At 66.8% G+C, this 53,500-nt stretch carries 63 protein-coding genes and 1 pseudogene; 19 read left to right on the top strand and 45 right to left on the bottom strand.

Annotation, left to right across the window (positions count from 1 at the left end; genetic code table 11):
- Positions 1–206 precede the first annotated feature (206 nt).
- The 9 genes from BLS74_RS09425 to BLS74_RS09385 all read right to left on the bottom strand — a co-directional run bounded on the left by BLS74_RS09425 (position 207) and on the right by BLS74_RS09385 (position 7,388).
- The gene (locus tag BLS74_RS09425) at positions 207–626 is read right to left on the bottom strand and encodes a F0F1 ATP synthase subunit epsilon (RefSeq protein WP_093104875.1); all 420 of its coding nucleotides are present in this window, start codon (positions 624–626) and stop codon (positions 207–209) included.
- Between the two features lie 18 nt (positions 627–644).
- Entirely contained in the window at positions 645–2,060 is a 1,416-nt protein-coding gene (gene atpD, locus BLS74_RS09420) for a F0F1 ATP synthase subunit beta (RefSeq protein ID WP_093105441.1), read from the bottom strand.
- Between the two features lie 52 nt (positions 2,061–2,112).
- Positions 2,113–2,988 carry a F0F1 ATP synthase subunit gamma gene (gene atpG, locus BLS74_RS09415; protein WP_093104873.1) on the bottom strand — a complete coding sequence of 292 codons (876 nt, stop codon included), beginning with the start codon at positions 2,986–2,988 and terminating at the stop codon, positions 2,113–2,115.
- A 21-nt stretch (positions 2,989–3,009) separates the two neighbouring features.
- Positions 3,010–4,563, bottom strand: a complete 1,554-nt coding sequence (gene atpA, locus BLS74_RS09410; protein WP_093104870.1) for a F0F1 ATP synthase subunit alpha — start codon at positions 4,561–4,563, stop codon at positions 3,010–3,012.
- Positions 4,564–4,599: 36 nt separating this feature from the next.
- Positions 4,600–5,130, bottom strand: a complete 531-nt coding sequence (locus BLS74_RS09405) for a F0F1 ATP synthase subunit delta (protein ID WP_093104868.1) — start codon at positions 5,128–5,130, stop codon at positions 4,600–4,602.
- Positions 5,131–5,138: 8 nt separating this feature from the next.
- Positions 5,139–5,609: a F0F1 ATP synthase subunit B gene (locus BLS74_RS09400; protein ID WP_093104866.1), complete on the bottom strand. Its 471-nt coding sequence runs from the start codon at positions 5,607–5,609 to the stop codon at positions 5,139–5,141.
- 80 nt (positions 5,610–5,689) lie between these two features.
- Entirely contained in the window at positions 5,690–5,956 is a 267-nt protein-coding gene (gene atpE / locus BLS74_RS09395; protein ID WP_170855569.1) for a F0F1 ATP synthase subunit C, read from the bottom strand.
- 58 nt (positions 5,957–6,014) lie between these two features.
- On the bottom strand, positions 6,015–6,884 hold the full coding sequence (gene atpB / locus BLS74_RS09390) for a F0F1 ATP synthase subunit A (RefSeq protein WP_093104864.1): 870 nt from the start codon (positions 6,882–6,884) through the stop codon (positions 6,015–6,017).
- A gap of 3 nt (positions 6,885–6,887) precedes the next feature.
- On the bottom strand, positions 6,888–7,388 hold the full coding sequence (locus BLS74_RS09385) for an ATP synthase subunit I (protein ID WP_093104861.1): 501 nt from the start codon (positions 7,386–7,388) through the stop codon (positions 6,888–6,890).
- A gap of 171 nt (positions 7,389–7,559) precedes the next feature.
- Between BLS74_RS09385 and BLS74_RS09380 the strand changes: the two genes are divergently transcribed.
- From BLS74_RS09380 to BLS74_RS09325, 12 genes are all read left to right on the top strand, one after another.
- The gene (locus BLS74_RS09380; protein WP_093104857.1) at positions 7,560–8,465 is read left to right on the top strand and encodes an aminotransferase class IV; all 906 of its coding nucleotides are present in this window, start codon (positions 7,560–7,562) and stop codon (positions 8,463–8,465) included.
- Positions 8,462–8,758, top strand: a complete 297-nt coding sequence (locus BLS74_RS09375) for a YbeD family protein (RefSeq protein ID WP_093104854.1) — start codon at positions 8,462–8,464, stop codon at positions 8,756–8,758. Before BLS74_RS09380 ends, BLS74_RS09375 begins: the two co-directional genes overlap by 4 nt.
- Complete coding sequence (lipB, locus tag BLS74_RS09370; RefSeq protein WP_093105438.1) at positions 8,755–9,435, top strand: lipoyl(octanoyl) transferase LipB; 681 nt, start codon at positions 8,755–8,757, stop codon at positions 9,433–9,435. Before BLS74_RS09375 ends, lipB begins: the two co-directional genes overlap by 4 nt.
- Before the next feature lie 19 nt (positions 9,436–9,454).
- A complete protein-coding gene (gene lipA, locus BLS74_RS09365; RefSeq protein WP_093104852.1) occupies positions 9,455–10,438 on the top strand; it encodes a lipoyl synthase in 984 nt (327 codons plus the stop codon).
- A gap of 343 nt (positions 10,439–10,781) precedes the next feature.
- Positions 10,782–11,264: a type IV pilin protein gene (locus tag BLS74_RS09360; RefSeq protein WP_093104849.1), complete on the top strand. Its 483-nt coding sequence runs from the start codon at positions 10,782–10,784 to the stop codon at positions 11,262–11,264.
- A complete protein-coding gene (locus BLS74_RS09355) occupies positions 11,255–11,737 on the top strand; it encodes a GspH/FimT family pseudopilin (protein WP_093104846.1) in 483 nt (160 codons plus the stop codon). The genes BLS74_RS09360 and BLS74_RS09355 overlap by 10 nt, the downstream gene beginning before the upstream one ends.
- A gap of 33 nt (positions 11,738–11,770) precedes the next feature.
- Positions 11,771–12,346 (top strand): type IV pilus modification protein PilV, encoded by a 576-nt coding sequence (pilV, locus tag BLS74_RS09350; protein ID WP_093105436.1) that lies wholly within the window; start codon positions 11,771–11,773, stop codon positions 12,344–12,346.
- A gap of 8 nt (positions 12,347–12,354) precedes the next feature.
- Positions 12,355–13,413 (top strand): PilW family protein, encoded by a 1,059-nt coding sequence (locus BLS74_RS09345; RefSeq protein ID WP_093104843.1) that lies wholly within the window; start codon positions 12,355–12,357, stop codon positions 13,411–13,413.
- A complete protein-coding gene (locus BLS74_RS09340; protein WP_139191661.1) occupies positions 13,410–13,961 on the top strand; it encodes a pilus assembly PilX family protein in 552 nt (183 codons plus the stop codon). The genes BLS74_RS09345 and BLS74_RS09340 overlap by 4 nt, the downstream gene beginning before the upstream one ends.
- A gap of 19 nt (positions 13,962–13,980) precedes the next feature.
- Positions 13,981–17,289, top strand: a complete 3,309-nt coding sequence (locus tag BLS74_RS09335) for a pilus assembly protein (RefSeq protein WP_093104836.1) — start codon at positions 13,981–13,983, stop codon at positions 17,287–17,289.
- A gap of 123 nt (positions 17,290–17,412) precedes the next feature.
- Positions 17,413–18,939: a class I adenylate-forming enzyme family protein gene (locus tag BLS74_RS09330; protein WP_093105433.1), complete on the top strand. Its 1,527-nt coding sequence runs from the start codon at positions 17,413–17,415 to the stop codon at positions 18,937–18,939.
- The gene (locus BLS74_RS09325; RefSeq protein ID WP_093104833.1) at positions 18,917–20,038 is read left to right on the top strand and encodes an SLC13 family permease; all 1,122 of its coding nucleotides are present in this window, start codon (positions 18,917–18,919) and stop codon (positions 20,036–20,038) included. The genes BLS74_RS09330 and BLS74_RS09325 overlap by 23 nt, the downstream gene beginning before the upstream one ends.
- Here BLS74_RS09325 and BLS74_RS09320 read toward each other — a convergent pair.
- From BLS74_RS09320 to pcaB, 3 genes are read right to left on the bottom strand one after another with little or no spacing between them, the layout of a single operon-like run.
- On the bottom strand, positions 20,025–21,440 hold the full coding sequence (locus BLS74_RS09320) for a class II fumarate hydratase (protein WP_093104831.1): 1,416 nt from the start codon (positions 21,438–21,440) through the stop codon (positions 20,025–20,027). The two genes, BLS74_RS09325 and BLS74_RS09320, sit on opposite strands and share 14 nt — an antisense overlap.
- A 5-nt stretch (positions 21,441–21,445) precedes the next feature.
- Entirely contained in the window at positions 21,446–22,423 is a 978-nt protein-coding gene (locus tag BLS74_RS09315) for a tripartite tricarboxylate transporter substrate binding protein BugD (protein WP_093105431.1), read from the bottom strand.
- A gap of 44 nt (positions 22,424–22,467) precedes the next feature.
- Entirely contained in the window at positions 22,468–23,844 is a 1,377-nt protein-coding gene (pcaB, locus tag BLS74_RS09310) for a 3-carboxy-cis,cis-muconate cycloisomerase (protein ID WP_093104828.1), read from the bottom strand.
- Between the two features lie 94 nt (positions 23,845–23,938).
- On the opposite strand from pcaB, the gene BLS74_RS09305 reads away from it, so the two are divergent.
- From BLS74_RS09305 to BLS74_RS09295, 3 genes are all read left to right on the top strand, one after another.
- Positions 23,939–24,670: a GntR family transcriptional regulator gene (locus tag BLS74_RS09305; RefSeq protein WP_093104825.1), complete on the top strand. Its 732-nt coding sequence runs from the start codon at positions 23,939–23,941 to the stop codon at positions 24,668–24,670.
- A gap of 26 nt (positions 24,671–24,696) precedes the next feature.
- Positions 24,697–25,395 carry a helix-turn-helix domain-containing protein gene (locus BLS74_RS09300; protein ID WP_093104823.1) on the top strand — a complete coding sequence of 233 codons (699 nt, stop codon included), beginning with the start codon at positions 24,697–24,699 and terminating at the stop codon, positions 25,393–25,395.
- 65 nt (positions 25,396–25,460) lie between these two features.
- Positions 25,461–26,306, top strand: coding sequence for a DMT family transporter (locus BLS74_RS09295; protein WP_093104820.1), 846 nt, complete (start codon positions 25,461–25,463; stop codon positions 26,304–26,306).
- Between the two features lie 6 nt (positions 26,307–26,312).
- On the opposite strand, the gene BLS74_RS09290 is transcribed toward BLS74_RS09295, so the two are convergent.
- From BLS74_RS09290 to BLS74_RS09260, 7 genes are all read right to left on the bottom strand, one after another.
- Complete coding sequence (locus tag BLS74_RS09290) at positions 26,313–27,356, bottom strand: NADP-dependent oxidoreductase (protein WP_093104817.1); 1,044 nt, start codon at positions 27,354–27,356, stop codon at positions 26,313–26,315.
- Positions 27,357–27,444: 88 nt separating this feature from the next.
- Entirely contained in the window at positions 27,445–28,899 is a 1,455-nt protein-coding gene (locus tag BLS74_RS09285) for an aldehyde dehydrogenase (RefSeq protein WP_093104815.1), read from the bottom strand.
- A 28-nt stretch (positions 28,900–28,927) separates the two neighbouring features.
- Positions 28,928–29,647 carry an ABC transporter ATP-binding protein gene (locus BLS74_RS09280; protein ID WP_093105428.1) on the bottom strand — a complete coding sequence of 240 codons (720 nt, stop codon included), beginning with the start codon at positions 29,645–29,647 and terminating at the stop codon, positions 28,928–28,930.
- Positions 29,648–29,715: 68 nt separating this feature from the next.
- Positions 29,716–30,468 carry an ABC transporter ATP-binding protein gene (locus tag BLS74_RS09275; RefSeq protein ID WP_093104812.1) on the bottom strand — a complete coding sequence of 251 codons (753 nt, stop codon included), beginning with the start codon at positions 30,466–30,468 and terminating at the stop codon, positions 29,716–29,718.
- Entirely contained in the window at positions 30,461–31,375 is a 915-nt protein-coding gene (locus tag BLS74_RS09270; RefSeq protein WP_093104810.1) for a branched-chain amino acid ABC transporter permease, read from the bottom strand. The genes BLS74_RS09275 and BLS74_RS09270 overlap by 8 nt, the downstream gene beginning before the upstream one ends.
- Positions 31,372–32,247, bottom strand: a complete 876-nt coding sequence (locus BLS74_RS09265) for a branched-chain amino acid ABC transporter permease (RefSeq protein WP_093104807.1) — start codon at positions 32,245–32,247, stop codon at positions 31,372–31,374. Before BLS74_RS09265 ends, BLS74_RS09270 begins: the two co-directional genes overlap by 4 nt.
- A gap of 1 nt (position 32,248) precedes the next feature.
- Positions 32,249–33,439, bottom strand: coding sequence for an amino acid ABC transporter substrate-binding protein (locus BLS74_RS09260; protein ID WP_093104804.1), 1,191 nt, complete (start codon positions 33,437–33,439; stop codon positions 32,249–32,251).
- A 163-nt stretch (positions 33,440–33,602) separates the two neighbouring features.
- Between BLS74_RS09260 and BLS74_RS09255 the strand changes: the two genes are divergently transcribed.
- A complete protein-coding gene (locus BLS74_RS09255; RefSeq protein ID WP_093104801.1) occupies positions 33,603–34,559 on the top strand; it encodes an AraC-like ligand-binding domain-containing protein in 957 nt (318 codons plus the stop codon).
- Here the strand turns inward: BLS74_RS09255 and BLS74_RS09250 are convergent.
- The 10 genes from BLS74_RS09250 to BLS74_RS09205 all read right to left on the bottom strand — a co-directional run bounded on the left by BLS74_RS09250 (position 34,534) and on the right by BLS74_RS09205 (position 42,592).
- Entirely contained in the window at positions 34,534–35,829 is a 1,296-nt protein-coding gene (locus tag BLS74_RS09250; RefSeq protein ID WP_244503815.1) for a HAMP domain-containing sensor histidine kinase, read from the bottom strand. The two genes, BLS74_RS09255 and BLS74_RS09250, sit on opposite strands and share 26 nt — an antisense overlap.
- Positions 35,826–36,512, bottom strand: a complete 687-nt coding sequence (locus BLS74_RS09245) for a response regulator transcription factor (RefSeq protein ID WP_093105423.1) — start codon at positions 36,510–36,512, stop codon at positions 35,826–35,828. Before BLS74_RS09245 ends, BLS74_RS09250 begins: the two co-directional genes overlap by 4 nt.
- Before the next feature lie 67 nt (positions 36,513–36,579).
- Positions 36,580–37,050, bottom strand: a complete 471-nt coding sequence (locus tag BLS74_RS09240) for a DUF4260 domain-containing protein (RefSeq protein ID WP_093104798.1) — start codon at positions 37,048–37,050, stop codon at positions 36,580–36,582.
- Positions 37,043–37,504 (bottom strand): Spy/CpxP family protein refolding chaperone, encoded by a 462-nt coding sequence (locus BLS74_RS09235; protein WP_093104796.1) that lies wholly within the window; start codon positions 37,502–37,504, stop codon positions 37,043–37,045. The genes BLS74_RS09240 and BLS74_RS09235 overlap by 8 nt, the downstream gene beginning before the upstream one ends.
- 102 nt (positions 37,505–37,606) lie before the next feature.
- Positions 37,607–39,415, bottom strand: a complete 1,809-nt coding sequence (gene ptsP, locus BLS74_RS09230; RefSeq protein ID WP_093104793.1) for a phosphoenolpyruvate--protein phosphotransferase — start codon at positions 39,413–39,415, stop codon at positions 37,607–37,609.
- Entirely contained in the window at positions 39,412–39,681 is a 270-nt protein-coding gene (locus BLS74_RS09225) for an HPr family phosphocarrier protein (protein ID WP_093104790.1), read from the bottom strand. The genes ptsP and BLS74_RS09225 overlap by 4 nt, the downstream gene beginning before the upstream one ends.
- Positions 39,650–40,105: a PTS sugar transporter subunit IIA gene (locus BLS74_RS09220; RefSeq protein WP_093104787.1), complete on the bottom strand. Its 456-nt coding sequence runs from the start codon at positions 40,103–40,105 to the stop codon at positions 39,650–39,652. The genes BLS74_RS09225 and BLS74_RS09220 overlap by 32 nt, the downstream gene beginning before the upstream one ends.
- Entirely contained in the window at positions 40,102–41,361 is a 1,260-nt protein-coding gene (locus BLS74_RS09215) for an MFS transporter (RefSeq protein ID WP_244503814.1), read from the bottom strand. The genes BLS74_RS09220 and BLS74_RS09215 overlap by 4 nt, the downstream gene beginning before the upstream one ends.
- Positions 41,358–41,888: a hypothetical protein gene (locus BLS74_RS09210; protein WP_093104785.1), complete on the bottom strand. Its 531-nt coding sequence runs from the start codon at positions 41,886–41,888 to the stop codon at positions 41,358–41,360. The genes BLS74_RS09215 and BLS74_RS09210 overlap by 4 nt, the downstream gene beginning before the upstream one ends.
- Positions 41,888–42,592 (bottom strand): DUF4197 domain-containing protein, encoded by a 705-nt coding sequence (locus tag BLS74_RS09205; protein WP_093104782.1) that lies wholly within the window; start codon positions 42,590–42,592, stop codon positions 41,888–41,890. The genes BLS74_RS09210 and BLS74_RS09205 overlap by 1 nt, the downstream gene beginning before the upstream one ends.
- Positions 42,593–42,605: 13 nt before the next feature.
- On the opposite strand from BLS74_RS09205, the gene BLS74_RS09200 reads away from it, so the two are divergent.
- Positions 42,606–43,103, top strand: a complete 498-nt coding sequence (locus BLS74_RS09200; protein ID WP_093104779.1) for a TlpA disulfide reductase family protein — start codon at positions 42,606–42,608, stop codon at positions 43,101–43,103.
- A gap of 27 nt (positions 43,104–43,130) precedes the next feature.
- On the opposite strand, the gene BLS74_RS09195 is transcribed toward BLS74_RS09200, so the two are convergent.
- Entirely contained in the window at positions 43,131–43,571 is a 441-nt protein-coding gene (locus BLS74_RS09195) for a c-type cytochrome (RefSeq protein WP_093104777.1), read from the bottom strand.
- Between the two features lie 152 nt (positions 43,572–43,723).
- Here BLS74_RS09195 and BLS74_RS09190 point away from each other — a divergent pair, with 152 nt between their 5' ends.
- Positions 43,724–44,437: a cytochrome b/b6 domain-containing protein gene (locus BLS74_RS09190; protein WP_093104774.1), complete on the top strand. Its 714-nt coding sequence runs from the start codon at positions 43,724–43,726 to the stop codon at positions 44,435–44,437.
- The gene (locus BLS74_RS09185) at positions 44,434–45,015 is read left to right on the top strand and encodes a GNAT family N-acetyltransferase (protein ID WP_093104771.1); all 582 of its coding nucleotides are present in this window, start codon (positions 44,434–44,436) and stop codon (positions 45,013–45,015) included. The genes BLS74_RS09190 and BLS74_RS09185 overlap by 4 nt, the downstream gene beginning before the upstream one ends.
- Positions 45,016–45,027: 12 nt before the next feature.
- Here BLS74_RS09185 and BLS74_RS09180 read toward each other — a convergent pair whose 3' ends face one another.
- The 15 genes and pseudogenes from BLS74_RS09180 to BLS74_RS09110 all read right to left on the bottom strand — a co-directional run.
- Positions 45,028–45,534 carry a peroxiredoxin gene (locus BLS74_RS09180; RefSeq protein WP_093104760.1) on the bottom strand — a complete coding sequence of 169 codons (507 nt, stop codon included), beginning with the start codon at positions 45,532–45,534 and terminating at the stop codon, positions 45,028–45,030.
- A 72-nt stretch (positions 45,535–45,606) separates the two neighbouring features.
- Positions 45,607–45,876 carry a 30S ribosomal protein S17 gene (rpsQ, locus tag BLS74_RS09175; protein WP_093104757.1) on the bottom strand — a complete coding sequence of 90 codons (270 nt, stop codon included), beginning with the start codon at positions 45,874–45,876 and terminating at the stop codon, positions 45,607–45,609.
- A 9-nt stretch (positions 45,877–45,885) separates the two neighbouring features.
- Positions 45,886–46,098 carry a 50S ribosomal protein L29 gene (rpmC, locus tag BLS74_RS09170; RefSeq protein WP_093105418.1) on the bottom strand — a complete coding sequence of 71 codons (213 nt, stop codon included), beginning with the start codon at positions 46,096–46,098 and terminating at the stop codon, positions 45,886–45,888.
- Positions 46,099–46,158: 60 nt separating this feature from the next.
- Positions 46,159–46,575, bottom strand: a complete 417-nt coding sequence (gene rplP / locus BLS74_RS09165; RefSeq protein WP_028250943.1) for a 50S ribosomal protein L16 — start codon at positions 46,573–46,575, stop codon at positions 46,159–46,161.
- A 28-nt stretch (positions 46,576–46,603) separates the two neighbouring features.
- Positions 46,604–47,530, bottom strand: coding sequence for a 30S ribosomal protein S3 (gene rpsC, locus BLS74_RS09160; protein WP_093104748.1), 927 nt, complete (start codon positions 47,528–47,530; stop codon positions 46,604–46,606).
- Between the two features lie 15 nt (positions 47,531–47,545).
- Entirely contained in the window at positions 47,546–47,878 is a 333-nt protein-coding gene (gene rplV / locus BLS74_RS09155; RefSeq protein ID WP_019657678.1) for a 50S ribosomal protein L22, read from the bottom strand.
- A 9-nt stretch (positions 47,879–47,887) separates the two neighbouring features.
- Positions 47,888–48,166 (bottom strand): 30S ribosomal protein S19, encoded by a 279-nt coding sequence (gene rpsS / locus BLS74_RS09150; protein ID WP_007838132.1) that lies wholly within the window; start codon positions 48,164–48,166, stop codon positions 47,888–47,890.
- 11 nt (positions 48,167–48,177) lie between these two features.
- Positions 48,178–49,002: a 50S ribosomal protein L2 gene (rplB, locus tag BLS74_RS09145; RefSeq protein ID WP_093104747.1), complete on the bottom strand. Its 825-nt coding sequence runs from the start codon at positions 49,000–49,002 to the stop codon at positions 48,178–48,180.
- 2 nt (positions 49,003–49,004) lie between these two features.
- Positions 49,005–49,331, bottom strand: coding sequence for a 50S ribosomal protein L23 (gene rplW, locus BLS74_RS09140; protein ID WP_170855568.1), 327 nt, complete (start codon positions 49,329–49,331; stop codon positions 49,005–49,007).
- Between the two features lie 5 nt (positions 49,332–49,336).
- Positions 49,337–49,957, bottom strand: a complete 621-nt coding sequence (gene rplD, locus BLS74_RS09135) for a 50S ribosomal protein L4 (protein ID WP_093104745.1) — start codon at positions 49,955–49,957, stop codon at positions 49,337–49,339.
- A complete protein-coding gene (gene rplC / locus BLS74_RS09130; protein ID WP_093104744.1) occupies positions 49,958–50,638 on the bottom strand; it encodes a 50S ribosomal protein L3 in 681 nt (226 codons plus the stop codon).
- 182 nt (positions 50,639–50,820) lie between these two features.
- Positions 50,821–51,330 carry a hypothetical protein gene (locus BLS74_RS09125; protein WP_244503813.1) on the bottom strand — a complete coding sequence of 170 codons (510 nt, stop codon included), beginning with the start codon at positions 51,328–51,330 and terminating at the stop codon, positions 50,821–50,823.
- Positions 51,331–51,341: 11 nt separating this feature from the next.
- A complete protein-coding gene (locus tag BLS74_RS09120; RefSeq protein ID WP_093104740.1) occupies positions 51,342–52,934 on the bottom strand; it encodes a carboxypeptidase-like regulatory domain-containing protein in 1,593 nt (530 codons plus the stop codon).
- Positions 52,935–53,061: 127 nt separating this feature from the next.
- Positions 53,062–53,376, bottom strand: coding sequence for a 30S ribosomal protein S10 (gene rpsJ / locus BLS74_RS09115; RefSeq protein ID WP_028250951.1), 315 nt, complete (start codon positions 53,374–53,376; stop codon positions 53,062–53,064).
- 23 nt (positions 53,377–53,399) lie between these two features.
- A pseudogene (locus BLS74_RS09110) lies at positions 53,400–53,500 on the bottom strand (elongation factor Tu); the annotation flags it as partial.

Raw genomic sequence — 53,500 nt, 5'->3', positions numbered from 1 at the left:
TCGTCGGCAGTGAGGCCGCTCCAGGTGCCCAAGCTTTGTCTCCAGTGTTCGTTCTTCGTTACCCTGCGGCCTCTACGGACCGGGGCGAAGGCGAATACTAGGCGCTGGGCTTCAGCCGAACAAGATTGAACTTCGACCTGATTAAGACCGAAGGACGTGAAAAAAGCCGCCCGAAGGCGGCTCTTTCGAAGGACAGCACTGCTGCCTTACTTTTTTTGGCGGTATTTGCGGAGTGCGGCGATCTGCGCGGCCATCACGGCCAGTTCCGATTGCGCCATCGCGATGTCGATGTCGCTCCTGGCGTTCTTGAGCGCTTCCTCGGCGGCGGCCTTGGCCACGTTGGCCTTCTCGTCGTCGAGGTCCTTGCCGCGGATGGCGGTGTCGGACAGCACGGTCACCGTGCTGGGCTGCACTTCCAGGATGCCGCCGGCCACGAAGACGAATTCCTCGCCGCCGTCGGCCGTCTCGATGCGCACCGCACCCGGACGGATGCGCGTGATCAGCGGCGTGTGGCGCGGATAGATGCCGAGCTCGCCGGCTTCGCCGGGCAGTGCGACGAACTTGGCCTCGCCCGAGAAGATGGACTCCTCGGCACTGACCACGTCGACGTGAATGGTGTTTGCCATCTGGATTCCTATGCCGCCTTAGGCGACCTTCTTGGCCTTTTCGAACGCCTCGTCGATCCCGCCCACCATGTAGAACGCTTGTTCCGGCAGGTGGTCGGCTTCGCCGTTCACGATCATCTTGAAGCCGCGGATGGTTTCGGCCAGCGGCACGTACTTGCCCGGCGAGCCGGTGAACACTTCGGCCACGTGGAAGGGCTGCGACAGGAAACGCTGGATCTTGCGGGCGCGGGCCACGGCCAGCTTGTCGTCCGGAGCCAGTTCGTCCATGCCCAGAATCGCGATGATGTCGCGCAGTTCCTTGTAGCGCTGCAGCGTGCCTTGCACGGCGCGGGCCACGTTGTAGTGCTCTTCGCCGACCACGTGCGGGTCGAGCTGGCGCGAGGTCGAATCGAGCGGGTCCACGGCGGGGTAGATACCGAGCGAAGCGATGTCGCGCGACAGCACCACGGTGGAGTCCAGGTGGGCGAAGGTGGTGGCGGGCGACGGGTCGGTCAAGTCGTCCGCCGGCACGTACACGGCCTGGATGGAAGTGATCGAGCCGACCTTGGTCGAGGTGATGCGTTCCTGCAGGCGGCCCATTTCCTCGGCCAGCGTCGGCTGGTAGCCCACGGCGGAAGGCATGCGGCCCAGCAGAGCCGACACTTCGGTACCGGCCAGCGTGTAGCGGTAGATGTTGTCGACGAAGAAGAGCACGTCGCGGCCCTCGTCGCGGAAGGATTCGGCGATGGTCAGGCCGGTCAGCGCCACGCGCAGACGGTTGCCCGGGGGCTCGTTCATCTGGCCGTAGACCATGGCCACTTTCGACTCGCCGAGGTTCTCGAGGTTCACCACGCCCGAGTCGGACATCTCGTGATAGAAGTCGTTGCCTTCGCGGGTACGCTCACCCACGCCGGCGAACACCGACAGACCCGAGTGGGCCTTGGCGATGTTGTTGATGAGTTCCATCATGTTCACGGTCTTGCCGACGCCGGCGCCGCCGAACAGGCCCACCTTGCCGCCCTTGGCGAAGGGGCAGACCAGGTCGATCACCTTGATGCCGGTTTCCAGCAGGTCAGTCGACGGCGAGAGCTCGTCGTAGGCCGGCGCCTTGCGGTGGATCGAAGCGGTGACTTCCTGGCCGACCGGGCCGCGCTCGTCGATCGGGCGACCGAGCACGTCCATGATGCGGCCGAGCGTCGCCTTGCCGACGGGCACGGTGATCGGCGCGCCGGTGTTGGTCACGACGAGGCCGCGGCGCAGGCCGTCGGACGAGCCGAGCGCAATGGTGCGCACCACGCCGTCGCCGAGCTGCTGCTGCACCTCGAGGGTCAGCGTGCCGCCTTCGTATTGCAGCGCGTCGTACACCTTGGGCATCTGGTCGCGCGGGAATTCCACGTCGACCACGGCCCCGATACATTGAACGATCTTGCCTTGCGCTGTATTTGCTTGAGCCATCATCTGCTCCGGTAAAAATTAAATCTGGTTGAGGTCGAAGGACCGAAGGTCTTCAGACGCCTGCGGCCGCCGCAGCGCCCGAAACGATCTCCGACAGCTCTTTGGTGATGCCGGCCTGGCGGGTCTTGTTGTAGACCAGCTTGAGTTCGTCGATCACGTTGCCGGCGTTGTCGGTGGCGGACTTCATGGCGACCATGCGCGCCGACTGTTCCGACGCCATGTTCTCGGCCACGGCCTGGTACACCAGCGACTCGACGTAGCGCACCAGCAGTTCGTCGATCACGCTCTGGGCATCGGGCTCGTAGATGTAGTCCCACGAGTGCTGGCCCTTTTCCATCTTCATCGACTCGGCGGCCAGCGGCAGCAGCTGCTCGACCACCGACTCCTGGCGCATCGTGTTGATGAACTTGGTGTAGCAGAGGTAGACCGCGCTGAGCTTGCCCTCGGCGTACGCGTCGAGCAGCACCTTGACCGGGCCGATCAGCTTGTCGAGGTGCGGCGTGTCGCCCAGCTGGGTGACATGCGAGACCACGCGGGCGCCGATGCGGTTCAGAAAGCCCAGGCCCTTGTTGCCGATCGCCACCGCCTCGACGGCGACGCCGGCCGACTGCTGCTCGCGCAGCTTGGTCGTCACGACGCGCAGCACGTTGGTGTTCATGCCGCCGCACAGGCCTTTGTCGGTCGTCACGACGATGAAGCCGGCGGCCTTCACGTCGTTGACCTTCATGAAGGCGTGCGTGTACTCCGGGTTCGCCTGGCCGAGGTTGGCCGCGATGCTGCGGATCTTCTCGCTGTAGGGGCGGGCCGCGCGCATGCGTTCCTGCGCCTTGCGCATCTTCGACGCGGCCACCATTTCCATGGCCTTGGTGATCTTCTTGGTGTTCTCCACCGATTTGATCTTGCCGCGGATTTCCTTACCAGCTGCCATTGGGGCTCCTTGCGTGGTCGATCAGGCGAACGACTTCTTGAACGCCGTGACGACGGCCGTCAGCTCGGCCTCGGTGTCCTTGTCGATCGCCTTGGCCTGCTCGATCTTGTCGAGCAAGGGGGCGTGGCTGGACTTGAGGAACTGGTGCAGGCCGTGTTCGAACGACAGCAGCTTCTTCACGTCGATGTCGTCCAGGAAGCCCTTGTTCACCGCGAACAGCGAGGCACCCATCAGCGAGATGGGCAGCGGGCTGTACTGGGCCTGCTTCAGCAGTTCGGTCACGCGGGCGCCGCGGTCGAGCTGCTTGCGGGTGGCTTCGTCGAGGTCGGAAGCAAACTGCGCGAAGGCCGCGAGTTCACGGTACTGCGCGAGGTCGGTACGGATACCACCGGACTGGGCCTTGATGACCTTGGTCTGCGCTGCCGAACCCACGCGCGACACCGAAATACCGGCATTGATGGCGGGACGGATGCCGGCGTTGAACAGGTTGGTTTCCAGGAAGATCTGGCCGTCGGTGATCGAGATCACGTTGGTCGGAACGAAAGCGGACACGTCGCCGGCCTGGGTTTCGATGATCGGCAGCGCGGTCAGCGAACCGGTCTTGCCCTTGACTTCACCTTTGGTGAAATCTTCAACGTACTTTTCGTTCACGCGAGCGGCACGTTCGAGCAGACGGCTGTGGAGATAGAACACGTCGCCGGGGTAGGCTTCGCGGCCCGGCGGGCGGCGCAGCAGCAGCGAGACCTGGCGGTAGGCCACGGCCTGCTTGGACAGGTCGTCATAGACGATTAGCGCGTCCTGGCCGCGGTCGCGGAAGTACTCGCCCATCGTGCAGCCCGAATACGCGCTCACGTACTGCATGGCGGCCGATTCGGAAGCCGAGGCGGCCACGACGATGGTGTAGTCCATCGCACCGGCCTGTTCCAGCGCGCGCACCACGTTCTTGATCGACGAAGCCTTCTGGCCGATCGCGACGTAGACGCAGGTCATGTTCTGACCCTTCTGATTGATGATCGCGTCGATCGCCACCGCGGTCTTGCCGGTCTGGCGGTCGCCGATGATCAGCTCGCGCTGGCCGCGGCCGATCGGCACCATCGAGTCGATGGACTTGAGGCCAGTCTGCATCGGCTGGTCGACCGACTTGCGGGCGATCACGCCCGGGGCGACCTTCTCGATCACGTCGGTCATCTTGGCGTTGATCGGACCCTTGCCGTCGATCGGCTGGCCCAGCGCGTTGACCACGCGGCCGATGAGCTCGGGGCCGACCGGCACTTCCAGGATGCGGCCCGTGCACTTGACGGTGTCGCCTTCCGAGATGTGCTCGTACTCGCCCAGAATCACGGCGCCGACCGAGTCGCGCTCGAGGTTCAGCGCCAGGCCGAAGGACGGCGTGCCGTCCGCCGTGGGCGGGAACTCGAGCATTTCGCCCTGCATCGCGTCCGACAGGCCGTGCACGCGCACGATGCCGTCGGTCACCGACACCACGGTGCCCTCGTTGCGGATGTTCGCGCTGACGCCGAGGCCTTCGATGCGGCTCTTGATCAGTTCGGAAATTTCTGCGGGATTGAGTTGCATGACTCTTTCCTTCTTTCTTTAAGGGGGCTGGCGGCCTCAGGCTGCCAGCGCAACTTTCATTTGTTCAAGGCGCGCTTTGACGGAAGTGTCGAGCACCTCGTCGCCGACCACCACACGAATGCCGCCGATCAGTGCCGGCTCCTGCTGGACCGTGACCTGCAGCTTGCGGCCGAAGCGCTTCTCGAGCGCCGCAGCAACGCCATTCAGCGCCGTGGCATCAATCGGGAAGGCGCTGTACACCACGGCATCGGACGAACCGCTTTGCGCATTCGCCAGGGCCCGGAACTGCTTCGCGATTTCCGGCAGCGCGGAAAAGCGCCCGTTCTCGAGCAGGGCCATCAGGAAGTTGTTGGCGGCGGGCGGCAGCGCCGAGCCGTACGCGCCGGCGATCACGTCCAGCACCTGCTCGGGCGTGACCTTGGGGTTGTCCGCGAACTGCTGGAGCTCCGGGCTGGCGGCGATGGCGGCGACTTTTTCGAGCCAGGCGCCGGCGCCTGCCAGGTCCGACGACGACGCCTTGAAAAGCGCTTCGGCGTAGGGACGTGCAATGGTGGCGAGTTCTGCCATGGCTTTGATCAGAGTTCGGTCTGCAGGCGGGCGAGCAAATCGGCGTGCACGGCCGGATTCACTTCCTTGCGCAGGATCTGCTCGGCGCCCTTGACGGCCAGCGCGGCAACCTGCTCGCGCAGCACCTCGCGCGCCTTCACGGCCTGCTGCTCGGCTTCGGCGCGAGCGGCGACGACGATCTTGTTGCCTTCTTCCGTGGCACGGGCCTTGGCCTCTTCAACGATGGCCTGCGCACGACGTTCGGCATCGGCAAGACGTTGCGCGGACTCGTTGCGCGCCTTGCCCAGTTCGACTTCCACCCGCTTGTCCGCATCGGACAGCGCGGCCTTGGCCTTGTCGGCAGCAGCCAGGCCATCGGCGATCTTCTGGGCACGCTCATCCAGCGCCTTGGCGATCGGCGGCCACACGAACTTCATCGTGAACCCGACAAGAATCAGGAACACGATCATCTGGACGATCAGGGTACCGGTAATGCTCACTTTTTACCCTCTCTGTGGGATTGAATCCGAAGCCGCTCCCCGAGGAACGACAGGGGTTCGACGAGAAAGCCTGGACCCGATTACTTCGGCAGGTTGGCGATTTGCGAGAGGAACGGGTTGGCCGTTGCGAACCACAGCGCGATACCGGTACCGATAATGAACGCGGCGTCGATCAGACCGGCCAGCAGGAACATCTTGGTTTGGAGTTCGCCCATGAGCTCGGGTTGGCGTGCGGCCGACTCGAGGTACTTGCTGCCCATGATGCCGATGCCGATACATGCGCCCACAGCGCCCAGACCGATGATCAGGCCGGCGGCCAGTGCAACAAAGCTAATAACTTCCATGATGACTCCTAGAGGACTTTGGTTGAAGAGAAAAGAAAAAACGAAAAACTAAAAGAGCGGATCAGTGGTGATCGTGCGCCTGGCCCACGTACACCAACGCCAGCATCATGAACACGAAGGCCTGCAGCGTGATGATCAGGATGTGGAAGATGGCCCACGCGGTGCCCGCGATGATGTGGCCCAGCGCCAGGAACACGCCCGTGGCCGACAGCGTCCAGGCGCCGCCCATCAGTGCGATGAGCAGGAAGATCAGTTCGCCGGCGTACATGTTGCCGAACAGACGCATGCCGTGCGACACAGTCTTGGCGATGAACTCGATCAGCTGCATCGCAAAGTTGAAGGGGTAGAGCGCCCAGTGATTGCCGAAGGGCGCGGTGAACAGCTCGTGAATCCAGCCGCCGAGGCCCTTGATCTTGATGTTGTAGAAGAGACAGATCAGCAGCACCGAGACCGACATGCCCATGGCGACCGACAGGTCGGCGGTGGGAACGACGCGCAGGTAGGCATGATGCGGGTCGCCGCCGGCCACGCCGAAGATCCAGCCCCAGATCGCCGGGAACAGATCGACCGGGAACAGGTCCATCGCATTGAGCATGAAGATCCACACGAAGATGGTCAGCGCCAGCGGCGCGACGAACTTGCGGCTGTTGGCGTTGTGGACGATGCCCTTGGCCTGCTGGTCGACCACTTCGATCAGGATCTCGACCGCGGCCTGGAAGCGGCCCGGGACGCCCGAGGTCGCCTTGCGCGCGGCCAACCACAGCACCCAGCAGCCCAGCACGCCGAGCAGGATCGAGAAGAACAGGGAGTCGAAGTTGAAAACCGAGAAGTCGGCAACACCTGCCGGCTTGGAGCTCTGAAGATGCGTCAAGTGGTGAACGATGTATTCACCAGCGGTCTGACCATGTTCCGCAGCGTTTTCAGCAGCCATCCGTTACTCGTCTTTAAGTTTCAAGCGCCTGGGAGCCAGCATCACCGCCACCCACGCCGCCTTCATTGTCACCACCAAGCCCACCAGCATCGCCGGCCAGCTCAGCGCCGTTACCAGCCTTGGCGCGGCGATCAGCATCGCCACCGTCAAGGCCATCTTGACCATTTCCCACAAAAAGAATCCGAACACCGCAGTGCCCGGATTCAGGGAAGAGAACCTTCCGGTGAGCCCCCGCGCGAACACCGCAGCGGGAATGACCACTGCCAGTGCGCCGTATCCGGCGGACCACCCCAGATTTTGCCTCCCTGTCAGGCCCCAGGCGGCCAACGCCACCAGCAGCCCCGCTCCGACCTGAACCGCGATCACGCGCCAGGGCGAGATCGACGGCTTCTTTTCGCGCAGCCGCTGGGCCTCTTCGGCGGTCAACGGCTTGAAGTCAGCATCCGGGTCTTGAGCGTCCTCTCGGACTTCCCTGTCTCTCACATCGCGGGCGATTGTTTTCATTTCGAATGAAGCCCGGATGACGACCCAGAATTTCTACAAAGCCATTGATTATAAGTAAAAACCCATGGCTCTCCGCCATGTTCCGGGCCGAGCTCGCAAAACATCCTTGCCCCGCGCTGCGGCAAGCGCGAGACGTTGGAAAGCACGGGAGTGCCCCCACCATAATCTCTTATGCACCCGATCGCCGACGCCCTCCCCGACTCCCTCTGCTACCTCGACGGCAGCTACGCGCCGCTCTCCGACACCAAGGTCAGCGTGCTCGACCGCGGCTTCATCTTCGGCGACGGCGTCTATGAAGTGGTGCCGGTCTATGGCGGCGTGCCTTTCTGCTTCGAGGAACACATGGCGCGGCTGGACCGCTCGCTGGGCGAGCTGCGCATCGCCAATCCGTTGACGCATGGGCAGTGGCACGCGATTGCGATGCGTCTCGTCGAGGCCAGCCCGCCTTCCGAGCGCGCGGCCGTGCAGGCCATCTACATCCAGGTCACGCGCGGCGTGGCCCCGCGCGAGCATGCGATGGTGCAGGGTCTCGTGCCCACCGTCTTCGTCATGCTGAACCCGATGAAGCCGGTGTCCGATGCGGCGCGCGCCAGGGGCGTCGCTTGCGTGAGCGCACACGACTTCCGCTGGCAGAAAGCCCACATCAAGAGCACCAGCCTGCTGGGCGCGGTGCTGGCGCGGCAGATCAGCGTCGAGGCCGGCGCGGCCGAGACCATCATGTTCCGCGGCGACTGGCTCAGCGAGGCCTCGTCGAGCAACGTCTGGGTGGTGAAGGACGGCACGGTCTATGGACCGCCCAAGGACGAGCTGGTGCTGGCCGGCATCCGCTACGGGTTGATCGAGCGCATCTGCGCCGAGGCGGACATCCCCTTCTCGCTGCGCCGCATTGCACGCGACGAAGTCTTCGGCGCCGACGAACTGCTGCTGTCCTCGGCCAGCAAGGAAGTGCTGCCGGTGGTCACGCTCGACGGCCAGACGATCGGATCGGGGCGTCCCGGCCCGGTCTTCCAGGCGCTGCATGCGGGCTACCAGAGGGCCATCGAGCGCAGCGCACAAGAGCAAGGAGTTCCTGCATGAGCACAGCCCCCGACACCCCACCGATCGACGCACGCAAGGAGTCGCTGATCGAGTACCCCTCGCAGTTTCCGATCAAGGTCATGGGCGTCAAGGCCGATGGCTTCGTGCATGCGGTCACGCTGATCGCCGAGCAGTTCGATCCGAACTTCGACGCCAGCACCATCGAACTGCGCAACAGCAAGGCCGGCAACTACCTCGGCGTGACCATCACCGTCACTGCCACCAGCCGCGAGCAGCTCGACGCCATCTACATGGCGCTGTCCGCGCATCCGATGGTCAAGGTGGTGCTCTGAGCAAAGCGCTCGAGGCCGTGTGGCTCGGCCGCGTCGCCTACGCGCCGACCTACGCGGCGATGCAGCAGGCGACGCGGGAGCGCACGCCCGACACCACCGATACGCTCTGGATCTGCGAGCACCCTCCGGTCTACACCCAGGGCCTGGCGGGCAAGGCCGACCATGTGCTGAACCCCGGCGACATCCCCGTCGTGCAGACCGACCGCGGCGGCCAGGTGACCTACCACGGCCCCGGCCAGGTGGTGGCTTATCCGCTGGTCGATCTGCGGCGCGCCGGCTACTACGTGAAGGAATACGTCTTTCGCATCGAGGAGTCAGTGATCCGCACGCTGGCGCACTTCGGCGTCACCGGCCACCGCGTGGGCGGCGCGCCGGGTATCTATGTGCGGCTTGACGACCCGTTTTCGCATGCCGCACTGACCGGCCCGACGCAACCCGCCGACCCCTTCCGCGGCCTGGGCAAGATCGCCGCGCTGGGCATCAAGGTCAGCCGCCATTGCACCTACCACGGCGTCGCGCTCAACGTCGCGATGGACCTGGAACCCTTCTCGCGCATCAACCCCTGCGGCTACGCAGGGCTCGAAACCGTCGATCTTTCTACAATCGGCGTTCAAACAACCTGGGACGAAGCCGCGCAGGTGCTGGCCAACAAGCTGGCCGCCTACCTCGCGCCTTGAGCCCCACTCAAGAGAAGCCATGAGCACCCTCGAAGTCGTCCGCGATGCCCAAGGTCCCGAAAGCTACAACCCCCTGGCCAAGCAGAAGGCCGCGGCCAAGCTGTCGCGCATCCCCGTCAAGGTGATCCAGCAGGGCGAAGTGCTCAAGAAGCCCGACTGGATCCGCGTCAGGGCCGGCAGCCCGACCACCCGCTTCTACGAGATCAAGCAGATCCTGCGCGAGAGCAACCTGCACACGGTGTGCGAGGAAGCCTCCTGCCCCAACATCGGCGAGTGCTTCGGCAACGGCACGGCCACCTTCATGATCATGGGCGACAAGTGCACACGGCGCTGCCCCTTCTGCGACGTCGGCCACGGCCGGCCCGATCCGCTGGACAAGGACGAGCCGCTCAACCTCGCGAAGACCATCGCCAAGCTGCGCCTCAAGTACGTGGTGATCACCAGCGTCGACCGCGACGACCTGCGCGACGGCGGCAGCCAGCACTTCGTCGACTGCATCCGCAACATCCGCGAGCTCTCGCCGCAAACCCAGATCGAGATCCTGGTGCCCGACTTCCGCGGCCGCGACGACCGCGCGCTCGAGATCCTCAAGGCCGCGCCGCCCGACGTGATGAACCACAACCTCGAGACCGCGCCGCGCCTCTACAAGGAAGCGCGCCCGGGCAGCGACTACCAGTTCAGCCTCAACCTCTTGAAGAAGTTCAAGGCCCTGCATCCCGAGGTGCCGACCAAGAGCGGCATCATGGTCGGCCTCGGAGAAACCGACGAAGAGATCCTGCAGGTCATGCGCGACATGCGCGCGCACGACATCGACATGCTGACCATCGGCCAGTACCTTGCGCCCAGCAGCAGCCACCTGCCGGTGCGCCGCTACGTGCACCCGGACACCTTCAAGATGTTCGAGGAAGAGGCCTACAAGATGGGCTTCAGCCATGCGGCGGTCGGCGCGATGGTGCGCAGCAGCTACCACGCCGACCAGCAGGCCCACGCGGCCGGGGTCTAGGCCTCGGGCGCAAGCCTGCCCGGGGGCTTCAGCGCGCGAGCGCACACGCCTCACACGCCAGTGCCAGCAAGTGCCTTGCGCACTCGGCCTGCTCAACGTAAAAAACCCACTGCGGATTCTCGAGGCGCGAGCAGATCGCGTGCGCCGTGGCCTGTGCGTGCGCGCCTCGTTTTTCGTCCATTTGGCAGGCCCCGAAGGCTGCGCCTTCACTGGCCCTGCCCAGGCGTGAACTTGTGCGCGAAAAGCCTTCTCGCGCATGAGCGATCGTCGAATGTGAATTTTTCACATTGTTACCATACAGTCACGTTTTGAAATTTCTGGGCGCTCGAAGGGATTGGCCTCCATGCATCAGTTTCTGGAACTGCCGTCGACTGCATTCACGCTGCCAAGCCGGCGTGCGCGCTGCAATGGGCGACGGCAATCGCGTGGCTTCACCCTGATCGAGTTGATGGTGACGGTGGCGATCGTCGCCATCCTGGCAGCGATCGCCTATCCCTCGTACACCAATTACATCGTTCGTTCTAATCGATCGGCCGCCCAGGGCTACATGCTCGAGCTCAGCAACCTGCAGCAGCGCTACCTTTTGGACGCGCGGATCTACGCCCCGAATCTGGCTGCGTTGAACTATCCACCTCCGTCGAATGTGTCGTCCAACTACACCATCGCGACGGCCCCCAAGACCGGCACGACACTGCCGGGATTCACGATCACCGCCACGCCGATCGGCGGTCAGCTCGCCAGGGACTCCGCCTGCGCGAATCTGACCATCGACGAAGCGGGAGCGAAGGGCGCGTCTGGCACCAGCGGAGCTCCGGGATGCTGGTAAGCCGTCGCCGCACGCGCCGCCACGTGCGCGGCTTCACCCTGATCGAACTGGTCACCGTGATCACGGTGATGGGCGTCCTCGCTGCTCTTGCGCTGCCCTCGTTTCGCGCCTTCGTTGCGAACCAGCGCATCCGCAACGTTTCCTTCGACTTGATGGCGGCGCTCACGCTCGCTCGCAGCGAAGCCGTGACCCGCAATCGCAGCGTCGATCTGACGAAGACAGGCGGCGCCTGGGATGAAGGCTGGACAGTGAAGGAAGGTACCAACGTCTTCCACAGCCAGCAGGCCTTCAAGAACCTCGCCATCAGCGACTCGAGCGACCTTGACGTCATCACCTATGGCAAGGACGGCCGCACCGTGACCACGAGCACCAAGTTCACCATCGCGCCGTCGCCCGCCATGGCAGGCGTCAATTCGCGCTGCATCTCCATCGGGCTGAGTGGCCTGCCAAGCAGCAGCATGGGGGCTTGCTAGATGCCGCCGCGCATTCCGGCTCGCGCGTGCCGCATGGCCGCCCCCCAGCATGGGGTCGCACTGATCGAAGTCCTGATCACGCTGGTGATCCTGCTCTTCGGGTTGCTCGGCCTGGCAGGCGTGAGCAGCCGCGCCAACGTTGCCGAGATGGAGGCCTACCAGCGGATCAAGGCCTTGCAGCTCGTGCAGGACATGGCCGATCGCCTCAATGCGAACCGGAAGGTCGCGAGCTGCTATTCGAATGGCGCCACCGGCGTGCAGTTGAGCGCGACCAGCACCACCGTGCCGGCCTGCACCGCCGGCAACGTGCAGCAGCAAACCCAGGTTGCTGCCGATCTCACGGCCTGGAAAGACTTGATCAATGGCCAGGCCGAAACCCAGTCGGGCGCCAAACTCGGCGCCATGATCGGAGCGATCGGCTGCGTGACCCTCGACGATGCCGCCAACAACATCTATCTGATCGCCGTGTCGTGGCAAGGCCTGGTCAAGACGGCCGCGCCGACCCTGACCGATGGCAGCACCGCGTTTCCCTGCGGTAACGGAGCCTACGGCGACGAGAAGTTGCACCGGGTGGTTACGACCAAGGTGCGGATCGGGGCGTTGTCGTGAGAGCGCGCATGCATTCCGGCTACCGGCGGCACAACCGCGGCTTCACGCTGGTCGAGCTGATGGTGGCCATCACGCTCGGCCTGTTCCTGATGATCGGCCTGATCAGCTTGCTGGTCTCGACCGTGGGCTCGCGCTCCGAGCTCGACAAGACCGGGCGCCAGATCGAAAACGGCCGCTACGCACTCCAGGTGCTCAGTGAAGACATCCAGATGGCCGGTTTCGTCGGCGCTTCCTCGAGCACCGCTTTCGCGACCGTGGCACCGGTGGCCTGCCCCACGAACGTCGCCGCCCTCGGCTACTTTGCAATGACGAGCCCGGGCACCTCCACTGTTCCCCTGCCGATCTACGGACTGAGCAGCACGCCGAGCTGCATCAGCAATGTCATGGCGGGCACCGCCATGTTGATCGTCACGCGCGTCAGCACCAACGTCGTGAGTCCCGCGTCGGCAGTCGCGGCCGAGGCCTACCTGCAGGTTTCCACCTGCTCGAACGACACGCTGCCCTTTGCGGCTGCAGCCGGCGCCTCTGCGGCCAGCTTCCCGCTGATGCAGAAGAGCTGTCTGCCGAGCAATCTTGCGCCACTGCGCAAGATCGTGCAGCACGTGTACTTCGTGAGCACCTGCAATGTGTGCGGCACCGACACCATTCCCACCCTCAAGATGGCCGAGTACCTGAACGGCGAGATGAAGATCACCCCGCTGGTCGAAGGCATCGAGAACCTGCAGCTCGACTACGGAATCGACATGGACGCCAACGGCTCCCCGGACTGCTACACCAGCAATCCGGCCAGCCCGCCGGCGACGGAAATCGCCGTCGCGGTGTGCCCGCAAACCACGCCGGCCTACGACTGGACCGTGGCGACGACCAACTGGGCCAACGTGATGGCCATTCGCATTCACGTGCTGGCGCGCAATACCGAGCCCAGCGGCGGCTGGACGGACGCCAGAACCTACGGCATGGGGCTGGCCGCGCCGACCGCAGGCCCCTTCAACGACGGCATCAAGCGCCACGTCTACAGCACGGTCGCGCGCCTGTACAACAGCTCCGGCCAGAGGGAAACACCATGAACCGCTCCAGGCGCAGCGCCGCGCCGCGCATGCAGGCAGGCGCCACCTTGCTGGTCTCGATGATCTTTCTGATGGTGATCACGCTGATCGTCGTTTCGTCCATCAAGGCCGTCAACGTCAACACCAAGCTGGTCGGCAACATGCAGACCCAGAAGGAGGCCGGCGCGGCGGCGCAGCAGGCGATCGAGAGCACGATCAGCACCGACTTCACTTCGCTGCCGACGCCCAGCACGTCGGTGATAGACATCAACAACAGCGGCCAGGCCGGCTCGGCCTACACCGTCGAAGTGCCGGCGCCACTTTGCACTGGTGTCAAGCCGATCAAGCTGAGCGAGCTGGACGCCACCAACACGGACGACCAGCCCTGCTATGCCAGCGGCGCTTCGCAGAACACGGGCATCGTCGGCTCGGGCGCGAGCGGCAATTCGCTGTGCTCGAACTCGAACTGGGAAGTCAATGCCACCGCCACGCCGCCCGGGAGCACGGAGTCGGCCCCGACCGTGCACCAGGGCATCGCCGTGCGCGTGGCCGTTGGCGCCGCATGCTGATCAATCAGGAGTAGGACCGATGCGCCCCTCACAATTTTCGCAACTGGGTGCCTTGGCCCTGCTGACCCTGGCCAGCGCCGCGGTACGGGCCGAGGACATCGACATCTACCAGGGCACATCCGGCGGTGGCGCCCCGAACATGCTGATCATTCTCGACAACGCGGCGGCGGCCAGTGCCAGTTCGAGCTTCACATGCCCATCCCTGACGGTCAACGACCCGAACAAGAACCTCGGCTTCGAACAATGCGGCCTGCACAGCGCGGTCTCCAAGATCGGGAGCAACGCCGCACTCAACGGCAACATCAATCTGGGCTTGATGTACTTCCCGGGGGGCCCCACCGACGGCGGCACCTTCGTCCTGCCCGCCGCATCGCCGGCGCCCGGCTCGCTGCTTCTCATGGACGGCGCCAGCTCCGACAACAGCAAGGGCGTCGGCAAGATGCTGCGGCGCATCGAGGCGCTGAGTCTCAGCGACGACAAGGGCAACAACAACCAGATCGCGCAGGCGATGCAGGAAGCGTGGGCCTTCTACCAGGGCAAGACCGGCCTCTCGGGCACCAGCTACCCGGGGCTGGCGAACCAGCAAGCCTGCGGCAGGAACTTCGTTCTCTACATCACGCTCGCCACCAGCAACCAGAAGCCGCAGGACGGCGGCAACCTGGGCGGCACGGCCTTGCAGACCGCAGCAGGCCTGAGCGCACTGCCTGCGCAATTGGCGCTGCCGGGCTGGAAGTCGCAGCTTTCCTCCAAGACGGCCTCCGGCAAGTACCGCAGCGACTATGCGGACGAATGGGCGAACTTCATGTACACGGGCAGCTCGCCCAATCTTGCGACAACGTACCCGGGGATCACGACCTACACCATCATCCTCAGCGATGGCAGCAATCCCGACTACGAACAGCTCATGGTCAGCATGGCCAACCAGGGTGGCGGAAAGTATTTCCTGGTCGAGCTCGGAAACGTCCAGGCCCTGATCGACGCCATCGGCCAGGTCTTCAACGAGGTGCAGGCCGTCAACAGCGTGTTCGCGGCACCGGTGCTGCCGGTGAGCGCCAACACGCAAGGCACCTACCTCAACCAGATCTACATGGGCATGTTCCGCCCCGACGGCGACGTCAACCCGCGCTGGCAGGGCAACCTCAAGCAATACCAGTTCGGCGTCGACATCAGCGACCCGACGGCGCCGCAGTTGTTCCTCGCCGACGCCTCCTGGGGCACGTACTCGATCGGCACCAACGCCAACCGGGCACTGAGCGCAGCGGGCACGGGCTTCATCTCGCCGTCGGCAGTGAGCTTCTGGACCTCCAAGTCCATCGCTTCCCTGCCCGACTCCCAGGGCGGCTTCTGGCTCAACGCCTTCAAGGAGCAAGGCGCCAAGGACGGGTACGACTGGGAGGATGGGCAGGTCGTCGAGAAGGGTGGCGTCGGGCAACAGATTCGGCTCAAGTACCTGACAGACAGCTATTCGGCCACCGCGGCCGTCACGACGCCCACCACCGCGCGCAACGTATTTACCTGCATCGGCACCGGTTGCAGCGCCAATGCGGCCTTGAGCACGATGCCCTTCAAGGCCGACAACACGAATCTCAGCTCGACGGCCCTGGGCATCACGGACAGCAAGGTGACCCCGGCCAACCTGATCAACTGGGTACGCGGGGAAGACACCTACGCGGCCGGCGACGCCGCAGCGGGCCGGGAATCGAGCAGCCCGCCCGACGCCAGCATCAAGATCCGCGGCTCGGTGCACGGCGACGTCCTGCATTCCCGCCCTGCGGTGATCAACTACGGCGGCACGACAGGCGTGGTGGTGTTCTACGGCGCCAACGACGGCATGTTCCGCGCCATCAACGGCAATCAGCCGAACAACCCCACCGACACCAGCAAGCCCAAGGGCAACTGCACGGTGTCGTCGACCTGCGCCCTCACCATGAAGGACGCTACCGGCGCCACCACCAGCATCCCGCCGGGCGGCGAGTTGTGGAGCTTCGTGCCCTCGGAGTTCTACCCGGGCCTGCAGCGGCTCTACGAAAACAGTCCGACCCTGAAGCTGGGCACCTTGACCACCGGCACCCCGAAGAACTACTTCTTCGACGGCGCACCCAGCGTCTACCAGAACAGCGCCACCGGGAAAGCCTACATCTTCCTCTCGGCACGCCGCGGCGGCCGCCTGCTCTATGCGCTCGACGTGAGCGATCCCACGAACCCCAAGTTCATGTGGAAGCGCAGCAATGCCGACACAAACTTCGCGGAACTCGGGCAGACATGGTCCCAGCCGAAGGTGGCAATGATCAAGGGCAATGCCAACCCGGTGCTGATCTTCGGTGCGGGCTACGACACCAACGAGGATGTCGAGCCGCCCAACGCCGACACCATGGGCCGCGGGATCTTCATCGTCGACGCGGTGACCGGCAACGTGCTGTGGCAGGCCGGCCCGGGCGGCGCAGGCAGCAGCTGCACGGGCAACCCTTGCAAGCTGGCCGAGATGACTTACTCGATCCCCGCCGACGTCACGCTGGTGGATCGCGACTTCGATGGCCTCATCGACCGGCTCTATGCGGCCGATACCGGCGGCAACATCTGGCGCGTGGACCTTCAGCCCACCGGCAGCGGCGACGTGAGCACCTGGCAGGCCACCCACCTCGCCGCTCTGGGCGGAAGCGGCGCCACCAAGCGCAAGTTCTTCTTTCCGCCGGACGTGGTGCTGACGAAGACCTACGACGTGGTGCTCGACATCACCGGTGACCGGGAGCACCCGCTGCTGACCCACAAGGCCAACGGCATCGTGAACCGCTTCTACATGATCAAGGACACCAAGGTCGGCATGAGCGCGAGCGGCTGGACGCCGGTGCGCGACGACACCAGCAGCAGCGCCGACCTCGCGCCGACGGCGCTGTTCAAGGCCACCAACACGATTCCGTACGACGGCTCGCTCAACGGCTTCTACGTCACCCTGGCCGGCGCTGGAGAAAAAGGCGTGAACGCGCCGACGACCGTCGGCGGCCTGGTCTACTTCGGCACCAACCAGCCCATCGTTCCCAGCAGCACCACTTGCCAGGCCAATCTCGGCACGGCACGCAGCTATTCGGTGAACTTCCTCACCGGCGCTTCGAGCTTCCGTGTGCTCGACGGCGGCGGGCTGGCGCCATCGCCCGTCTTCGGCATCGTCACGGTCAACGTCGGCGGCACGGACCGCCAGCTGCCCTTCCTGATCGGCGGCGGCGGTGGCTCCGGCGCCGACGGCAAGTCCGGCCTGGGGGCGCAAAAGCCGGTCATCCCGATCAAGAACGTACGCAAACGGACCTACTGGTATCGAGAGACGGACCGCTGAGGCGGCGGATGCCGAAGCCGGCGTCCGATCACCTCCTGCCGTTGGCATCCTTGGCCGCCAGGACTTCGGTATCCTGTGCGTGCCACATCCTTCTCACCACGTATGACCGACTTCCAGGCGGCGATGAACCGCGACTTCGGAGTGATCGCCGAACAGGTCCGATTTCATGCGCATGAATCGCCCGAGCGGCCCGCCCTCGTCGATCCGGCACGCACGCTGAGCTACGGCGCGCTCGACGCGCTAATGGACCGCATCGCGGCCGGCCTTCAACGCGACGGCCTGCGCGCAGGCGATGCGATCGCGGTCTGTGCCGCGTCGAGCGTGAACTACGCGGCCGTGTTCCTAGGCGCCCTGCGCGCCGGCGTCGCGGTCGCGCCGCTGGCGCCCGGCTCCACCCCCGCCAGCCTGGCGCGGATGATCGAGGACGCCGAGGCGCGCATCCTCTTCGTCGATGCGGCCGCGGCCGAAGTGATCGGCGATGCGGCAGCAGCAGGCGTCCCGCGCATCGCGCTCGACGGCTGCGCGGCCGCTCGCGCGCTCGAAGCCTGGCTCGCGCCGGCCGGTAAGCGGCCCGCGGCCGTCGAGCCGGAGCCCGCCTGGCCCTTCAACATCATCTATTCCTCGGGCACCACCGGCGAGCCCAAGGGCATCGTGCAGGGCCACGGCATGCGCTGGGCCCATGTGCGGCGCGGCGCGAAGTACGAATACGGGCGCGGCACGGTGACGCTGCTGTCGACGCCGCTCTACTCCAACACCACGCTGGTGGTGTTCTTTCCGACCATCGCGTACGGCGGCTGCGTGATCCTGATGCCGAAGTTCGACGCGGCCGGCTATCTGAAACTGGCCGAGCAGCATCGCGTGACGCACACGATGCTGGTGCCGGTGCAGTACCAGCGCCTGATGGCGCATCCGGCCTTCGATGCGCACGATCTCTCGAGCTTCCGCTTCAAGTTCAGCACCAGCGCGCCTTTCAACGCGGCGCTGAAGGCCGACGTGCTGAAGCGCTGGCCCGGCGGCCTGATCGAGTTCTACGGCATGACCGAGGGCGGCGGCACCTGCATCCTCGAGGCGCACCTGCACCCGGACAAGCTGCACACGGTCGGCCAGCCGGCCGAGGGCAGCGACATCCGGTTGATCGACGAAAGCGGTCGTGAAGTTGCACCCGGCGAGGCCGGCGAAGTGGTGGGCCATTCGGCCGGCATGATGGTCGGCTACCACCGCCAGCCGGAGAAGACGCGCGAGGCCGAATGGTTCGATCCCGCGGGCAAGCGATTCATCCGCACCGGCGATGTCGGGCGCTTCGACGACGAAGGCTTCCTCACGCTCTTCGATCGCAAGAAGGACATGATCATCAGCGGCGGCTTCAACATCTACCCGAGCGATCTCGAGGCGGTGTTGCGCGGCCATGCGGCGGTGGCCGATGTCGCGGTGATCGGCGTGCCGTCCGTGCAATGGGGCGAGACGCCGGTGGCCTTCGTGGTGCGGCGCGCCGGCGACGACACCGGCGCCGACGCGCTGCTGCAATGGGCCAATGGGCAGCTCGGCAAGACCCAGCGCCTCGCGCGCCTGCAGCTCATCGACGAGCTTCCGCGCAGCGCGATCGGCAAGGTGCTCAAGCGCGAGCTGCGTGAGCGCGATACAGCACGCTGAAGCCGAGCCGGTGCACGGCGGCGGCAACACGCTGCTGTGGGTGCTGGCGCTGGTCGCCATCGGGTTCGCTATCGCACGGCCGCGTGCGCCGGCGGACTACCTGCGATTGGTCGACTGGCAGACCATCGGCGCGCTCGCCGGCCTGCTCGTCATCACCCGGGGCGTGGAGAAGAGCGGGATGCTGCAGGCCGCCGCCGCGCGGCTGCTGTCGCGCACCGCCGAGCTGCGAAGCCTGGTCTTTCTGCTCACCGCGAGCGCGGCGCTGCTCTCGGCGCTGGTCACCAACGACGTGAGCCTGTTCCTGCTGGTGCCGCTCACGCGCGTGCTGGCGGCGCAGGCGCATCTGCCGCTGGCGCGGCTGGTGGTGCTGGAAGCGCTGGCCGTCAACGCGGGCTCCGCGCTCACGCCGATCGGCAATCCGCAGAACCTCTTTCTCTGGCATCGCTCGGGCGAGAGCTTCGTCGGCTTCATGGGCATGATGGCGCCGACCGTGGCGCTGATGCTGTTCTGGCTCTTCCTCGCCATCCGCTTCCTGGTGCCGCGCGCGCCGATCCTACTCAAGCCGGCCGGCGATGCGGCGCCCATGCAGCCGCGGCTGCTTGTGTTGTCTGCCCTGCTCTTCATCGGCTTCGTGATCGCGCTCGATCGCCATTGGCTCACGGCCGGGCTGGCTGTGGTGTTCGGTGCCTTCCTGCTGCTGCGCCCGCGCGTGCTGCTCGGCGTCGACTGGGCGCTGCTCGCGATCATCGCGCTGATGTTCGTCGACCTGCGCCAGCTGGCCGAGCTGCCCGCCGTCGCATCGCTGCTCGGCCAATGGACTATCGCCGAGGGCTGGCGTGCCTACCTCGCCGCGATCCTCGCCTCGCAGTTCATCAGCAACGTGCCGGCGGCCATCCTGCTGGAGCACTACGTGCACGACCTGCCGGCGCTGGCGGCCGGCGTCAGCGTCGGCGGCTTCGGCTGCGTGCTGGGGTCGCTGGCCAACCTGATCGCCTTGCGCCTGGCCAAGGTGCCGCACGGACTGCGCGAGTTCCATCGCATCAGCATCCCCCTCCTGCTGGTGTGCGCCGCTTCGGCACTGCTGCTCAGGCTCGGCTAGCCACCGGCTTGCCTGGAAGCCCGGCCATCGCCGACGGATCAACCAGCCGGTCGTAGTCCGCGGCGCTCAGGAAGCCCAGCGCGACGGCCGCATCCCGCGGGCTGATGTTCCGTTCGAGCGCGGTCTTCGTGATCTGCGCGACCCGGTCGTAACCCAGCACAGGATTGAGCGCGGTGACCAGCAGCAGCGCATGGTCGACATGGGCGGCAAGGCGCGGCCTGTCCACCTCGATGTCCTTCACCATACGCTCGGAGAACACGCGGGCGCTGTCGGCCAGCACGCGGATCGACTGCAGCAGGTTGTGGATCAGCACCGGCTTGGCAACGTTGAGCTCGAAGTTCCCTGACGCGCCAGCCATCGTGATGGTGACGTGGTTGCCCATCACCTGCAGGCTCGCTTGCACCACCACTTCAGCGATCGTCGGATTGCGCTTGCCCGGCATGATCGAACTGGTCAGCCCGTCGTCCGGAATCACGAGTTCGCCCAGCCCGCAGCGCGGCCCCGAGCCGAGCAGGCGGATGTCGTTGGCGATCTTGACCAGCGAAGCCGCGACGACGTTGAGCGCGCCCGAGACCTCGACCAGCGTGTCGTGCGCCGCCATGCCTTCGAACTTGCTGGGATTGGGCGCAAAGGCCATGCCGGTCAACGCGTTCAGCTCCTCGCAGAAGGCGGCATCGAAGCCCAGCGGTGCATTGAGCCCGGTGCCGGCCGCGGTGCCGCCCTGCGCCAGCAGGCACAGGCGCGGCAGCGTGGCGTCGATGCGGTCGATGCCGTGGCCGATCTGGCGGGCGAAGGCATCGAAGGCCTGGCCCATGGTCATCGGCACCGCATCCATCAGGTGCGTGCGCGCGATCTTCAGCACGTCGGCGAAGGCCGCGGCGCGCTCGTCCAGCCGTTGACGCAACAGCATCAACGCGGGCCGCAACCGATGCGTGAGTTCCAGCAGCGCCGCCAGGTGCATCACGGTCGGGAAGCTGTCGTTGGACGATTGCGATGCGTTGACGTGGTCGTTGGGATGCACCGGCGCGCGTGTGCCCAGCGGCTGGCCCAGCAACTCGTTGGCGCGGTTCGCGATCACCTCGTTCGCGTTCATGTTGGTTTGCGTGCCCGACCCTGTTTGCCAGACGGTGAGCGGGAAGTGATCGTCGAAGCGGCCGACGCGCAGCTCTTCGGCGGCGGCGACGATCTTCTGCGCCAACGCGGCGTCGAGCGCGCCGCAGCGCAGGTTGGCGCGCGCGGCGGCCATCTTCTGCAAGCCGAAGGCATGGATCAGGCAGGCGGGGAAGCGCTCCTCGCCGATCTCGAATACTCCCAGTGCGCGCTGCGTTTGCGCGCCCCAGTAGCGGTCGGCCGGAATCTCGACCGGACCGAAGGCATCGTGCTCCACTCGCAGGGCCGACATGGGGTTCAGTCCAGCGAGATGTTGGTCTTGGCCGCGACCGCTTTCCAGCGCGCCACCTCCGCCTCGGTGTGCTTGCCCAGCGCGGCGCCGGTGTACTGCTCGGTCGGCAGCATCTGGATCGCCTGCGCGCTCATCTTGTCGGTGAAGGTCTTGTCCGTCATGACCTTCAGATAGGCCTGCTGGACCTTGTCGAGCGCGGCCTTGGGCGTTCCCTTGGGCGCGTAGATGCCGTACCAGGTCGACGCCTCGAAGCCGGGCAGCACGGTCTCGGCCAGCGTGGGCACGTCCTTCAACTGCGGCAGGCGCACCTTCGAGGTGACGGCGAGCGCACGCACCTTGGACTCGGTGATCTGCGGCAGCGCCGTGTTGGTCTGGTCGAAGATGCCGTCGACCTGGCCGCCGATCACGTCCACCAGCGCCGGCCCCGCGCCCTTGTACGGCACCAGCGTGACCTTGATGCCGGCCGCACTCGCGACCAGCGCCGCGATCAGGTGCGAGCTGGAACCCACGCCGGCGTTGCTGATGAAGAGCTTGTCAGGATTCTTCCTGCCAAAGTCGATCAGCCCCTCGATGTTCCTGGCCGGATGCTCCTTGCGCACCATCAGCACCAGCGGCGTATCGGGAAAGCGGAACACGGGCTCGAAGTCCTTCACCGGGTCGTAGTTCAACTTCTTGTAGAGTGCCGGCGCGGCGCCCATGTAGCCCATGTGGCCGACCAGCATGGTGTAGCCGTCGGGCGCGGCGCGCGCGGCCTTGGCTGCACCGATGGTGCCGCCTGCGCCGGGCGCGTTGTCGATCACGATCGGCTGGCCGACCTCGCGCGCCACGCGCTCGGCGATGCTGCGCGCCAGCGCGTCGGTCGGGCCGCCCGCGGCAAAGGGCACGATCCACGTGATCGGCTTGGCGGGGTAGGCCTGGGCGTGCGCGGCACCCACGGCGGCGGCGGCCGCGAGCGCGCACAGAAGAGTCTTGATGAAACGCATGCTCATGTCTCCTGGAATGGAATGAAGGGTGGGGTCGGGAGAATTCAGTGCTGCGCCTTCGCAGACAGCGCAAGCGCGCGGTCCACCATCTGCGGCGCGAGGCCGAGGTAGTTGGCGGGATCGGTCAGGCGGTCGATCGCGGCGCGGTCGAGGTGCTTCGTGACTTCGGGCAGCGCGGCCAGCGCCTCGGCCAGCGTGCCGCCCTTCTCGTTCACCGTGCGGCAGGCGTCGTAGACGAGGTCATGCGCGTGCTGGCGGCCGGTGTGGGGCGCCAGGCCCATCATCACCGCCTCGGCCACGATCAGGCCGCGGCTGATGCCGAGGTTGTGCTTCATGCGTTCGGCATCGACGACCAGGCCGCCGAGCGCGAACTTGGCCTGGTGCAGCGCACCCGCCGTGAGGATGAAGCTCTCGGGAATCGCGATCCACTCGGCATGCCATGGGCCGGTGGCGCGCTCGAAGTCCTGCACCATCGCATCGACCATCAGCCCGGCGTGCTGCCGCACCGCTTTCGATGCGGCCAGCATCAGTTCGCTGGAGATCGGGTTGCGCTTCTGCGGCATCGTGCTGCTGGCGCCGCGTCCCTTGACGAAGGGCTCGTAGACCTCGGCGAACTCGGTCGAGGCCATGATCATGATGTCGAGCGCGATCTTGCCGAGCGAGCCGGTCACGAGCGCCAGCAGGTTCACCGCCTCGGCGAAGCCGTCGCGTGCCACATGCCAGGTGGTGGCCGGCACGCCCAGGCCGAGCTCTTCGGCCATCGCCTGCTGGACTTCGAAACCCTTGTCACCGAGCGAGGCCAGCGTGCCCGCGGCGCCGGCGAACTCGACCAGCGCGACGCGCGGGCGCAGCTCGGCCAGGCGCTGCTGGTGGCGATCGAACATCGCGAGCCAGATCGCGACCTTGTAGCCGAAGGTCACAGGCAGGGCCTGCTGCAGGTGGGTGCGGCCGGCCATCGGCGTGTCGCGGTGCTTCTTCGCGAGCCCGGCCAGGATGGCGCGCAATTCGCGAATGTCGGCGTCGATGCTGTCGAGCGCATCGCGCACCTGCAGCGCCACCGCGGTGTCCATGATGTCCTGCGTGGTCGCGCCCCAGTGCACATAGCGGCCGGCCTCGCCGCACATTGCCACCAGTTGATGCACCAGCGGCAGGATCGGGTAGCCGACGATGTCGGTCTCCTCGCGCATGTGGTCGAAGTCGATGCGCTCGATGGTGGATTCGCGCGCGATCGTTTCGGCCGCCTCCTGCGGGATCACGCCGACGCGTGCCTCGGCCTTCGCGAGCGCGACCTCGGCATCGATGTAGCGCTGGATCAATGCGCGGTCGGAGAAGAGCGAGCGCATCTTCGCGGTGCCGAAGGCGTCGCGGAACAGGATCGAATCGACGACGGTGCTGGCCATCGGCATGGATGAAGAGGACATGTGGACCTTCATATGTTCGGACATATTTAACTTTAATATGTCCGAACATAATCACAACTCGGTGTTAACCCTGAGCCTCAGAATCACGCCCACGATGAACAAGCCCCGCTTCTCCGATATCGCGCGACACCTCAAGGAAGGCATCACTTCGGGCCACTACCCCGTAGGCACGCTGCTGCCGACCGAACTGGAGCTGCGCGACCACTACAAGACCAGCCGGCACACGGTGCGCGCCGCGTTGCAGGAACTGCAGCAACTGGGCCTGGTATCGCGCCGCAAGAACGTCGGCACGCGCGTGGAGTCGGCAACGCCGCAGGTCGGCTTCCAACAGTCGCTGGCCTCGGTCGAGGACGTGGTGCAGTTCGGAGCGACGCACGTGCGGGTGGTGCGCGAGGTCGAGACGGTCGAGGCCAAGGGCGCCCTGGCGCGCCTGCTCGGCTGCGCGGAAGGAACGGCGTGGCTGCGCATCTCCAGCCTGCGGATGGACGAAGAGCAGCCCGAGCTGCCGATCTGCTGGACCGACCTGTACATGGACCCGGCCTACACCGACCTGGTGGAGCGGGTTCGCGATTCGCCGGAGACGCTGGTCAGCACCTTGATCGAGCAGCAGTACGGCCGGCGCGTGGTCGAGATCGTGCAGCAGCTGCAGGCGCTGGAAGTGCCCGCGGCGATGGCGCGGCAGTTGGGCGTGGAAACCGGCTCGGCGGCCCTGCAGATCGTGCGCCGCTACCTCGATGCCGGCGGCGAAACGATCGACGTCACGGTCACCGTCCACCCCGCGGATCGCTTCTCGCTCACCATGCGGCTGCAGCGCTCGGCCGGCTGAACGGGAGGACAATCGGCGCCCCGTTCATGCAGTTCAACAGCACGTCCTCGTCGCCTCCGCACGGTCTTTCGCTGCGGCGCTATGGCGCCTCGCGCGGCAGCCATGCGCACGACCATTTCCAGGTGCTGGTCGGGCTCGATGGCGTGCTGGACCTGGAGATCGAGGGACGCGGCCGACGCATCGGCGCGGGCGAGGGCTGGGTGGTGACACCCGGCGACCGGCACGACTTCGAATCGCGCGCCGGCAGCCGCTGCCTCGTGCTCGACACCACGCAGGACCTGTGGGCGCAGTGCGCGGGACGCTCGCCGATGACACCGCAGCTGCTCTCCCTGGCGCGCTACCTGGCGCTGTGCGTGACGCAGGCTTCGCCGCCCGCGGCCGCGCTGCACCATGCGCCGGCGCTGCTGCTGGAGGCCTGGGGGCCCGTGGTGCCGAACGGCCGCAGGCGCGCCATCGACTGGCCGGCCCTCGCCGCGTGGGCGCAGGCGCGCTGGCATCGGCCCTTGAGCGTCGCCGACCTCGCGGCGGTCGCGTGCCTGAGCCCCAGTCAGTTCGCCCAGCGCTGCCGCGACGAGCAGGGTGTAGCTGCGATGCAATGGCTGCGAAGCCAGCGCCTGCTGCAGGCGCGGCAGTTGCGCAGCGGTGGCATGAGCGTCGCGGAGACCGCGCGGCGCACGGGCTACCGTTCGCCTTCGGCGCTCACTGCCGCCCTGCGAAAGAGCTGAAACGCCGTCATTGCTCGACGACGAACCGTCGTTGCGCGACGATCGCGCCGCTTAAGCTCGAGCGCATGTCCGCCACGCTGTACGCACTCGCCGCCATCGCCCTCTGGGGCACGCTCGCCTCGCTGGGCACTTCACTCTCGCACCTGCCGCCCTTCCTCCTGACCGGGCTCGCGCTGATGATCGGCAGCGTCATGAGCTGGCCCGCCGTGCTGCGCGACCGCCGGGCCTGGACAGTCCCGCCGCGCACGCTGGCGCTGGGCGTCTACGGGCTGTTCGGCTTCCACTTCCTGCTCTTCATCGCGCTGCGGCACGCGCCGCCGGTGGAGGCCAACCTGGTCAACTACCTGTGGCCGCTCTTCATGGTCGTGCTGGCGCCGGCGCTGCTGCCGGGCGTGTGGCTGCGGCCGCTGCATGTGGTCGCGGCCCTGCTGGGCTTCGCGGGCGCCGCCATCGCGATCCTCGGCACGCGCGGCGCTGGCGCGGCCTCGGCCGGCAGCGCCTACTGGGGCTTTGCGCCGGCCCTGGGCTCGGCCTTCATCTGGGCCAGCTATTCGCTGTGGACGCGGCGCGTGCCCGCGTTCCCGACCGCGGCCATCGGGCTCTTCGGCCTGGTGTCGGGCGCGCTTTCGCTCTTGTGCCACGCGCTGCTGGAGCCGGCCGCGGCCCTCACTTCGCGCGACTGGCTGCTGGTCGCGCTGTGTGGCCTCGGCCCGCTGGGCGCGGCCTTCTTCCTCTGGGACATGGCGCTCAAGCGCGGCGACGTGCGCCAGATCGGCATCCTGAGCTACATCACGCCGCTGGCGTCGACGGCGCTGCTGCTGGTGGTCACGGCGCGGCCGCTGAGCTGGAGCATCGCGCTCGCGGCCGCCCTGATCATCTCCGCGGCGGTCATGGGCACTCGCGCACGCTAGGAAGAGTCAGTCTGCGACCTGGAGCACCAGCTTGCCGAAATTCTGGCCCGTGAACAGGCGCGTCAACGCTTCCGGGAAGGTGTCGATGCCTTCGACCACGTCCTCGCGGCTCTTCATGCGGCCGTCCTTCAGGTAGACCGCCATCTCGGCCACGGCCAGGTGGTAGCGGTCGGCATAGTCGAACACCACCATGCCCTGCATGCGCGCCCGGTTCACCAGCAGGCTCAGGTAGTTCTTCGGGCCCTGCGCGGGTGCGCTGTTGGCGTTGTTGTACTGGCTGATCGCGCCGCAGATGATGATGCGCGCGCCGCGCGCGAGCCGCGCCAGCGCGGCGTCGAGGATCTCGCCGCCGACGTTGTCGAAGTAGATATCGATGCCCTTGGGGCAATGGGCCTTCAGGCCGTCGCGCACGGCCGAGGGGCCGGCCTTGTAGTCGATGCAGGCATCGAAGCCGAGCTCCTTCACCACCCAGTCGCACTTCTCCTGGCCACCGGCGATGCCGACCGCGCGGCAGCCCTTGATCTTCGCGAGCTGGCCCACCGTCTGGCCGACCGCTCCAGCGGCGCCCGAGACGACGACCGTCTCACCGGGCTTCGGTTGGCCGATGTCCATCAGGCCGAAGTAACCGGTCATGCCCGGCATGCCGAGCACGTTGAGCCACTGGGTGATCGAACCCGCACGCAGGTCGATCTTGGTGAGCCCGTTGCGCTTGATGTCCTCCTGCGGAATCAGGATGTATTCCTGCACGCCGAGCGTGCCGTAGACCGTGTCGCCGACCGCGAAGGCCGGGTTGCGCGAGGCCGTCACGCGGCCGATGCCGCCGGCGCGCATGACGGCGCCGATCTCGACCGGCGGGATGTAGCTCTTGGCCTCGTTCATCCAGCCGCGCATCGCGGGGTCGAGCGAGAGCGACAGGGTCTTGACGAGGACGCCGCCTTCGGCCGGCTCGCCGACCGGCTCGGTGGTGAACTGCCAGTTGTCGCGGGTGGCCGCGCCTTCGGGGCGCTTGGCGAGGCGGACCTGGCGGTTGGTGAGGGTGCTGCTGCTCATGGGCGTGTCTCCTGCTGCTTGTCTGCGGGAGCGCATCGTAGCCCCGCCCCCCGCGCAAGCCGGTAGCGCAGGCGACACGACGCGTAGCCTAGAACGGGTAATGCCGCGGCGTGGTCTGCACCGTGAGCCAGCGCAGCTCGGTGAAAGCCTCCACGCCGGCCTTGCCGCCGAAGCGCCCGTAGCCCGAGGCCTTGACGCCGCCGAAGGGCATCTGCGCCTCGTCGTGCACCGTGGGGCCGTTTACATGGCAGATGCCGGCCTCGATGCGGCGCGCCACGTTCCAGGCCCGCGCGACGTCGCGCCCGAACACGGCCGATGAGAGGCCGAACTCGTTGTCGTTGGCGGTGGCGACCGCCTCCTCGACGCCGCGCACGCGCACGACCGCCTTCACCGGCCCGAAGGATTCCTCGCGGTAGATCTGCATCTCGCGCGTCACATGGTCGAGCACCGTGGCCGGCATCAGCGTGCTGTCGGCGCGGCCGCCGCACACCAGCGTGGCGCCCTTGGCCAGTGCGTCGTCGATGAGCGCGTTGCAGCGCGCCACCGTGCTCTTGTCGACAACCGAGCCGAGCACCACCGGCCCCTCGCGCGGATCGCCCAGCGGCAGACTGTGCGCCTTGGCCGCGAACTTGGCGACGAATTCGTCGGCGACGGCCGCGTCGACCACGATGCGTTCGGTCGACATGCAGATCTGGCCCGAGTTGGCGAAAGCGCCGAAGGCGGCTGCGTTCACCGCCGCATCGATGTCGGCATCGTCCAGCACCACCAGCGGCGCCTTGCCGCCGAGTTCGAGCACCGCCGGCTTCAGGTATTTGGCGCAGGTCTGCGCAATGATCCGGCCGACCTTGGTCGACCCGGTGAAGTTGACGCGTCGCACCGCCGGGTGCGCGACCATGGCCTCGACCACGGCGCCCGCATCGGCCGGCGCATTGGTGATGAAGTTCAGCACGCCGGGCGGCAGCGCGGCCTCGTTGAGCGCTTCCACAATCAGCGCATGCGTCTGCGGGCACAGCTCCGAGCCCTTCAACACCACCGTGTTGCCGCAGGCCAGCGGCGTCGCGATGGCGCGCACGCCGAGAATCACCGGCGCATTCCACGGCGCGATGCCGATCACCACGCCGGCCGCCTGCCGCACGCCCATCGCCAGGCTGCCCGGTACGTCCGAGGGAATGACCTCGCCGCCGATCTGCGTGGTCAATGCGGCGGCCTCGACCAGGATGCCGGCCGCGAGATGGACATTGAAGCCGGCCCACATCGCCGAGGCGCCGGTCTCGCGCGCCATGGCCTGCACGAAGGCATCGGTGCGCGCCTCGAGCGCCTGCGCGGCCTTCAGCAGCAACGCGCGACGCTCGCCGGGGCCGGTCTGCGACCAGCTTGCAAAGGCCTGCGCCGCGGCATCGACCGCGGCGATCGCATCGGCGGGCGTGGCCGCGGGCGCGACGGTGGCGACGCTGTCGTCCAGCGGATTGCGGCGCTCGAAAGTGGCGCCGCTCGCGGCCGAGCGGCGCTCGCCATCGACGAGCATGGAAATGGTGACGGTCATGCGAAGGTCCTCCAGAAAGGAAAGGGGTTCAGGCCACGCCGAGGTAGGCCTGGCGAATCACGTCGGAATGGAGCAGCGTCTTCGCGTCGCCCGAAGCGACGACGCGGCCGCGTTCGAGCACGTAGCCGCGGTCGGCGGCCATGAGCGCCTTGCGCACGTTCTGCTCGACCATCAGCACCGTCACGCCCTGGGCCGCGATGCGGCGCACGATGGCTAGCAGCTCGTCGACCATGCGCGGCGCGAGGCCCAGCGAGGGCTCGTCGAGCATCAAGAGGCGCGGGCCGCTCATCATCGCGCGCGCCACCGCCACCATCTGCTGCTCGCCGCCGCTCATGGTGCCGGCCAGCTGCATGGCGCGTTCCGCGAGGCGCGGGAAGTCCTCGAAGGCACGCGCCAGGCGCTCGCTGCGCAGCCGCGCGGGCGCGAGCCAGGCACCGAGTTCGAGGTTCTCGGTCACGCTCATCTGCGGGAAGAGCTGCCGGCCTTCGGCGACCAGCGCGAGGCCCTGGCGCACGCAGGTCGTGGCATCGTTCGAAGGCAGTGCCGCGCCGTCGAGCAGGACTTCGCCCGCGCGCGGCAGCAGCCCGGCGAGCGCCTTGAGCAGCGTGGTCTTGCCGGCGCCGTTGGGGCCCAGCACGACGGTGATCCCGGGCAGCACATCGAGATCGAGGCCCTGGATGACCTGGAAGCCGTGGTAGCCGGCCGCCAGCCCACGCACGCGCAGCTCAGCGGTGCATGTCGCCCCCACGCTCGGCACTCGCGTGTCCTCGCTGCCCCCCGAGGGGGCCTTCGCGCCCTGGGGCGGCCCGGCGGCGCTCACTGCGCCTCCATCTCGTCGCCCAGATAGGCCTCGACCACTTCGGCATTGCGCACCACGTCGGCCGGCGATCCATCGGCGATCTTGCGGCCCTGGTGCAGGACCAACACGCGCTCGACGTAGCGCAGCAGCGTGGTCACCGCATGCTCGATCCAGACGACGGTGAGCCCATGCGCGTCGCGCAGGCTGCGGATGCGCCGCGCCATCGCATCGACCTCGGCTTCGGTGAGCCCGGCTGCCACTTCGTCGAGCAACAAAACACGCGGCCGCGTGCCAAGCGCCATGCCGATCTCGAGCAAGCGTTGCTGCGAAGGCGTGACGTCCGCCGCCATGCGACCGGCCAGCGCACCGAGGCCCAGCATATCGAGAATGTCGCCCTCGCTCTTCAAACCTGCGAGCGGCGTGCGATGGCGCCCCGCGAACTGCATGCCGAAGCGCACGTTGTCGGCCAGCGTCATCTCGGCCATCACGCGCGGCGTCTGGAAGGTGCGCGCGATGCCGTGCGCCGCGTAGTGGTGCGGGCCGCGGCCGGTGAGATCGACGGTGCCCTGCACCAGCAGCTTGCCGGAGGTCGGCGCGATGACGCCCGAGATGGCATTGAAAAAAGTGGTCTTGCCCGCGCCGTTGGGCCCGATGATGCCGACCAGCTCGCCCGCATGCAGCCGCGCGCTGACCGCGTCGACGGCCGTCAGTCCACCGAAGCGCACGGTGAGCTCGCGGGCTTCGAGCAGGGGAATCACCGCATCATTCATTTCTCTGCCTTTGCCACAGCGTCGCGAGGCCGTTGGGCAGGTACATCACGCACAGGATCAGCAAGAGCCCCAGCACCATCATGTAGCCGTAGGGCAGTTGCAGCCGCAGCGTCTCGGCCAGCAGGCTGAAGACGATGGCCGCGACGATCGGCCCGCCGATGCTGGCCGCGCCGCCGATCAGTGCGATCAGCACGGTCTGGAAACCGATGAAGGGGCTGAACACCGCGGCCGGCTCGATGTAGGTCCAGCGCACCGCCATCGCGGCGCCGGCCGCGCCCGCGAAGGCGGCGGTCAGCGCGAAGCCCGCGATCTTGATGCGCCGCGTGTCCACGCCCAGCGTCTGTGCACGCTGCTCGTCGGCGCCGATGCCCGCGAGCGCAAGGCCGAAGCGGCTGCGCTTGACGAGGATCGCCGCCGCGATCGCGGCGCCGGCAATCGCGAGCACCGTGAGGTACACCGTCTCGTTCGACGGCACCACCGTCAGCACGCGGCCCACGGTGCCCGAGACCTGCTTCTCGACGAAGGTGACGGCATGGCGGATCAGCTCGGTCATGCCGAAGGTCAGCACCGCGAAGTAGGTGCCGCGCAGGTGCAGCACGGCCGTGCCCATCGCCACCGCGACCACGCTGGCGAGCGCAGCGCCGCAGAGGATCACCAGGGGCCAGGGCAGCACGCCCAGCAGCGTCGCGCTGGCGTACGCGCCGAGCCCGAAGAAGGCGGAGGTCGCCAGCGACAGGTAGCGCGTCGCGCCGCAGAACAGCGACCAGCTGCAGGCGAGTGCGATGTACATGAGGCAGCTCAGTGCGACCGCGCTCACGAAGTCCGAAGCCACCCACGGCACGCCGGCGGCGAGCAGCAGCCCGATGGAGAGCCAAAGCCAGGGCCTGTTGGCGAATGCGGGCTTCATCGCGAGAACAACCCGTTGGGGCGCCAGATCAGGACGCCGATGAACACCGCATAGGACAGCAGCATCTTGAACGAGGGGCTCGTGAAGTGCATGCCCAGCGCCTCGACCACACCCAGCAGCAGGCCGCCGACCAGGCTGCCCGCGATGCTGCCGAAGCCGCCGAGCGTGATGACGATCAGCGCGGTCACGGTGTAAGGCTCGCCCATCGAGGGCGAGATCTCGTAGGTCATCGACAGCAGTGCGCCGGCCACGCCCGAGAGCCCGAGGCCGATGCCGAACATCAGCGGATGCAGCCGCTTCGTGTTGATCCCCACCAGCTGCGCGCCGACGGGCGACTGCATCAGCGCGCGCACCGCCTTGCCGAGCAGCGTGAGCCTGAGCAGCGCGATGAGCACCAGGCTCAGGGCGAGCGCGATGCCGAAGAGCACCAGCTTGTTGACGGTGAAGCGCATGTCCGCCACCTGCACCGGCTCGGCCAGGTAGTCGTAGCCGCGCAGGTCGCCACCCCAGATCAGGAGCGCCGTGTTCTGCACGAAGAACATCAGGCCGAAGCCGACCATCAGGCTGCGCGCCTCGAACACTTCGACGCTGGGCGCGCGCGCCGCGACCTGACGAAAGCACAGTCGGTGCACCGCCATGCCGATTCCCATCAGCACCACGAAGGCGACCGGCAGGAACACCAGCGGCGAGATGCCCCAGGCGGTGTGCGCCCACCAGGTCAGGAAGGCGCCCAGCATCAGGAACTCGCCGTGCGAGATGTTCATGATGCGCATCAGGCCGTACTGCAGGTTCAGCCCGATCGCGACCAGCGCGTAGATGCCGCCCGTGATCAAGCCGCCGGCCATGAGCTCGGCCCATCCAGTGAGGGACACGCTATTTCCAGGCCGGCTTCGGCATCAGTTGTGCGGTGGCCCGGTTCTTCGGCCACACCACCTCGAACTCGCCACCCTGCCATTGCGCCACGGTGCCGGGGATGGAGACGTTCTCGCTGCCCTCGAAGCGCATCGGCCCGAGGATGGTCCTGAACTCGTTCTTCGCGATCTGCTCGCGCAGCGCCTTGCGCTCCAGGCCCACCTTGGCCACCGCCTGCTGCAGGATCTCGAGGCCGGCCCAGCAATGGCCGCTGGCCCAGCGGTCGGGCTCCTTGCCGAACTTCTTGGTGTGCGCATCGAAATACGCCTTGGCCTCGGGACTGGTCTTGGCGTTCCACGAGCCCATGCCGATCACGCCCTCGGTGTTGGCCGCCATCACGTTCTTGTAGAGCTGGAAGGCGGTGCCGACCGAGGCATAGAAGTACTTCGGATTGAAGCCCACCTCGCGCGCCTGGCGGCTGGCCAGGATGGTGTCGGGCGGGTAAGTGATGCCGATGAAGGCATCGGGGTTCATGTCCTTCATCGTGCGCAGCACCGGCGCCAGATCCTTCACGCCGAGCGGGTAGCTCTTGCGCTCCAGCACCTGGATGCCGGTTTTCTTGAGCGCGGCATTGAGGGCGGCGAAGTTCTCCAGCCCGAACAGGTCGTCCATGTAGACGATGGCGATCGTCTTCACGCCGTTCGCGACCAGCATGTCGACCAGCGCGCCCATCATCTTGTCGGGCTGCTGCAGCAGCGAGAAGAAGTACGGCAGCTGCATGTCGATCAGCTTGCGCGAGAGCGCGGTGGGCGCCAGCATCGGATAGCCGAAGCGGTTGGCCAGCGGCGCCACGGCGAAGTTGGCGCCCGAGCCCCAGGGCGGCAGGATCAGGTCGACCTTGTCGCTGCCCATCAGCTTCTCGAAGGTGCGCACGCAGGTCTCGGTCTCGCTGCGGTCGTCGTAGCCGACGAGCTCGATGGGCCGCTTCGCACCCTTCACCGACAACCCGCCGGCCGCATTGACCTGCTCGGCCCACAGCAGGTAGTTGGGCTCCTGGCTCACCTGCGCGCCGGCCGCCCAGGGGCCGGTGCGGGCGATGGCATAGCCGATCTTCACCGGCGCGCCCTGCGCGAACAGGTGCGGCGCGACGGCGGCAGCGCCGACGGCGGTGGCGGCTTGCTGGATCCAGCGGCGGCGATGGGCGTTTGGCATGCGAGTCTCCTTGCGGGCGTCGTTTGCGTCCGATGCCGTGATCGTAGGAAGTGCAACCCTGCGCCGCTGTGCCCGCTGCGCACAAAGCATTTGACGCAGCGTGCACGCCGCTAGTGGTTAACCCGCAAAGCCCGCCAGCCGCAGCCCACCAGACAATAGGCGCATGACCGCCTCCCTGCAGCTGTCGACCGACGAAGTCCCGCCGCGCGAGCGCGCACCGGTCTGGCGCGAATGGGTCTGGCGCCATTTCGGCGGCCTCGATTCCGAGCTCTACGGCGACAGCGAGTTCGACGGCCACATCGCGGCCTCGCATGCCGGCGACGTGATCCTCACGCGGCTGGAAGCCAATCGCCACCGCGTGCTGCGCACCCCGCAGATGGCGCGCAGCAGCGAGGCCGCGTACCTGAAGATCGTCGCGCCCTGGCAGGGCTCAGCGGCGGTGACGCAGCGCGGCCGCGAGGCCTCGGTGCGCACCGGCGGCTGGACGCTCTATGACACCACCGCCGACTACACGGTGGCCAACCCAGAGCGCAGCGACCACCTGATCGTGATGCTGCCCAAGGACCAGCTGGCGGTGCCCGACCTGCCGCTGGGCGAGCTGGTGGCGCGCCGCGTGGGCGGCGCAAGCGGCATCTCGCGCGTGGCGCTGGAGACCATGCGCAACACCTACCTCGAGCTGCCCTACATGAGCGAGGCGGCGTCGCGCGGCGCGGGCGAGCTGATCATCCAGCTGGTGCGGCTGTCGCTGATGGAGCTGGCCGGCCAGGAAACGCCGCGCACCCAGCGCGAGGCGCTGAAGGACCGCATCCGCCAGCACGTGGCGCAGCATCTGCGCGATCCTTCTTTGTCCATCGACGGCATTGCGCAGGCGCTGCGCTGCAGCAAGCGCCATCTGCACAACGCCTTTGCCGGCGACGAGGACACGCTGGCCGGCTACATCCTCCACCAGCGCCTGGCCTGCTGCATCCGCGACCTGGTGGATCCGGCGAATGCGGCACGGCCGATCACCGACATCGCACTGGCCTCGGGCTTTTCCAACCTCTCGCATTTCAGCCGCGTGTTCCGCGAACACACCGGCGGCAGCCCGAGCGAGTTCAGGCGCCAGGCAGCACGACGCTGACCGCGAGGCCCGGCTGCGCGTTGCGCACGCGGAGCGTGCCACCATGCGCTTCGGCCACCAGCCGGCACAGGTACATGCCGAGCCCGACGCCGCCGGTCGCGCGCTGGCGTGCGCTGTCGGTGCGGTAGAAGGGCTCGGTCAGGCGCTCGAGCTGCGCGGGCTCGACGCCGGGCCCGAAATCGCGCACTTCCAGTTCGATGCCGCCCTGCCCCGCCGCGCGCAGCGCGATGTGCGGCGGCTCGGCGGCTTCGGCGCCGTAGCGCAGCGCGTTGTCGAGCAGGTTGCGCACCAGCAGACGGATGCGCAGGCGGTCCAGCGCCAGTGTCGGCAGCTTGGAGGCCAGGTCGAGCACGACGCGCTCGCCTTCCGGGTGTTCGCCCGCCACCTCGCGCACCAGCGCCGCCAAGTCCACCGGCTCGCGCTGCAGCGCCGCATGCGGGCTGGCCAGGCGCTCGCTTTCGAGCAGGTCGCTGATCAGGTCGCGCATCTCGGCCAGGTCGCGCAAGAGCGCGGCGCGTTCGGTCTCGCCTTCGGGCGTGGCCGGCAGCAGCTCGGCGTTGAGCCGGGCGCGCGTCAGCGGCGAGCGCAGCTCGTGGCTCAGCGCCAGCAGCAGCGCGCGCTTGGCATCGAGCATGGCCTGGATGTCGTGCGCCATGGTGTTGATGCGCTGCGCCAGGTCGCCCAGCTCGTCGCGCCGGCGCAGCGGGATCGGCTGGTCGAAGGCGCCGCGGCCGAAGCGCTCGGCGCCGGCGCGGATGTCGTCGAGCGGCCGCAGCAGCCGGCGCACATAGACGTAGGCGAGCACGATCAGGCCCAGCAGCAGCGCCAGCGTGATCCAGCCGATGCCGTGCGGCTCGCGCTGCCACGGCAGGGTGCCGAGGCCGAAGCTCACGCGGTGGCCGTCGGCGGTGCTGCGCGTGAGCCAGTCGCCGCTGCGCGGGCCGAAGCCGCGCCAGCGGCGCTGGGGATGCGAATCCCAGTTGACCTTGGGGCCTTCGATGCGGATCGAGATCGGCAGCCGCACGACCATCGCCTCGGCGCGCGCGACATCGGGCGGCGTGCCGAGCTCGGCCACCAGCCGGTCCATGTAGTCGGCGACCAGCGGCTGGGCCGCCTCGCGCCAGCCGCTGGAGAACGCACGCTGCATGCCGCTCAGGAACACGGCCGCCATCGCCATCGCGAGCAGCACGAACACCGTGATCAGCCGCAGCCGCAGCGAATGGCGCCACCGATGGCCCCACTGGCGCGGCGTGCCGTGCTTGCGCCTCACGGCGGGCCCTTGCCGACGGCAAGCGTGTAGCCCGCGTTGCGCAGGGTCTTGATGCAGTCCAGCGGCTCCAGCTTCTTGCGCAACCGGCTCACGACGATGTCAACCGCGCGCGTGTAGAGCTCGGCCTCGTGGCCGCGCAGGCGGTTGAGGATGTCGTCGCGGCTCCAGACCTTGCCGGGTTGGTCGGCCAGCAGCGCCAGCAGTTCGAACTCGGTGCCGGTCAGTTCCACGCGCTCGCCCTGGCGCAGCACCTCGCGCTTGTCGAGGTCGATGGACAAACCCTCGAACACGCGACGCTGCGTGGCCGCGGCCGGCGCCGGCGCGCGCTGGCGGCGCAGGATGGTCTGCACGCGCGCCACCAGCTCGCGCGGCTCGAAGGGCTTGGGCAGATAGTCGTCGGCGCCGAGCTCGAGGCCCACCACGCGGTCCATCACGTCGCCGCGCGCGGTCAGCATCACGATAGGGATGTCGCTCTCCTTGCGGATCTCGCGGCACAGCGCGAAGCCGTCCATTTCGGGCAGCATCACGTCGAGGATGGCGGCGTCGTAGTGGCCGGCGCGCAGCTTCGCGAGGCCTTCGCTCGGGCGCGTGACGCTCTCGAGCGCGCAGTCAAAACGCGCGAAGTAACTGGCCAGCGGCGCGGCGAGGTGCTCGTCGTCGTCGATCAGCAGGATGCGGGGCATTCCGCGATTGTGCATACCGGCGAACACATAGCTCGGGATCAGCCCCGCCGGCATCGGATCGCCGTGCTCACCATGGGTCGGCGCGCCCGATGCGGCCAAGGTGCGTGGCACCGAACTCGTTGCCGTACTTGAGCCCATAACCGAGCGCACGGTCGAGGCCGATGTGTGCGCACCAGATCAGCCCGAGGGCCAGTGCGGCAGGCACGTCGCCGAGGAAGCCCAGCACCAGCAGCGCGACCGGCCCGATGTACGAGTGCGCAGCGTTGTAGGCGATGGCGCACACGCGCGGACCGCCGAGGTAGCCGAGGAAGGACAGATCGGGCAGCAGGAACAGCATCGCGAAGGCGCCCCAGCCCGCGCCCAGGTGCATGTAGGCGGCCACGGCCGCCGCGAGCACAACGAGGCCTTCGAGGCGCAGCACGATGCGCACGCCGCCCAGCGTGGCGCCGGACGACGAGCCTTCGATCGGGGCTTGCCGGGCCCAGGGCGCGCCCGGCGCCCGCGGTGCGACGAAACGCGGCGCAGATGCTTCAGCCATGGCGCCCCCAGCGACCGCGGCGCTCCATGAACTCGCGCACCTTCTGCTGCTGTGCCGGGTTCAGGTTGTCGAAGAAGTCGGCCGCGGCCGCGATCACCTCGGGGCTGCCGACCTGGATGGCGGCGGTCTTGTCTTCCACCAGCTTCTTCGCTCGCTCCTGGTCGAGCTTGGCACCGGCGAACAGGGCGCGGAACTCGGCGCGCGGATCGCCGCCGCCGCGCAGCGCGGCACGCTGGGCCTGCAGCTTCTCGGTCAGCACCGTGAGCTTCTGCTTCTGCGCGGCATCGAGATCGAGCTTGCTGCCCACGCGCTCGACCATCCTGGCGCGGAACTCGGCGCGGTCCTGCTCGGAAGCGCCGCTCCAGCCATGGCGATGACCGCAGCCGACCAGGCTGCCCGCGACGAGTGCCGCACCGGCGAAACCGAAAAGTGAACGTTTGAACCAGGGTTTCATGAGAGTCTTCCTTGAGAACTGATCGGACGTCGATCAGGAAGACTCGATGGTGCGATTCAGGCGCCGCGAAGTCCTTTCGCGGCGGTTTCGCCGTGTTTCGTTTTATTGCGGCGCAGCCGCCGGCGTGAGCGCGGCGGCCGGCTCTTCGGCCTCGAGCACCTGCTGCGCCCAGGCTTCGAGCTTGCTCGTGTCGGCGCGCAGCACCTCCTGCTTGACGGCCAGGATCTGCGAGGGGTGCATCGAGAAGCTGCGCAACCCCATGCCCAGCAGGAGCCGCGTGAACATGACGTCGCCCGCCATTTCGCCGCACACGCTCACGCCCTTGCCCTGGCGCCGGCACTCGGCGATGGTCTCGGCCACCAGGCGCAGCACCGCGGGATGGGCCGGGTCGTAGAGGTGCGCCACCGACTCGTCGGCGCGGTCGATGGCCAGCGTGTACTGGATCAGGTCGTTGGTGCCGATCGACAGGAAGTCGAAGTACTTCAGGAAGGTCTTGAGCGTGAGCGCCGCGGCGGGGATCTCGATCATCGCGCCGAGCTTCACGTTGCCGTGCACCACGCCGCGGTTGTCCAACTCGGCACGCGCGAAGTCGATCAGCGAGAGCGTCTGGCGAATCTCGCTCGCATGCGCGAGCATGGGGATCAGCAGATGGATCTCGCCGTGGGCGGCGGCGCGCAGGATGGCGCGCAGCTGCGTGAGGAACATGGCCGGATCGGCCAGGCTCCAGCGGATCGCGCGCAGGCCCAGTGCCGGGTTCAGATGCCCGTCGTCGCGCACCGACTTGCCGTCGAGCGGCTTGTCGGCGCCGACGTCGATGGTGCGGATCGTGACCGGCATGCCTTGCATGCCCTCGACCGCGCGCTTGTAGGCCTGGTACTGCTCTTCCTCGTCGGGCAGGCGCGTGAGGCGTTGCGCTTCGCGGCCCATGAACAGGAACTCGCTGCGGAACAGGCCGACGCCGACCGCACCGGCCTTGACCGCGCCGATGGTGTCCTCGGGCATCTCGATGTTGGCCAGCAGGTCGACGCGCTGGCCGTCCAGCGTGACGGCCGGCTTGTGGCGCAGGCGCGAAAGCCGCCCGCGCTCGAGGTCGTTCTGGCGCTGCTTGAAGCCGTACTCGGCCAGGATGATCGGTGAGGGGTCGACGATCACCACGCCGCCGTCGCCATCGATGATGACCCAGTCGTCCTGCCGAACCAGCTGGCTCGCGCTGCGCGCGCCGACCACGGCCGGGATGTCCATGCTGCGCGCGACGATCGCGGTGTGCGAGGTGCGGCCGCCGACATCGGTTACGAAGCCGGCGAACACGCTCTTCTTGAACTGCAGCATGTCGGCCGGCGAGAGGTCGTGCGCGATCAGCACCAGCGGCGCGTCGATGGCGTCGTTGGCGGTCGGATCGGCGTCGTCGTCCTCGGCCCTGCGCTTGCGCCGCGGCGGGGTCGGGGCCAGCACGGCGGCCGTGCCTTTCATGCGGTGCAGCAGGCGTTCGACCACCTGCTCGAGGTCGGCCTTGCGCTCGCGCAGGTACTCGTCCTCCATTTCGTCGAACTGGCGCGCGATCACCTCGAGCTGCGTGGTGAGCGCCCATTCGGCGTTGTAGAGGCGCTCGACGATCCAGTGCTTGACGCCGCCGGTCAGCACCTCGTCCTGCAGCAGCATCTGGTGCACTTCGAGCAGCGCCGCGAGTTCGTGCGGCGCGTCGTTCGGCCCCATCAGCGCGACGCTTGCTTGCAGCTTCTGCAGTTCCTCGGCCACCGCGTTGCGCGCCGTGCGCACGCGGTCGATCTCGGTGTCGATCTGCTCGGGCTTGATGAAGTAGTGAGCCACATCGATGCGGCTCGAGACCACGAGCACGGCACGTCCGATCGCAATGCCACGGGCGACCGGCAGCCCATGGACGGCAAAGGTCATTCGCCTTCTCCGAATTTGTCGTTCATAAGGGCAACGATGGCGTCCAGCGCCTCCTGTTCCCGTTCCCCGTTGGTTTCGATATCGACCGTCACGCCGATGCCCGCGGCCAGCATCATCACGCCCATGATGCTCTTGGCATTGACGCGGCGGTCGCCGCGCGAGAGCCAGACCTCGCACGGATAGCTGCCGGCGAGCTTGGTGAGTTTGGCCGAGGCGCGCGCATGCAGCCCCAGCTTATTGCTGATGGTCACGGATGTCTTCGTCACTGTGCTTTCTTCTTGCCTGATTCTGGGGTGCCGCCACCGCCACCTGCATCACGCCCGCGGTGCCGCCGGTGAGCGCGCGCTGCACCAGGGTTTCGAGCGGCTCGTTGCGGTAGCTCACCGCGCGCAGCAGCATCGGCAGGTTGACGCCAGCCACGAGGCGCGAGCGTACGCCGTCGACCAGCTTCTGCGCCACGTTGCAGGGCGTGGCGCCGAACACGTCGGCCAGCACCAGCACCTGCGAGCGCGGCGTGCGCTGCAGCTGGGCCAGCGTGATGCGCGCCGCCGCCAGGGTTTCGTCCGGCGACACATTGGGCAGCACGTCGAGCGCGACGACCGAGGCCTCGCTGTCGGGGAACACATGCAGCGCGCACTGCCGCAGCGCCTGGGCGAGCGGCGAGTGGGCGATGATGAAGATGCTGTTCATGCGGGTCGGAGGGCAGTCCGTCGATTATGCGGGGGCGCCCACAGGAAGTAGAAATAAGACAACAGACAGCATCCCAGAAACAGGCCCAGCGCGCCACGGAAGGCGCCCACGGTGTCGAGGCCGGCGCGACCGAACAGGTCGACCAAGAGGCCGACGCCCCACTGAACCACGAAAACGCCGAGAAACACCACCAGGTTGTACGCCGAGAGGGCGCGCCCCGCCAGCGAGGCGGGCAGTGCCATCGCGACTGCGGGCTGGGCCAGCGCCACGACGGTCGAGCTGCAGAGGAAGATCGCCCAGGCCACGGTGCCCGCCGCGGGGCCGAGCACCAGAATGGCGGCCAGGGCCGCCATGGCGAGCGGCAGGCCCCAGCCGATCAGCCGGGCAGCGGCGATGCCGCGGCGCACCAGCCACGGGTTGGCGGCGCCCCAGAGCCAGTAGGTGACGAGCATCGCGATGCTGATCCAGAACAGTGCATCCGCGGCCTGGGCCGACGCATAGCCGGCGACACGCGTGAGCCACGGGACGACCCAGAGCGTCAGCATGGCGACGAAGCCGCCGTAATTGAAGAAACCGATCGGCATGAGCTTGCGGAAAAAGGGATCGCGCCACACGGCGGCGTAGCCGGCGTCCTGGCGAGGCGTCGCAACTTCCTGAACGTTCGCGGCGTGGGCGGCGTTGTCCCAGGTCGGCGCCGCCCAGGCGATCACCAGCATCGAAACCAGCACGCCGGCCGCGAGCAGCCAGAAAAGCGGCCGCCAGCCCACCAGCGGCATCAGCCATTGCACCGGCAGCGTGGCGGCGACCAGGCCGAGCGAGCCGATCATGAGCATCCAGGAGTTGCTGCGCAGCTGCAGCGCCGGGTCGAACCAGCGGCGGTAGCCGGTCAACGGCGCCATGAGGCAGGCGCTGACGCCTACGCCGGTGAGCACGCGCGCCGCCAGCAGCAGCCAGAACTGCGTCGCCACCGAAAACAGCAGGCAGCCGGCGACCGCCACCGCCAGGAAGCAGAGGATCACGCGCTTGGGGCCGTGGCGATCGAGCCAGTTGCCCATCGGCAGTTGCGTGAACGCGAAGCCGAGGAAATAGCCCCCCGCGAGCAAGCCGAGGTCGCGCGAATGGAGCTCGAAGTCCGCCGTCAGCGTGGGCGACAGCGTGGCGGTGATGGCACGCACCAGCGTCGAGAGAAAGTAGGCGAAAGCAAAGGCCAGGAAGACCGCGGCGATCCGGCCGCGGCCTGCAAGAACGCCGCTCACGGAAGACGCAATCCCTCGAAAAAGATGGCGCGCGCCTCGGGCGAAGAAGGCTTGCCGAGCACGGTCGCCTGGTAGAGCGCCATCTTTCCGGCGCGCTGCTGGGCGAACCAGAGCACGTGGGTCGGCGCGCTGGCGCCGGCCTGGGTTTCGAGCCGCATGGGCCCGGGCGAGTCGGTGGCCCGGGGCAGCACGGCCGGCGCCTCGGCCATCGGGGCACCGGCCAGCTGCGTGCGCGTTGCCGCACGCCAGGCGCGCATCCAGGACTCGGCCTGCGCCGCATCGCTGGCCGCGGCATGCGCGACGGCGAATGTGGCACCGCCGGCCTCGCAACCGGTCACGTCGACGCTGATCAGCTCGGCGCCGAGCGGCAGCATGCGCGTCGCGCGGTCGGCCTTGCAAGGCAGGAGCGCGATCAAGCCGTCGTCCCCGATCGGGACTTCGCGCCAATTGAAGACCGGGCTGCAGGCGCCGAGGGCGGCAGCGGCCAGGGCGAGCGCCGCGAATCGGGGACGGAACGAAAAGAGCATCAACGCAATGCGCCGAACACCTTCTGGAGAATCGCGCTGCCGCTGCCGACCGGGTCCTGGCGGATCTTGCGTTCTTCCTCGCCGATCATGAGGTAGAGCCCGTCGAGCGATTTGCCGGTCACGTAGCGCTGGATGTTGGCGTCTTCCTTTTTCACCAGGCCGTAGCCGGCCGCCTTGCCGGCGATGTGGTTGTATTTCTCGGCCAACTTGACCTTGACCGTGGCGTAGGTCACGACGGGCAGAAATTTCTCCGTGAGCGGCGCGCGGGTCTTGTTGGCGAAGAACTGGGTGACCGAGGTGTCGCCGCCGACCAGGATGCCCTTGGCGTCGGCCACGCTCATGGTGCGCACCGCATTCACCAGCAGGTCCTTGGCGGCCGGAACCGCCTGCTCGGCAGCGCGGTTCATCGCGGTCACGAGTTCGTCGATGCGGCCGCCCTGGCCCACCACGCGCAGCATCTTGGCCGCGTCTTCGAGGTAGCCGGGCAGCGGAATGCGGACCTTGGGATTGCCCAGAAAGCCGTCCTGCCGCCCCAACAGACTGACCGCCGCGGTGGCGCCCTTCTCGAGCGCGGCCTTGAGCCCCTTCGAGGCGTCGCCGGCGCTGAGATCGTCGATCGTCAGCGCATGAGCGTGCCGCATGGCCAGCAATGCCAGGGCGGCGGGCGCGGCCAGGAAGGCGGAACTAAAATCTCGGCGGTCCATCCATCGTTCTCCCATGAAAAAAATCATCTACGCCGCCGCCATCGCGATCGCCCTGGCCATCGGCGTGGGCGTGTACCTGAGTACGGGAGTGTCGGCGGCGCCGGCATCGACCTTCGTGCTGCTCGACGGCAGCAAGAAGAGCACGGACGATCTTAAGGGCAAGGTCACGCTGGTCAATTTCTGGGCCACCAGCTGCGTCACCTGCGTGGCCGAGATGCCCAAGGTGATCGCCACCTACGACAAGTACAAGGGCCGGGGCTACGACACGCTGGCGGTGGCCATGAGCTACGACCCGCCGAGCTACGTGGTCAACTTCGTCGAAACCCGCAAGCTGCCGTTCAAGGTGGCGATCGACAACACCGGCGCGGTGGCGCAGGCCTGGGGCGACGTGAAGCTCACGCCGACCACCTACATCGTCAACAAGCGCGGCGAGATCGTGAAGCGCTACGTGGGCGAACCCGACTTTGCCGAGCTGCACAAGCTGATCGAGAAGCTGCTGGCCGAAGCCTGAGCGGCGTCCAGGAAGGCTCTCGGATGCTCAGTCCTTGCGGAAAGTGTCGTGGCACGACTTGCACGTGTCACCCACCGATGCCATCGCGGCCTTGAGCGTATCCAGGTTGCCGGCAGCGGCCGGGAGTTTGCTGGTCTCGGCCATCAGCTTCTCGTTGAACTCCTTGAATTTCGGCTGCTCTTTCCAGATTTCCGGCTTGGCCTTGCCACCCTCGGTCCCGGGGCCGAACCCGGCCCAGGGCAGCTTGGAAATCTCGGCCACCACCTGGGCATTGGCGATCGCCGCCGCCGCGTCATAGGGTGCGCGACCGCTGGCCATGGCGCCCAGACGGCCCACGTGCTGGTTTTGGATGAACATCGCACTCTGGCGATACTTGATGGCGTCTTCTTTCTTGGCAAACTGGGCGATCGCAGGCAGGCAAAGCGCGGCACCGGCCGCAGCCAGGGTAAACGAGGCAAGGCGATTCATCGTGTTTCCTTGTTAGAAAGCGCCATGGGGCCGGCGCCGCGACAAGTGTCCCGGGGCTGGGCGAGCACCGTGCATAGAGACAACCCGAAGGCGCGACGGCCGCGACTTTGCTAATCTGCGTTTCCCGCAGCCTCGCGCACCCCATCCTCCCGATGTCCGACACCTTCGAGCCCAGCACGCGCCGCGCGAGCCTGGGTGACGCCAGCGCGACTCGTACGCGGGTCTGGGACCTGCCGACGCGCGTGTTTCACTGGGCGCTCACGGCGGCGGTGATCAGCCAGGTCGTGACCGGCTTTGCCGGCATCATGGAGTGGCACTTTCGCGGGGGCTACACGGTGCTTTCGCTCCTGCTGTTTCGCCTCGTCTGGGGCTTCATCGGCGGGCGCTGGTCGCGCTTCGCTGCCTTCATCTATTCGCCCGGCTCGGTCATGAACTACCTGCGCGGGCGTGCTCACCCGGACCACCTCATCGGCCATTCGCCGCTGGGCGCATTCTCGGTTTTCGCGCTGCTTGCGATCCTGGCGCTGCAGGTCGCGAGTGGCCTGGTGGCCGACGACGAAATCACCGCGTCCGGCCCGCTCACACGCTTCGTCTCCGGCGCGACGGTGAGCCTGGCCACAGGGTGGCACACCACGCAGGGCAAATGGATCGTGATTGCACTGGTCGGCCTGCATGTGCTGGCGGTGCTCTATTACGTGCTCATCAGGCGCCGCCGTCTGGTGTGGCCGATGATCTCGGGCGACAAGCTGGTGACGGATGGCAGCGCCGCACCAAGCCGCGACGATGCCGCCTCGCGGCTGCTGGCCCTGGTGGTGTTCGCGGTGTGCGCGGCCTTTGCGGCGTGGATCGCGTCGCTCAGAGCATGAGCTTCTCTGCTTCACGCCCCCTGCCCCTGGCGGACACGCCGGACATCGTGCTGATCACGCCCGACGAAAGGCAGGAAATCGAGGCGACGCGCGCGATCTTCAAGGACTACGCGGCCTCGCTGGGCATCGATCTGTGCTTCCAGAACTTCGACGAGGAGCTCGCCAATCTGCCCGGCGATTACGAGGAGCCGCGCGGCGCGCTGCTGCTGGCGCTGGTCGACATCAAGGACGCGGCCGCGATGGCCGATGTGCCTCTGATTCAACGGGCGCAGGGCGGCCTGGCCCATGTCGCCGGTTGCTGCGCGCTGCGCCCCCTGGACACGTCCGACTATCCGAACGCGGCCGAAATGAAGCGGCTCTACGTGCGGCCCGCCTTCCGCGGCCTGGGGCTCGGCCGCCAGTTGGCCGAAGCCATGCTGGACGCGGCACGCGGCGCTGGCTACGCCTGCGTGCTGCTCGACACGCTCGACGACATGGAATCGGCGCGGGCCCTCTACGAAGATCTGGGCTTCGAAGAGGTGCCGCCGTACTATCACAACCCCATCGCGGGGTCGCACTACCTCAAGGTGGATCTTTAAGCTCGCGAGCGCTCAGCCGCGTGCTTGTGCGAGCAGCGTGTCGGCGTCGCTGACCTCGAACTTGCCGGGCGCTTCGACATTGAGCGTCGCCACCTTGCCGTCCTTCACCAGCATCGAATAACGGTTGCTGCGCACGCCCATGCCACGCGCCGTCAGGTCCAGCGTCAGGCCGGTCGCATTCGCGAAGGCGGCGCTGCCGTCGGCCAGCATGCGCACCTTGGCGCCGGTCTTCTGGTCGCGCGCCCAGGCGCCCATGACGAAGGCGTCGTTGACGCTCACGCACCAGATCTCGTCGACGCCGGCGGCCTTGAAGTCCTCGAAGTGCTGCACGTAGCCCGGCACGTGCTTGGCCGAGCAGGTCGGCGTGAAAGCGCCGGGCAGCGCGAACAGCGCGATGGTCTTGCCTGCGGCCGCCTTGGCCACGTCGACCGGATTCGGCCCGATGCTGCAACCCTCGCCTTCGACTTCGGAATATTCCTGCAGGGTCGCGGGAGGAAGGGTGTCGCCGACTTTGATCATCTGAACTGCTCCTGAAAAAGAAAAACGGCCCACATTGTGGGCCGCTTTTGCTTTGGCTGTATCGCCGGGGGATCAGACCAGCACGGCCTTTTCGACCAGGCGGGTCACGACCCAGTTCTTCGACTTCGAGATCGGCCGGCTTTCGGTGATCTCGATGGTGTCGCCCATCTTGTACTCGCCCTTTTCGTCGTGGGCGTGGTACTTGCTCGTCTTGGCCACGATCTTGCCGTAGAGCTCGTGCTTCACACGACGCTCGACCAGCACGGTCACGGTCTTCTCGCGCTTGTCGCTGACCACCTTGCCGATCAAGGTGCGCTTGAGGGATTTTTTAGCTTCCGTCATGTTCACTCCTTACTTGGCGGCTTGAGTTTCTTGCTGCTGCTTCTGCGCAAGAATGGTCTTGGCACGAGCGATGTCGCGGCGCGTGACGCGCAGCGTCGACGTGTTCGACAGTTGTTGCGTAGCCTTCTGCATGCGCAGGCCGAAATGGGCCTTCTGCAGATCCTTGATTTCGGTCTGCAGGCCGGCGACGTCCTTGTCGCGCAGCGCTTGCGCCTTCGACACCTTGGCCGGCGTGGCCGCGGCGTCCTTCTTCTTACGTGTTGCCATCAGTGTTCTCCTCGATCAGGCGCCGAGCTGGCGCGCGACGAAGGTGGTGCGCAGCGGCAGCTTGGCGGCAGCCAGGCGGAACGCTTCGCGGGCGAGTTCTTCGGGCACGCCGACGATCTCGTAGATCACCTTGCCAGGCTGGATTTCGGCGACGTAGTACTCGGGGTTGCCCTTGCCGTTACCCATCCGCACTTCGGCGGGCTTGTGGGAGATCGGCTTGTCGGGGAACACGCGAATCCAGATGCGGCCACCGCGCTTGACGTGGCGCGAGATCGCGCGACGAGCGGCTTCGATCTGGCGCGCCGTCAGGCGGCCGCGGTCGATCGACTTCAGGCCGAAGTCACCGAAGGACACCGCGTTGCCGCGGGTCGCGATGCCGGTGTTGCGGCCCTTTTGTTCCTTGCGGAACTTTCTGCGTGCAGGTTGCAGCATGTTTGTTACTCCGTGGATCTAAGAACGATCACTCGTTCTTGGCACCGTCAGCTGCTGCAGCTGGCGCGGGCTTGCGCACGCGCTTAACGGCGGGTTTCGAGTCTGCACCCGGTGCTGCCGGGGCACCACCAGTGGCTTCTGCGGGCTTGTCGCTGCCGTCGGCCGGAGCGACGTTGCCGCCGATCGGACCACGGGCACCGGCGCGCGGGCCGGGGCCGCGGCGGTCGGAACCGGGACGGTCGCCACCGGGGCGGCCATCGCGGCGCGGGCCACGCGGGCGGCGCTCTTCTTCGGGACGCGGCGTTTCGACGGCCGGCAGGTCGTTACGACCCAGCGTATCGCCCTTGTAGACCCAGACCTTGACGCCGATGACGCCGTAGGTGGTCTTGGCTTCCGAGGTGCCGTAGTCGATGTCGGCGCGCAGCGTGTGAAGCGGCACGCGGCCTTCGCGGTACCACTCGGTGCGGGCGATTTCGATGCCGTTCAGGCGGCCGGCCGACATGATCTTGATGCCCTGGGCACCCAGACGCATGGCGTTCTGCATGGCGCGCTTCATGGCGCGGCGGAACATGATCCGCTTCTCGAGCTGCTGCGTGATGCTGTCGGCGATCAGCTGCGCATCGATTTCGGGCTTGCGCACTTCTTCGATGTTCACTGCGACCGGCACGCCCAGTTGCTTGCCGAGTTCGCGCTTGAGGTTTTCGATGTCCTCGCCCTTCTTGCCGATCACGACGCCCGGACGTGCCGAGTAGATCGTGATGCGTGCGTTCTTGGCGGGACGCTCGATCAGCACGCGCGACACGGACGCGTTCTTGAGCTTCTTCTTCAGGTACTCGCGCACCTTGATGTCTTCGGCCAGCATGCCCGCGAAGTCGCGGTTGCTTGCGTACCAGCGGCTGGACCAGTTACGGCTGACCGCGAGGCGGAAGCCGGTGGGGTGGATTTTCTGTCCCATATTTCTTCCAGCCTCTTAGTTGCCGACCGTCACGTACACATGGCACGTCGGCTTGCTGATGCGATTGCCGCGACCCTTGGCGCGCGCGGTGAAGCGCTTGAGCGTGGCGCCCTGTTCGACGTAGATGGTCTTGACCTTCAGTTCGTCGATGTCGGCACCGTCGTTGTGCTCGGCGTTGGCGATGGCCGACTCGAGCACCTTCTTGACGATCACAGCGGCCTTCTTCTGCGTGAACTGCAGGATGTTGAGCGCTTGATCGACCTTCTTGCCGCGGATCAGGTCGGCGACCAGACGGCCCTTGTCGACCGAAAGGCGGACGCCGCGGAGGACTGCACGTGTTTCAGACATGGTCGTTCCTTACTTCTTCTGGACTTTCTTGTCCGCGGGGTGCCCCTTGAACGTGCGCGTGAGCGCAAATTCGCCGAGCTTGTGGCCGACCATCTGGTCGGTGATATAGACAGGCACGTGCTGCTTGCCGTTGTGCACGGCAATGGTCAGGCCGATGAACTCGGGCAAGACCATCGAGCGGCGCGACCAGGTCTTGATCGGCTTCTTGTCCTTGGTCGTCACGGCCTTGTCGGCCTTGGCCACCAGGTGGTGGTCGACGAACGGACCCTTTTTGAGAGAGCGAGTCATTGTGCTGTCCCTTACTTCTTGCGACGCGACACGATGAAGACCTGCGTGCGCTTGTTGTTGCGGGTGCGATAACCCTTGGTGAGATTGCCCCACGGATCGACAGGATGACGGCCTTCGCCGGTCTTGCCTTCGCCGCCGCCGTGCGGGTGGTCGACCGGGTTCATCACCACGCCGCGAACGGTCGGGCGGATACCCATCCAGCGCTTCACACCGGCCTTGCCGAGCTGGCGCAGGCTGTGTTCTTCGTTGGCGACTTCACCGATGGTCGCGCGGCACTCGACGTGCACGCGGCGAACTTCACCCGAGCGCATGCGGACCTGGGCGTAGACGCCTTCGCGGGCCAGCAGCGTGGCCGAGGTACCGGCCGAACGGGCGATCTGCGCGCCCTTGCCGGGCTGCAGTTCGATGCAGTGGATCGTCGAACCCACGGGAATGTTGCGGATCGGCAGCGTGTTGCCGGCGCGGATCGGGGCTTCCGCACCGCTCAACAGCGTTGCACCGGCTTCCAGGCCGCGCGGGGCGATGATGTAGCGGCGCTCGCCATCGGCGTAGCACACGAGCGCGATGTGGGCGGTGCGGTTCGGGTCGTACTCGATGCGTTCGACCTTGGCCGGGATGCCGTCCTTGTTGCGCACGAAGTCCACCACGCGGTAGTGGTGCTTGTGGCCACCACCCTTGTGACGGGTCGTGATGTGACCGTTGTTGTTGCGGCCGGCCTTTTGGAACTGGGGTTCCAGCAGGGCAGCGTGCGGCGCACCCTTGTAGAGGTGGTCCCGCGAGATCTTCACCGCGCCGCGCTGGCCCGGCGAAGTGGGTTTCATCTTGATGACGGCCATGATTAAGCGCCTTCCCCAACGAGATTGAGCTCTTGACCGGCCTTCAGCGTCACATAGGCCTTGCGAACGTTGTCGCGGCGGCCGACGGACTTGCCGAAGCGCTTGGTCTTGCCCTTGGTATTGAGCACCGACACGCCCTGGACTTGGACCTTGAACATCAGTTCGACGGCGGCCTTGATCTCGGGCTTGGTGGCGTCCTGCAACACCTTGAAAGTGACTGCGTTCGACTTCTCGCCGACCATCGTGGCCTTTTCGGACACGATCGGGGCGACCAGAACGCTCATCAGACGACCTTCGTCGAACTGACGCTGCTGCGGAGTCGGGTTCATGCGGCTCATGCGAACATCTCCTTGAGCTTGTCGACGGCGCCCTTGGTGACCAGCACCTTCTTGTAGTGGACCAGCGACACCGGATCGGCGTAACGCGGCTCGACGACGAGCACGTTCACCAGGTTGCGCGAGGCCAGGTACAGGTTCTCGTCGACTTCCTCGGCGATCACGAGCACGGACTCGAGATTCATCGCCTTGAACTTGGCGGCCAGCGCCTTGGTCTTGGGCGAGTCGACCTTGATCGAATCGACCACGGCCAGACGGCCTTCGCGAGCGAGCTGCGAGAAGATGGAGGCCATGCCGGCGCGGTACATCTTCTTGTTGATCTTCTGCGAGAAGTTTTCGTCGGGCATGTTCGGGAAAATGCGGCCGCCCCCGCGCCACAGCGGCGAGGAAGTCATACCGGCACGGGCACGGCCCGTTCCCTTTTGCTTGAAAGGCTTCTTGGTCGAGTGCTTGACCTGTTCGCGGTCCTTCTGGGCGCGCGTGCCTTGGCGTGCGTTGGCCTGGAATGCGACGACGATCTGGTGAACCAGGTCTTCGTTGTAGTCACGGCCGAACACGGTCTCGGGGGCGTCGTACTTCGACGCGGCCTGGCCTTGTTCGTTCAGGAGTTCGAGTTGCATTTACTTCGCTCCTTCAGCCGCTTGCGGCTTGGCCTTGACGGCCGGACGCACGGTGACGAAGCCACCCTTGGAGCCCGGGATCGCGCCCTTGATCAGAAGCAGCTGGCGTGCTTCGTCGATACGGATGACGTCGAGGTTCTGGGTCGTCACGGTGACGTCGCCGAGGTGGCCCGTCATGCGCTTGCCCGGGAACACGCGGCCCGGATCCTGCGCCATGCCGATGGAGCCGGGGACGTTGTGCGAACGGCTGTTGCCGTGCGACGCCCGCTGCGAGCTCATGTTGTGGCGCTTGATGGTGCCGGCGTAACCCTTGCCGATCGAGGTGCCTTGCACGTCGACCTTCTGGCCCACCGCGAACACGCTGGTCGCGGCAATCACGCCGCCGGCCTTGTGCTGACCTGCCGTATCGGCCGTCACGCGGAATTCCTGAATGATTTCGCCGGCTTCGACGCCAGCCTTGGCGAGGTGACCTGCTTCGGGCTTGGTGACGCGCGATGCCTTGCGCGAGCCGAACGTCACTTGCAGTGCGACGTAGCCATCGGTCTCTTGGGTTTTGATCTGGGTCACGCGGTTGTTGGACACATCCACCACCGTGACAGGAACTGCATCCCCGTCATCGGTGAAGAGACGCATCATCCCCACCTTGCGGCCCAGCAACCCGAGGGAGTTGCTCAGACTCATTGGTTTTTCTCCAAAACTCCCGCCGCTGCCACTTCAATTGGCGACAGCGTTTGGTATGCGGAAGAAGGTTAATAAAGCTCTGCGCAACGAACACCCAAAAGGCGCAAGTTAGGCAGAGCCAAATATTATAGCCCGCGGACGGCCGCAAGAGCAAGCGGCCGAATGGAATCGCGCAGCGCGCCCTATTTCACCGGCATCGACCGGATCTTGTCGCCGTCCGGCGTCTGCTTGAGCGTGTCGCTCGCGGGCATGGCGGAAGCGGCCTTGCCCACCTGCACGGGGACCGAGGTGGCGCTGGTGGCGCCGCGCTGGGTCGTAAACACATGGAGATAGCCGACGCCTTCGGCGCCAGGCACGACTTGGACCGTCAATGTCGTCGCCTGGCCGGCCGGCAGCGCCTGCGTTCCTCCGGCGCCGACCAGCGAGAGCCCCCCTTCGGCCGTCAGGCGGACCGAGGCACCGGCGGGATCGGTGATGCCGTCGAAGCTCAGCACGACGGAAACCGCACTCCCGGCCTGCGGCGTGCCGTCGACGCGGTACTGGACGGAAACGCCGGAGCCGTTCGACTTTGCCGGCGCCGCGGTCATCTTGGGCGCACTGCGCTCCGGCTTGCTGTCGGCGCAGGCTTGCAAGGACACGCCCATCGCCAGCGACGCGACGACGATGGCTGCCAAGCTGCGATATGCACGCATGGATGCGCTCCTCAATTGATGGTGACAGTGAAGCATGTGTTCGACGACGAGTTGTTGAAGTCGTTCAAGACCAAAACGGCCTCGCCACCGGGCAGGCTGACAGTGGCGGTTTCGCTCGCACCTAGGCCGTCGGCCTCGGCGATTTGGCGTCCCGCGTAAACGACGAAATCCGGATCCGCGGCGGGAGGCCCTGTAACCGTGATCGGGTGATTGCCCGCTGGGGCGGTAAACCGCAGGTAGACGTAGCTGCCCAGCTTGTTGCCCGCCCCCGCCTGGTTGGTCACGCAAGCAGACGTGGCGCCCCCAACAGTGGCCGCTTTGTACATAGGCAAGGCAAAACTCTGGAGTCCAACGACGGTGCTGCCGTTCGTTTCCTGCACCCCGAAAGGATCGTTCGAGGCCGCATTGATACTCTGACCGGCGAGCAATGCGTTCAAGGCTCCGACGCTGCCTGGCGCCGCAGAATTGAAGGCGGCAGTGAACGGATGAATAGAGGTAACCGCGACGCCGTTCTTGAACGATGTGGCGGTCAGGGTGTCATGAATCGGCTTGAAGCCGACCTGGTTGTTGAGGTTCCAAAGGATCGAATGGATCGACGCCTCGCGGAACCAGCCTGGATTGGACGGCGCACCTGCGGCCAGGTTGAGGTTGCCCCCCTGCGCCTGGCCCGGGCCGGTGGAATCCGTGTAGTTGCTGCGTCCCAGCGCGATGCCTGACCAGGCATTGCCCCAGCCTTCCGAAAACGCCAGCCGCCGGTCGAGCAGCTCGCTCAGGGAATGGCTGCCGCCCGGCGAGTCGTCGCGGCTGAAGGCCGACTGGTAGTAGTGCCCCCACTCGTGTGCCACGACGGGGGCGTCGTATTCGTCGGTATCGACATTCTCCTTGCCCAGCACGTAGATGGCGCGGCCCGTGCTCCTGTTGGTGAAGAAGGTCGTTCCGATCTGCCCCAGCGCCAGATTGCCCGACGCCGGTACGTTGTTGACGCTCCAGAACACGCGCAGCAGCGGGAAGGCAGTGCCCGGCGCCACCGAGAGAACTTTGGCCTGAGTCGTATAGATCGTGTCGAGCAGCGCGAACGGCCCGCCGACGCGGGTCGATGCGTAGCTTGCGCCGTCCCAGCCGGAGGGCGCATGGACGTCGCGCGTGAGCGTGGCCACCACGCCGGTGGGAAACGCGGGCGTTTCCATCGCGTAGATCGCGTCGGACTGGGTGTTGTCGCGGACTGTGACGTCCCAGCTCGCGCCCGAGCCGGTTTGCAGCATCTGGGCCTTGACCCGCACCACGACGGTTGTGTTGGAAGGCACGGAAACGGAATAGGCGCCGCTGGCGTCGGTGCTCGCCGTCGCCACTACCGCCGACGCGCCGTTGACGACTTCGACCACAGCGCCACGAACCGGCTTGATCGCGATGGCCGAATAGTTCAGCGTCCCTGTCGCATTCGGCACCGAATCGAAAGTAACGGTGCCGTTCAGCGTGACGGTCGTCGCGCCCGGCAGTCCCGCGATCGGAAAACCGCCGCCGCCCCCGCCTCCGCCGCCACATGCGCCAAGCACCACCGCGACAGCCACCGCAAAGGCCCGCAAGAGCCATGTTCTAGTCTTCATCTTCGCCCTCTGAGCGTTCACGTCCCGGCCAATCGCCGCCCCCCCGGAGAATGCCACAGCCAAGTGTCAAAAAACAAAGCCCGCCGGCATTTCTGCGGGCGGGCTCTTGTGAAGTAACCGAAGTTTCTTATTGAAGCTTGATCTCGACGTCCACGCCGGCCGGCAGGTCGAGCTTCATCAGCGCGTCCACGGTCTTGTCGGTCGGGTCGACGATGTCCATCAGGCGCTGGTGCGTGCGGATCTCGAACTGGTCGCGGCTCGTCTTGTTGACGTGCGGCGAACGCAGGATGTCGAAACGCTTCATGCGGGTCGGCAGGGGCACGGGGCCCTTGACGATCGCGCCGGTGCGCTTGGCGGTGTCCACGATCTCGGCGGCCGACTGGTCGATCAGCTTGTAGTCGAACGCCTTCAGGCGGATGCGGATTTTTTGCTTGGTGGCCATGGTGATTCCTTTGTGCGCTCGAATCAGATGTCGAGGATCTTCGCCACCACGCCCGAGCCCACGGTGCGGCCGCCTTCGCGGATCGCGAAGCGCAGGCCTTCTTCCATGGCGATCGGGTTGATCA

Origin of the sequence: Variovorax sp. CF079 (assembly GCF_900101545.1) — a bacterium.
GTDB lineage: Bacteria > Pseudomonadota > Gammaproteobacteria > Burkholderiales > Burkholderiaceae_C > Variovorax.
Note: the sequence above shows the minus strand (reverse complement) of the source record. Positions and strands in the feature narration are given on the sequence as shown.

What these genes read in the sequence shown, in the direction of transcription:
- BLS74_RS09425 (WP_093104875.1), bottom strand. Translation starts at nt 626, where the DNA reads ATGGCAAACACCATTCACGTCGACGTGGTCAGTGCCGAGGAGTCCATC.
- atpD (WP_093105441.1), bottom strand. Translation starts at nt 2,060, where the DNA reads ATGGCTCAAGCAAATACAGCGCAAGGCAAGATCGTTCAATGTATCGGG.
- atpG (WP_093104873.1), bottom strand. Translation starts at nt 2,988, where the DNA reads ATGGCAGCTGGTAAGGAAATCCGCGGCAAGATCAAATCGGTGGAGAAC.
- atpA (WP_093104870.1), bottom strand. Translation starts at nt 4,563, where the DNA reads ATGCAACTCAATCCCGCAGAAATTTCCGAACTGATCAAGAGCCGCATC.
- BLS74_RS09405 (WP_093104868.1), bottom strand. Translation starts at nt 5,130, where the DNA reads ATGGCAGAACTCGCCACCATTGCACGTCCCTACGCCGAAGCGCTTTTC.
- atpB (WP_093104864.1), bottom strand. Translation starts at nt 6,884, where the DNA reads ATGGCTGCTGAAAACGCTGCGGAACATGGTCAGACCGCTGGTGAATAC.
- BLS74_RS09385 (WP_093104861.1), bottom strand. Translation starts at nt 7,388, where the DNA reads ATGAAAACAATCGCCCGCGATGTGAGAGACAGGGAAGTCCGAGAGGAC.
- BLS74_RS09380 (WP_093104857.1), top strand. Translation starts at nt 7,560, where the DNA reads ATGCACCCGATCGCCGACGCCCTCCCCGACTCCCTCTGCTACCTCGAC.
- BLS74_RS09375 (WP_093104854.1), top strand. Translation starts at nt 8,462, where the DNA reads ATGAGCACAGCCCCCGACACCCCACCGATCGACGCACGCAAGGAGTCG.
- lipA (WP_093104852.1), top strand. Translation starts at nt 9,455, where the DNA reads ATGAGCACCCTCGAAGTCGTCCGCGATGCCCAAGGTCCCGAAAGCTAC.
- BLS74_RS09360 (WP_093104849.1), top strand. Translation starts at nt 10,782, where the DNA reads ATGCATCAGTTTCTGGAACTGCCGTCGACTGCATTCACGCTGCCAAGC.
- BLS74_RS09355 (WP_093104846.1), top strand. Translation starts at nt 11,255, where the DNA reads ATGCTGGTAAGCCGTCGCCGCACGCGCCGCCACGTGCGCGGCTTCACC.
- pilV (WP_093105436.1), top strand. Translation starts at nt 11,771, where the DNA reads ATGGCCGCCCCCCAGCATGGGGTCGCACTGATCGAAGTCCTGATCACG.
- BLS74_RS09345 (WP_093104843.1), top strand. Translation starts at nt 12,355, where the DNA reads ATGCATTCCGGCTACCGGCGGCACAACCGCGGCTTCACGCTGGTCGAG.
- BLS74_RS09340 (WP_139191661.1), top strand. Translation starts at nt 13,410, where the DNA reads ATGAACCGCTCCAGGCGCAGCGCCGCGCCGCGCATGCAGGCAGGCGCC.
- BLS74_RS09335 (WP_093104836.1), top strand. Translation starts at nt 13,981, where the DNA reads ATGCGCCCCTCACAATTTTCGCAACTGGGTGCCTTGGCCCTGCTGACC.
- BLS74_RS09330 (WP_093105433.1), top strand. Translation starts at nt 17,413, where the DNA reads ATGAACCGCGACTTCGGAGTGATCGCCGAACAGGTCCGATTTCATGCG.
- BLS74_RS09320 (WP_093104831.1), bottom strand. Translation starts at nt 21,440, where the DNA reads ATGTCGGCCCTGCGAGTGGAGCACGATGCCTTCGGTCCGGTCGAGATT.
- BLS74_RS09315 (WP_093105431.1), bottom strand. Translation starts at nt 22,423, where the DNA reads ATGCGTTTCATCAAGACTCTTCTGTGCGCGCTCGCGGCCGCCGCCGCC.
- pcaB (WP_093104828.1), bottom strand. Translation starts at nt 23,844, where the DNA reads ATGTCCTCTTCATCCATGCCGATGGCCAGCACCGTCGTCGATTCGATC.
- BLS74_RS09305 (WP_093104825.1), top strand. Translation starts at nt 23,939, where the DNA reads ATGAACAAGCCCCGCTTCTCCGATATCGCGCGACACCTCAAGGAAGGC.
- BLS74_RS09300 (WP_093104823.1), top strand. Translation starts at nt 24,697, where the DNA reads ATGCAGTTCAACAGCACGTCCTCGTCGCCTCCGCACGGTCTTTCGCTG.
- BLS74_RS09295 (WP_093104820.1), top strand. Translation starts at nt 25,461, where the DNA reads ATGTCCGCCACGCTGTACGCACTCGCCGCCATCGCCCTCTGGGGCACG.
- BLS74_RS09290 (WP_093104817.1), bottom strand. Translation starts at nt 27,356, where the DNA reads ATGAGCAGCAGCACCCTCACCAACCGCCAGGTCCGCCTCGCCAAGCGC.
- BLS74_RS09285 (WP_093104815.1), bottom strand. Translation starts at nt 28,899, where the DNA reads ATGACCGTCACCATTTCCATGCTCGTCGATGGCGAGCGCCGCTCGGCC.
- BLS74_RS09275 (WP_093104812.1), bottom strand. Translation starts at nt 30,468, where the DNA reads ATGAATGATGCGGTGATTCCCCTGCTCGAAGCCCGCGAGCTCACCGTG.
- BLS74_RS09270 (WP_093104810.1), bottom strand. Translation starts at nt 31,375, where the DNA reads ATGAAGCCCGCATTCGCCAACAGGCCCTGGCTTTGGCTCTCCATCGGG.
- BLS74_RS09260 (WP_093104804.1), bottom strand. Translation starts at nt 33,439, where the DNA reads ATGCCAAACGCCCATCGCCGCCGCTGGATCCAGCAAGCCGCCACCGCC.
- BLS74_RS09255 (WP_093104801.1), top strand. Translation starts at nt 33,603, where the DNA reads ATGACCGCCTCCCTGCAGCTGTCGACCGACGAAGTCCCGCCGCGCGAG.
- BLS74_RS09245 (WP_093105423.1), bottom strand. Translation starts at nt 36,512, where the DNA reads ATGCCCCGCATCCTGCTGATCGACGACGACGAGCACCTCGCCGCGCCG.
- BLS74_RS09240 (WP_093104798.1), bottom strand. Translation starts at nt 37,050, where the DNA reads ATGGCTGAAGCATCTGCGCCGCGTTTCGTCGCACCGCGGGCGCCGGGC.
- BLS74_RS09235 (WP_093104796.1), bottom strand. Translation starts at nt 37,504, where the DNA reads ATGAAACCCTGGTTCAAACGTTCACTTTTCGGTTTCGCCGGTGCGGCA.
- ptsP (WP_093104793.1), bottom strand. Translation starts at nt 39,415, where the DNA reads ATGACCTTTGCCGTCCATGGGCTGCCGGTCGCCCGTGGCATTGCGATC.
- BLS74_RS09220 (WP_093104787.1), bottom strand. Translation starts at nt 40,105, where the DNA reads ATGAACAGCATCTTCATCATCGCCCACTCGCCGCTCGCCCAGGCGCTG.
- BLS74_RS09210 (WP_093104785.1), bottom strand. Translation starts at nt 41,888, where the DNA reads ATGCTCTTTTCGTTCCGTCCCCGATTCGCGGCGCTCGCCCTGGCCGCT.
- BLS74_RS09205 (WP_093104782.1), bottom strand. Translation starts at nt 42,592, where the DNA reads ATGGACCGCCGAGATTTTAGTTCCGCCTTCCTGGCCGCGCCCGCCGCC.
- BLS74_RS09200 (WP_093104779.1), top strand. Translation starts at nt 42,606, where the DNA reads ATGAAAAAAATCATCTACGCCGCCGCCATCGCGATCGCCCTGGCCATC.
- BLS74_RS09195 (WP_093104777.1), bottom strand. Translation starts at nt 43,571, where the DNA reads ATGAATCGCCTTGCCTCGTTTACCCTGGCTGCGGCCGGTGCCGCGCTT.
- BLS74_RS09190 (WP_093104774.1), top strand. Translation starts at nt 43,724, where the DNA reads ATGTCCGACACCTTCGAGCCCAGCACGCGCCGCGCGAGCCTGGGTGAC.
- BLS74_RS09185 (WP_093104771.1), top strand. Translation starts at nt 44,434, where the DNA reads ATGAGCTTCTCTGCTTCACGCCCCCTGCCCCTGGCGGACACGCCGGAC.
- BLS74_RS09180 (WP_093104760.1), bottom strand. Translation starts at nt 45,534, where the DNA reads ATGATCAAAGTCGGCGACACCCTTCCTCCCGCGACCCTGCAGGAATAT.
- rpsQ (WP_093104757.1), bottom strand. Translation starts at nt 45,876, where the DNA reads ATGACGGAAGCTAAAAAATCCCTCAAGCGCACCTTGATCGGCAAGGTG.
- rplP (WP_028250943.1), bottom strand. Translation starts at nt 46,575, where the DNA reads ATGCTGCAACCTGCACGCAGAAAGTTCCGCAAGGAACAAAAGGGCCGC.
- rpsC (WP_093104748.1), bottom strand. Translation starts at nt 47,530, where the DNA reads ATGGGACAGAAAATCCACCCCACCGGCTTCCGCCTCGCGGTCAGCCGT.
- rplV (WP_019657678.1), bottom strand. Translation starts at nt 47,878, where the DNA reads ATGTCTGAAACACGTGCAGTCCTCCGCGGCGTCCGCCTTTCGGTCGAC.
- rpsS (WP_007838132.1), bottom strand. Translation starts at nt 48,166, where the DNA reads ATGACTCGCTCTCTCAAAAAGGGTCCGTTCGTCGACCACCACCTGGTG.
- rplB (WP_093104747.1), bottom strand. Translation starts at nt 49,002, where the DNA reads ATGGCCGTCATCAAGATGAAACCCACTTCGCCGGGCCAGCGCGGCGCG.
- rplW (WP_170855568.1), bottom strand. Translation starts at nt 49,331, where the DNA reads ATGAACCCGACTCCGCAGCAGCGTCAGTTCGACGAAGGTCGTCTGATG.
- rplD (WP_093104745.1), bottom strand. Translation starts at nt 49,957, where the DNA reads ATGCAACTCGAACTCCTGAACGAACAAGGCCAGGCCGCGTCGAAGTAC.
- rplC (WP_093104744.1), bottom strand. Translation starts at nt 50,638, where the DNA reads ATGAGTCTGAGCAACTCCCTCGGGTTGCTGGGCCGCAAGGTGGGGATG.
- BLS74_RS09125 (WP_244503813.1), bottom strand. Translation starts at nt 51,330, where the DNA reads ATGCGTGCATATCGCAGCTTGGCAGCCATCGTCGTCGCGTCGCTGGCG.
- BLS74_RS09120 (WP_093104740.1), bottom strand. Translation starts at nt 52,934, where the DNA reads ATGAAGACTAGAACATGGCTCTTGCGGGCCTTTGCGGTGGCTGTCGCG.
- rpsJ (WP_028250951.1), bottom strand. Translation starts at nt 53,376, where the DNA reads ATGGCCACCAAGCAAAAAATCCGCATCCGCCTGAAGGCGTTCGACTAC.